Source organism: Rossellomorea sp. SC111 (assembly GCF_024733565.1).
GTDB lineage: Bacteria > Bacillota > Bacilli > Bacillales > Bacillaceae_B > Rossellomorea.
Window position 1 is genome coordinate 156891 of record NZ_JANIOC010000010.1, and the last position, 52900, is coordinate 209790.

General features: G+C 44.1%; 49 protein-coding genes and 1 pseudogene (1 of these 50 running past the window's edge). 32 read left to right on the forward strand and 18 right to left on the reverse strand.

Annotated features, from left to right (window positions below; all coding sequences use genetic code 11):
- Nucleotides 1–252, forward strand: partial view of a FixH family protein gene (locus NQ095_RS14615; protein WP_258264192.1) — the 3' end only. The gene continues 495 nt to the left of window position 1, outside the view; 252 of the gene's 747 nt are visible here — the last part of the coding sequence; its start codon lies off the left edge, out of view; the stop codon is at nucleotides 250–252.
- Between the two features lie 64 nt (nucleotides 253–316).
- Here the strand turns inward: NQ095_RS14615 and yhfH are convergent, their stop codons facing one another.
- Nucleotides 317–451 carry a protein YhfH gene (yhfH, locus tag NQ095_RS14620; RefSeq protein WP_079533738.1) on the reverse strand — a complete coding sequence of 45 codons (135 nt, stop codon included), beginning with the start codon at nucleotides 449–451 and terminating at the stop codon, nucleotides 317–319.
- 197 nt (nucleotides 452–648) lie between these two features.
- On the opposite strand from yhfH, the gene NQ095_RS14625 reads away from it, so the two are divergent.
- The 3 genes from NQ095_RS14625 to NQ095_RS14635 all read left to right on the forward strand — a co-directional run bounded on the left by NQ095_RS14625 (nucleotide 649) and on the right by NQ095_RS14635 (nucleotide 4089).
- Nucleotides 649–1383 (forward strand): MBL fold metallo-hydrolase, encoded by a 735-nt coding sequence (locus tag NQ095_RS14625; protein ID WP_258264193.1) that lies wholly within the window; start codon nucleotides 649–651, stop codon nucleotides 1381–1383.
- Nucleotides 1384–1394: 11 nt separating this feature from the next.
- A complete protein-coding gene (gene lplA, locus NQ095_RS14630) occupies nucleotides 1395–2381 on the forward strand; it encodes a lipoate--protein ligase (RefSeq protein WP_258264194.1) in 987 nt (328 codons plus the stop codon).
- 151 nt (nucleotides 2382–2532) lie between these two features.
- Nucleotides 2533–4089, forward strand: a complete 1557-nt coding sequence (locus NQ095_RS14635; protein ID WP_258264195.1) for a fatty acid--CoA ligase family protein — start codon at nucleotides 2533–2535, stop codon at nucleotides 4087–4089.
- 41 nt (nucleotides 4090–4130) lie between these two features.
- Here NQ095_RS14635 and NQ095_RS14640 read toward each other — a convergent pair whose 3' ends face one another.
- The gene (locus tag NQ095_RS14640; RefSeq protein ID WP_258264196.1) at nucleotides 4131–4433 is read right to left on the reverse strand and encodes a hypothetical protein; all 303 of its coding nucleotides are present in this window, start codon (nucleotides 4431–4433) and stop codon (nucleotides 4131–4133) included.
- Nucleotides 4434–4585: 152 nt separating this feature from the next.
- Between NQ095_RS14640 and NQ095_RS14645 the strand changes: the two genes are divergently transcribed.
- From NQ095_RS14645 to NQ095_RS14680, 8 genes and pseudogenes are all read left to right on the forward strand, one after another.
- Nucleotides 4586–5362 carry an enoyl-CoA hydratase-related protein gene (locus tag NQ095_RS14645; protein WP_258264197.1) on the forward strand — a complete coding sequence of 259 codons (777 nt, stop codon included), beginning with the start codon at nucleotides 4586–4588 and terminating at the stop codon, nucleotides 5360–5362.
- A 347-nt stretch (nucleotides 5363–5709) separates the two neighbouring features.
- Nucleotides 5710–7074 (forward strand): serine hydrolase domain-containing protein, encoded by a 1365-nt coding sequence (locus NQ095_RS14650; protein WP_258264198.1) that lies wholly within the window; start codon nucleotides 5710–5712, stop codon nucleotides 7072–7074.
- A gap of 96 nt (nucleotides 7075–7170) precedes the next feature.
- Nucleotides 7171–8103 carry an alcohol dehydrogenase catalytic domain-containing protein gene (locus tag NQ095_RS14655; protein ID WP_258264199.1) on the forward strand — a complete coding sequence of 311 codons (933 nt, stop codon included), beginning with the start codon at nucleotides 7171–7173 and terminating at the stop codon, nucleotides 8101–8103.
- Nucleotides 8104–9030: 927 nt separating this feature from the next.
- Nucleotides 9031–10632, forward strand: a pseudogene (gene dcuS, locus NQ095_RS14660) (DcuS/MalK family sensor histidine kinase).
- Complete coding sequence (locus NQ095_RS14665; protein WP_258264200.1) at nucleotides 10625–11335, forward strand: response regulator; 711 nt, start codon at nucleotides 10625–10627, stop codon at nucleotides 11333–11335. Before dcuS ends, NQ095_RS14665 begins: the two are co-directional and overlap by 8 nt.
- 200 nt (nucleotides 11336–11535) lie before the next feature.
- Nucleotides 11536–12858 (forward strand): 2-hydroxycarboxylate transporter family protein, encoded by a 1323-nt coding sequence (locus tag NQ095_RS14670; RefSeq protein WP_258264201.1) that lies wholly within the window; start codon nucleotides 11536–11538, stop codon nucleotides 12856–12858.
- A gap of 70 nt (nucleotides 12859–12928) precedes the next feature.
- The gene (locus NQ095_RS14675) at nucleotides 12929–13831 is read left to right on the forward strand and encodes an AEC family transporter (RefSeq protein WP_258264202.1); all 903 of its coding nucleotides are present in this window, start codon (nucleotides 12929–12931) and stop codon (nucleotides 13829–13831) included.
- A 131-nt stretch (nucleotides 13832–13962) separates the two neighbouring features.
- The gene (locus NQ095_RS14680; protein WP_258264203.1) at nucleotides 13963–15213 is read left to right on the forward strand and encodes a YeeE/YedE family protein; all 1251 of its coding nucleotides are present in this window, start codon (nucleotides 13963–13965) and stop codon (nucleotides 15211–15213) included.
- 42 nt (nucleotides 15214–15255) lie between these two features.
- Here NQ095_RS14680 and NQ095_RS14685 read toward each other — a convergent pair whose 3' ends face one another.
- Nucleotides 15256–16320 (reverse strand): CotH kinase family protein, encoded by a 1065-nt coding sequence (locus NQ095_RS14685; RefSeq protein WP_258264247.1) that lies wholly within the window; start codon nucleotides 16318–16320, stop codon nucleotides 15256–15258.
- A gap of 115 nt (nucleotides 16321–16435) precedes the next feature.
- Nucleotides 16436–16993, reverse strand: coding sequence for a helix-turn-helix domain-containing protein (locus tag NQ095_RS14690; protein WP_258264204.1), 558 nt, complete (start codon nucleotides 16991–16993; stop codon nucleotides 16436–16438).
- A gap of 104 nt (nucleotides 16994–17097) precedes the next feature.
- Between NQ095_RS14690 and NQ095_RS14695 the strand changes: the two genes are divergently transcribed.
- From NQ095_RS14695 to NQ095_RS14705, 3 genes are all read left to right on the forward strand, one after another.
- Entirely contained in the window at nucleotides 17098–17817 is a 720-nt protein-coding gene (locus NQ095_RS14695; RefSeq protein ID WP_258264205.1) for an AzlC family ABC transporter permease, read from the forward strand.
- Entirely contained in the window at nucleotides 17814–18125 is a 312-nt protein-coding gene (locus tag NQ095_RS14700) for an AzlD domain-containing protein (protein ID WP_258264206.1), read from the forward strand. Before NQ095_RS14695 ends, NQ095_RS14700 begins: the two co-directional genes overlap by 4 nt.
- Before the next feature lie 263 nt (nucleotides 18126–18388).
- On the forward strand, nucleotides 18389–19660 hold the full coding sequence (locus NQ095_RS14705) for a M48 family metallopeptidase (protein WP_258264248.1): 1272 nt from the start codon (nucleotides 18389–18391) through the stop codon (nucleotides 19658–19660).
- Nucleotides 19661–19675: 15 nt separating this feature from the next.
- Here NQ095_RS14705 and NQ095_RS14710 read toward each other — a convergent pair whose 3' ends face one another.
- Together NQ095_RS14710 and NQ095_RS14715 are read right to left on the reverse strand one after the other, a co-directional pair.
- Nucleotides 19676–20341 (reverse strand): DUF421 domain-containing protein, encoded by a 666-nt coding sequence (locus NQ095_RS14710; RefSeq protein WP_258264207.1) that lies wholly within the window; start codon nucleotides 20339–20341, stop codon nucleotides 19676–19678.
- A 135-nt stretch (nucleotides 20342–20476) separates the two neighbouring features.
- Nucleotides 20477–20713, reverse strand: a complete 237-nt coding sequence (locus NQ095_RS14715) for an IDEAL domain-containing protein (RefSeq protein WP_258264208.1) — start codon at nucleotides 20711–20713, stop codon at nucleotides 20477–20479.
- Between the two features lie 196 nt (nucleotides 20714–20909).
- Here NQ095_RS14715 and NQ095_RS14720 point away from each other — a divergent pair, with 196 nt between their 5' ends.
- Nucleotides 20910–21479 carry a competence protein ComK gene (locus NQ095_RS14720; protein WP_258264209.1) on the forward strand — a complete coding sequence of 190 codons (570 nt, stop codon included), beginning with the start codon at nucleotides 20910–20912 and terminating at the stop codon, nucleotides 21477–21479.
- An 8-nt stretch (nucleotides 21480–21487) separates the two neighbouring features.
- Here NQ095_RS14720 and NQ095_RS14725 read toward each other — a convergent pair whose 3' ends face one another.
- Nucleotides 21488–21877 (reverse strand): YhjD family protein, encoded by a 390-nt coding sequence (locus NQ095_RS14725; RefSeq protein ID WP_258264210.1) that lies wholly within the window; start codon nucleotides 21875–21877, stop codon nucleotides 21488–21490.
- Nucleotides 21878–22084: 207 nt separating this feature from the next.
- Between NQ095_RS14725 and NQ095_RS14730 the strand changes: the two genes are divergently transcribed.
- From NQ095_RS14730 to NQ095_RS14745, 4 genes are all read left to right on the forward strand, one after another.
- Nucleotides 22085–24055, forward strand: coding sequence for a S9 family peptidase (locus tag NQ095_RS14730; protein ID WP_258264211.1), 1971 nt, complete (start codon nucleotides 22085–22087; stop codon nucleotides 24053–24055).
- Between the two features lie 357 nt (nucleotides 24056–24412).
- Entirely contained in the window at nucleotides 24413–25054 is a 642-nt protein-coding gene (locus tag NQ095_RS14735) for a TVP38/TMEM64 family protein (RefSeq protein ID WP_098441093.1), read from the forward strand.
- Nucleotides 25051–25611 carry a signal peptidase I gene (gene lepB, locus NQ095_RS14740; protein WP_258264212.1) on the forward strand — a complete coding sequence of 187 codons (561 nt, stop codon included), beginning with the start codon at nucleotides 25051–25053 and terminating at the stop codon, nucleotides 25609–25611. The genes NQ095_RS14735 and lepB overlap by 4 nt, the downstream gene beginning before the upstream one ends.
- Nucleotides 25612–25742: 131 nt before the next feature.
- Nucleotides 25743–25883: a hypothetical protein gene (locus NQ095_RS14745; RefSeq protein WP_258264213.1), complete on the forward strand. Its 141-nt coding sequence runs from the start codon at nucleotides 25743–25745 to the stop codon at nucleotides 25881–25883.
- Nucleotides 25884–25887: 4 nt separating this feature from the next.
- Here the strand turns inward: NQ095_RS14745 and NQ095_RS14750 are convergent, their stop codons facing one another.
- Complete coding sequence (locus NQ095_RS14750; RefSeq protein WP_258264214.1) at nucleotides 25888–27429, reverse strand: HD-GYP domain-containing protein; 1542 nt, start codon at nucleotides 27427–27429, stop codon at nucleotides 25888–25890.
- A gap of 220 nt (nucleotides 27430–27649) precedes the next feature.
- Between NQ095_RS14750 and NQ095_RS14755 the strand changes: the two genes are divergently transcribed.
- Together NQ095_RS14755 and NQ095_RS14760 are read left to right on the forward strand one after the other, a co-directional pair.
- Entirely contained in the window at nucleotides 27650–28822 is a 1173-nt protein-coding gene (locus tag NQ095_RS14755; protein ID WP_375162842.1) for an endonuclease, read from the forward strand.
- A gap of 175 nt (nucleotides 28823–28997) precedes the next feature.
- Nucleotides 28998–29537 (forward strand): GNAT family N-acetyltransferase, encoded by a 540-nt coding sequence (locus NQ095_RS14760; protein ID WP_258264215.1) that lies wholly within the window; start codon nucleotides 28998–29000, stop codon nucleotides 29535–29537.
- Nucleotides 29538–29779: 242 nt separating this feature from the next.
- On the opposite strand, the gene NQ095_RS14765 is transcribed toward NQ095_RS14760, so the two are convergent.
- Nucleotides 29780–30937 (reverse strand): MFS transporter, encoded by a 1158-nt coding sequence (locus NQ095_RS14765; RefSeq protein ID WP_258264217.1) that lies wholly within the window; start codon nucleotides 30935–30937, stop codon nucleotides 29780–29782.
- A gap of 163 nt (nucleotides 30938–31100) precedes the next feature.
- Here NQ095_RS14765 and addB point away from each other — a divergent pair, with 163 nt between their 5' ends.
- The 3 genes from addB to NQ095_RS14780 all read left to right on the forward strand — a co-directional run bounded on the left by addB (nucleotide 31101) and on the right by NQ095_RS14780 (nucleotide 38738).
- Nucleotides 31101–34583, forward strand: coding sequence for a helicase-exonuclease AddAB subunit AddB (gene addB / locus NQ095_RS14770; protein WP_258264219.1), 3483 nt, complete (start codon nucleotides 31101–31103; stop codon nucleotides 34581–34583).
- On the forward strand, nucleotides 34576–38343 hold the full coding sequence (gene addA, locus NQ095_RS14775; protein WP_258264220.1) for a helicase-exonuclease AddAB subunit AddA: 3768 nt from the start codon (nucleotides 34576–34578) through the stop codon (nucleotides 38341–38343). Before addB ends, addA begins: the two co-directional genes overlap by 8 nt.
- A 92-nt stretch (nucleotides 38344–38435) precedes the next feature.
- Nucleotides 38436–38738, forward strand: a complete 303-nt coding sequence (locus NQ095_RS14780; protein ID WP_258264221.1) for an HNH endonuclease — start codon at nucleotides 38436–38438, stop codon at nucleotides 38736–38738.
- A gap of 48 nt (nucleotides 38739–38786) precedes the next feature.
- Here NQ095_RS14780 and NQ095_RS14785 read toward each other — a convergent pair whose 3' ends face one another.
- The 6 genes from NQ095_RS14785 to NQ095_RS14810 all read right to left on the reverse strand — a co-directional run bounded on the left by NQ095_RS14785 (nucleotide 38787) and on the right by NQ095_RS14810 (nucleotide 40820).
- The gene (locus tag NQ095_RS14785) at nucleotides 38787–39023 is read right to left on the reverse strand and encodes a spore germination protein (protein ID WP_375162843.1); all 237 of its coding nucleotides are present in this window, start codon (nucleotides 39021–39023) and stop codon (nucleotides 38787–38789) included.
- Between the two features lie 66 nt (nucleotides 39024–39089).
- Nucleotides 39090–39497: a spore germination protein GerPE gene (locus NQ095_RS14790; RefSeq protein WP_258264222.1), complete on the reverse strand. Its 408-nt coding sequence runs from the start codon at nucleotides 39495–39497 to the stop codon at nucleotides 39090–39092.
- A 3-nt stretch (nucleotides 39498–39500) separates the two neighbouring features.
- Nucleotides 39501–39680: a hypothetical protein gene (locus tag NQ095_RS14795; RefSeq protein WP_060670356.1), complete on the reverse strand. Its 180-nt coding sequence runs from the start codon at nucleotides 39678–39680 to the stop codon at nucleotides 39501–39503.
- On the reverse strand, nucleotides 39655–40284 hold the full coding sequence (gene gerPC, locus NQ095_RS14800; RefSeq protein WP_258264223.1) for a spore germination protein GerPC: 630 nt from the start codon (nucleotides 40282–40284) through the stop codon (nucleotides 39655–39657). The genes NQ095_RS14795 and gerPC overlap by 26 nt, the downstream gene beginning before the upstream one ends.
- A gap of 31 nt (nucleotides 40285–40315) precedes the next feature.
- On the reverse strand, nucleotides 40316–40585 hold the full coding sequence (locus NQ095_RS14805) for a spore germination protein GerPB (protein ID WP_258264224.1): 270 nt from the start codon (nucleotides 40583–40585) through the stop codon (nucleotides 40316–40318).
- 13 nt (nucleotides 40586–40598) lie between these two features.
- Nucleotides 40599–40820 (reverse strand): spore germination protein, encoded by a 222-nt coding sequence (locus NQ095_RS14810; protein ID WP_060670350.1) that lies wholly within the window; start codon nucleotides 40818–40820, stop codon nucleotides 40599–40601.
- 130 nt (nucleotides 40821–40950) lie between these two features.
- Here NQ095_RS14810 and NQ095_RS14815 point away from each other — a divergent pair, with 130 nt between their 5' ends.
- The 3 genes from NQ095_RS14815 to NQ095_RS14825 all read left to right on the forward strand — a co-directional run bounded on the left by NQ095_RS14815 (nucleotide 40951) and on the right by NQ095_RS14825 (nucleotide 43476).
- Nucleotides 40951–42138: a DUF418 domain-containing protein gene (locus tag NQ095_RS14815; protein WP_258264225.1), complete on the forward strand. Its 1188-nt coding sequence runs from the start codon at nucleotides 40951–40953 to the stop codon at nucleotides 42136–42138.
- Nucleotides 42139–42162: 24 nt separating this feature from the next.
- Nucleotides 42163–43032 carry a fumarylacetoacetate hydrolase family protein gene (locus NQ095_RS14820; RefSeq protein WP_258264226.1) on the forward strand — a complete coding sequence of 290 codons (870 nt, stop codon included), beginning with the start codon at nucleotides 42163–42165 and terminating at the stop codon, nucleotides 43030–43032.
- A gap of 72 nt (nucleotides 43033–43104) precedes the next feature.
- Nucleotides 43105–43476, forward strand: coding sequence for a YisL family protein (locus tag NQ095_RS14825; RefSeq protein WP_060670344.1), 372 nt, complete (start codon nucleotides 43105–43107; stop codon nucleotides 43474–43476).
- 147 nt (nucleotides 43477–43623) lie between these two features.
- Here the strand turns inward: NQ095_RS14825 and NQ095_RS14830 are convergent, their stop codons facing one another.
- Complete coding sequence (locus tag NQ095_RS14830; protein WP_060670340.1) at nucleotides 43624–44187, reverse strand: DUF2777 family protein; 564 nt, start codon at nucleotides 44185–44187, stop codon at nucleotides 43624–43626.
- A gap of 157 nt (nucleotides 44188–44344) precedes the next feature.
- Here NQ095_RS14830 and asnB point away from each other — a divergent pair, with 157 nt between their 5' ends.
- The 4 genes from asnB to NQ095_RS14850 all read left to right on the forward strand — a co-directional run bounded on the left by asnB (nucleotide 44345) and on the right by NQ095_RS14850 (nucleotide 50348).
- Nucleotides 44345–46192, forward strand: coding sequence for an asparagine synthase (glutamine-hydrolyzing) (asnB, locus tag NQ095_RS14835; RefSeq protein ID WP_258264227.1), 1848 nt, complete (start codon nucleotides 44345–44347; stop codon nucleotides 46190–46192).
- Nucleotides 46193–46529: 337 nt separating this feature from the next.
- Nucleotides 46530–48053: a phytoene desaturase family protein gene (locus NQ095_RS14840; protein ID WP_258264228.1), complete on the forward strand. Its 1524-nt coding sequence runs from the start codon at nucleotides 46530–46532 to the stop codon at nucleotides 48051–48053.
- Nucleotides 48050–49546 carry a phytoene desaturase family protein gene (locus NQ095_RS14845; protein ID WP_258264229.1) on the forward strand — a complete coding sequence of 499 codons (1497 nt, stop codon included), beginning with the start codon at nucleotides 48050–48052 and terminating at the stop codon, nucleotides 49544–49546. The genes NQ095_RS14840 and NQ095_RS14845 overlap by 4 nt, the downstream gene beginning before the upstream one ends.
- Nucleotides 49512–50348 carry a phytoene/squalene synthase family protein gene (locus NQ095_RS14850; protein ID WP_258264230.1) on the forward strand — a complete coding sequence of 279 codons (837 nt, stop codon included), beginning with the start codon at nucleotides 49512–49514 and terminating at the stop codon, nucleotides 50346–50348. Before NQ095_RS14845 ends, NQ095_RS14850 begins: the two co-directional genes overlap by 35 nt.
- Nucleotides 50349–50455: 107 nt before the next feature.
- On the opposite strand, the gene NQ095_RS14855 is transcribed toward NQ095_RS14850, so the two are convergent.
- On the reverse strand, nucleotides 50456–51841 hold the full coding sequence (locus tag NQ095_RS14855; RefSeq protein WP_258264231.1) for an ammonium transporter: 1386 nt from the start codon (nucleotides 51839–51841) through the stop codon (nucleotides 50456–50458).
- A 34-nt stretch (nucleotides 51842–51875) separates the two neighbouring features.
- Nucleotides 51876–52217: a P-II family nitrogen regulator gene (locus tag NQ095_RS14860; RefSeq protein ID WP_258264232.1), complete on the reverse strand. Its 342-nt coding sequence runs from the start codon at nucleotides 52215–52217 to the stop codon at nucleotides 51876–51878.
- Nucleotides 52218–52900: the final 683 nt, after the last annotated feature.

The following is a 52900-nucleotide window of genomic DNA, read 5'->3' on the forward strand; positions in this document are numbered from 1 at the left end:
GCAGGTGAAGAAGCAGAAATGATGGTGCATGTTGAGAATGAAGAAGCTGCATTGGAAGATGCCAAAGTTCGTTTGGAAATTTACCAAGACGGCCAGGAGAAACATGAGTGGGTGGATCTGACTCCAGGTGAGGCAGGCAAATATAACGGCTCTTATACTTTCCCGGAAAAAGGCTCCTATAATGTTCAGGTCCATGTCACCAAAGGAGAAGAAATTCACGAACACACATTGGAAACAGTCGAAGTACAATAATCATAAAAAGGATGCTCTTCATTTTGAAGAGCATCCTTTTTAGTACCCCTTGGTTTTCATGAAGTCAGTATTCGTAGTCAGTCGTACATTTTTCGCAATAAATGCCGTAGCATTCATGCTGCTCCTCAATTGTATCTCCACATTGTGCACAAGACTTAGGCGGCAAATTTCGAAAGAACTCAACAATATTTTTTACCATGTTCATCACCCTCCGTAAATTTGTATTCACCCATCAATTGTTTGTGTTATATAACTGATGTGTTAATTTATTTTATTGTATTATAACAGTATGAGTTTCGTCAACAATAAATTCTAAAATGGGCGGAAAAAATGAAAAAATAGGCACAATGAAGTATAGTAAGGGTGACAGACTAAAGTGAAAGGCGATGTTCAAACATGAAGTTAACCGTTATTGGACAATGGGGCGGATATCCGAAAGCAGGCGAAGCAAGCACAGGATATTTACTTGAAGCTAATGGCTTTAAACTGCTTATTGACTGTGGAAGTGGTGTACTATCCCATCTTCAACATCATATAGAACCAACAGAGTTAGATGCAGTCCTTCTGTCCCACTACCATCCCGATCATGTAGCAGATATAGGTGTACTACAACACGCTTTATTGATTCAATACTTCCTGGGTAAGTACAAAGGTACACTGCCAGTATATGCCCATCGGGAAGATCAGCAAGGATACAATTCCCTTACATACAAAGATTTAATGGCAGCCCACGAGTATACTGAGGACTCTTCTTTATCTGTTGGTCCCTTCACGGTAACGTTTGTGAAATCAAAGCATCCCGTTCCATGTTACGGGATGAGAATCGAAGCAGATGGGAAATCCCTCTTTTATACAGCAGATTCCGCATACAGGGAGGAATTCGTTTCATTTGGGCAGGACGCTGACCTGCTTCTATGTGAATGTAATTTCTATGGGGAGATGGATGCATCAAACGCTGGTCATATGACTAGTCTCGACGCCGGAAGACTTGCTCAGAAAACCAGTGCCCGGAACCTCATCCTCACACATTTGCCTCATTTCGGAGACTTGGAACAGTTAATTACAGAAGCGAAAACGATTTATAGCGGTCATGTATCATTAGCAAAAAAAGATATGGTAGTAGAAATTTAGGAGGAAAAACAATGTTATTTATTGATAATAAAGGAATCACAGATCCGAGGATCAATCTTGCTATAGAAGAATATGCTTTGAAAAACTTAGATATTAATGAGAGTTATTTATTATTTTACATTAATGAACCTTCCATCATCATCGGGAAGAATCAAAATACAATCGAAGAGATCAATACAGATTACGTGGAGAAACAGGGACTTCACGTCGTACGCCGTCTTTCCGGTGGGGGAGCCGTGTATCATGACCTGGGAAACCTGAACTTCAGCTTTATTACGAAAGATGACGGAGAGAGCTTCCATAATTTCAAAAAATTCACTGAACCTGTTGTAACGGCCCTCCATAAACTCGGAGTGAAAGCAGAGCTGAGCGGTCGTAACGATATCATCGCAGAAGGCAGAAAGATCTCCGGAAATGCCCAGTTCTCCACTAAGGGTCGGATGTTCAGTCACGGAACGCTGCTGTTCGATTCCGAAATGGAAAACGTCGTGTCCGCTCTCCGAGTGAAAAAAGACAAGATCGAATCAAAAGGGATCAAATCGATCCGGAGCCGAGTAGCCAATATCTCCGAATTTCTGACTGAACAAATGACCATAGAAGAGTTCCGCTCAACCCTTCTTGATTTCATCTTCGACGGGAGCGACGTAGAAGAGTATATCCTGACTGAAGAAGACTGGAAGAATATCCATGAGCTTTCAAAAGAACGCTATCAGAACTGGGATTGGAACTATGGGAAATCACCAAAATTCAATCTCCAGCATTCCCACCGCTTCCCGGTCGGTTCAATCGATGTCCGTCTCGAAGTGAATAAAGGGGAGATCGATAACTGTAAAATATTTGGTGATTTCTTTGGGGTGGGAAATGTAGAAGACATTGAAGAGAAGCTGGCAGGCACACGCTACGAGCGAAAAGACATTGCAGGGGCATTGGAAGGTGTTGATATCCAACACTACTTCGGTAATATCACGAAGGATGAATTTGTTGATTTGGTGTATTGATATAAATGGAAGAACCGTCCAAATTGGGCGGTTTTTTTACATCAATATACTTGTATTAATACTATTCTTTATATAGAATATATTTTGAATACTTTTAATAGTTTGATGAATGACCATTCATTCAGTTTTTTTGAAAAGGGGAGGGATACAATTGAATATTGCTACACGGTTAGACCAAATCGCTCAAGAAAAAGCAGATAAAACAGCGTATCATTTCTTGAATACCTCAAGTACATATGGGGAATTGAATGGTGCTGTATCGAAATTTGCAAGTGGCTTAGAGCAGCTGGGTCTGAAAAAAGGAGATCATATCGCGCTGGTATTGGGGAATTCACCGCATTTTGTCATCGGATTATATGGCGCCCTGCGTCTTGGATTAAAGGTCATTCCGATCAATCCGATCTACACTCCGGATGAGATTGGCTACATTTTGAAAAGTGGTGATGTTAAGGCCATTCTCACACTCGATCTGCTCGTGCCACTAATTGAAAAAATGCAGCATCTGTTAACGGATGTGGAGCACTTCATCCTGTGTGAATCAGGAGATGAAAGGGCGAAGGATATTGATTTAGAAAACATTTCTCTTGCGTACCCTAAAATGAAATCGTTTACAACTGTGTTGGAGAAAGGTGACCGTGGCTTTAAAGGTGAGTCAGTGGATGAGAACGAGGTTGCCATCATTCTTTACACTTCCGGAACAACAGGGAAACCAAAAGGCGCCATGCTCACCCATAAAAACATTTATTCCAATGCGACCGACGTTGGAAGCTATTTACGAATGAATGAAGATGATACCGTCATTACCGCTTTGCCAATGTTCCATGTTTTCTGTTTAACAGTGGTTCTGAATGCACCGCTTTTGAGGGGAGCTACCTTGTTAATCGTTCCGCGCTTCAGTCCCAAAGCCGTTTTTGAGTTATCAAAAGAGTATCGGCCAACTGTATTTGCCGGAGTGCCGACTATGTACAACTTCCTGTTTCAGTATCCTGATGGAAACCCGGAGGATCTATCATCTCTTCGTCTCTGTATTTCAGGCGGCGCTTCCCTGCCGGTGGCTCTCTTGAAAAACTTTGAAAAGAAATTCAATGTCATGATTTCTGAAGGGTATGGATTATCCGAAGCGTCACCAGTGACATGCTTCAACCCATTGGATCGGCCAAGAAAACCGGGATCGATCGGAACATCAATCATGAACCTGGAGAATAAAGTCGTCGATGAAATGGGTGAAGAAGTCCCTGTAGGACAAGTCGGTGAACTGATTGTCAAAGGCCCGAATGTCATGAAGGGCTATTATAAGATGGAAGAAGAAACCGCCGCAACGATCCGTGACGGCTGGTTATATACCGGAGACCTTGCCCGCATGGATGAAGATGGCTACTTCTACATTGTGGACCGTAAAAAAGAGCTGATTATTGTAGGTGGTTACAACGTTTACCCCCGAGAGGTTGAAGAAGTGCTATACAATCATCCCGGCATCGTGGAAGCAGCAGTCATCGGTGTGCCGCATCCCGAAATGGGTGAAGCCGTCAGCAGCTATGTTGTGAAAAGCGATCCATCCCTGACAGGACAAGATGTACTGGAGTATTGTAAAGAGCATCTTGCGAAATACAAGCTTCCGGCTTCCATCGAGTTCCTGGATGAACTGCCGAAAAACACAACTGGTAAAATTTTACGAAGAGCGCTGAAGGAGCAAGTGCTTCAATCATAAAAAAAGAAGATGCTCAGGTGCTCACTGAGCATCTTTTTGTTTCATTTCATAGCTTTACTAGCCTGTAATAGCTTGGATTCACCTTTTTCCCACGTCTCAACCTGCTCAATTGCCTGCTCCGGAGTGAATCCCTGCCCGACCAATACACCAGATAAGATAAATTCCTGGAAGAGGTGAGTAAGGTTGATGCCTTCTTCCACCTCCGATAAGGCACGGGTTACGAGTGGTTGGATATATTCGACCCACTGATCGGGAAGACTTTTCGTTTCACGGTAGTACTGATTGACGTGTTGGCCCGCCTGTTGATATTGGAAGTAAGGGTTTTGATTTGAAGGATGATACATAATAGCATACAGCTCCTTTATGGGTAGATGTCACGAACAGTCTATGCATAAGCATGGGAAATGTTCTGCCCTTTTGAAAAATGAAAGGGTTTTCTCGATTCGTGTCGAATCATACATAAGGAGGAAACACTTATACAAAGGGGAGAACAAACATGGAATCTATTTTACTAGAACAAAAGGGCAATGTTGCAACTGTGACCATCAACCGGCCGGATGCAATGAATGCCTTTAATTACGATACACTGAACGAACTTCAGCAGGTCGTCGAAGCACTCAGGATCAACCCGGACGTACGGGTCGTCATCTTCACAGGAAGCGGGGAAAAAGCCTTCTCCGTCGGAGCGGACCTTAAGGAACGCAAAACCTTGACTGAACAGCAGGTCATTCGCAACGTCTATAAGATCGGCGAAGTTTTTCAATCCGTCGCCACCCTTCCGCAGCCGACCATTGCTGCTATGAACGGCTACGCATTCGGGGGAGGGATGGAACTTGCTCTTGCGTGCGATTTCCGAATAGCTGTTGCGGGAACGACAATGGGACTGACTGAGACAAGTCTTGCCATCATTCCGGGCGCAGGAGGGACTCAGCGTTTGCCTCGACTGGTCGGTGAATCCAAAGCCCTTGAGCTTATTTTGAAAGCTAAGCGTTTAACCTCAGAAGAAGCATTGGATATCGGACTTGTTACGAAGGTAGTAGAAAAAGAGAATTTCATGGGTGAAGTTCATGGATTCGTGGAACCGATGTTAGCGAACGGACCGGTTGCCCTTCAGCAGGCTAAGTTTGCTGTTAAGAATGGGATGAACGTGGACCTGCAGACAGGATTGCAGATTGAGAGAAAAGCATATGAAATCACGATTCCAACTGAAGACCGGGTGGAAGCTTTACTGGCATTCAGTCAGAAGCGGAAGCCGGATTTTAAGGGGAAGTGAATCGAAAGTATTGCCTGATCGATGTTTTATGTGAGTAGCAGATCTGCTGTGGAGCCACCCTGGCTCTCGTGGCGGATCTTTTTATGGTGGTGGACTGGTGGAGATTCACTTTTGAAAATAAAAGTGTCATATACAGATTTCTTTTCCTTACGTCCCTAGTCCCACTTTAAGATAGTCCTCTGGTCGTTAGTATAATGATGTATTTATTGGTAAATTTATGAAAATATCATTATTATTCTTTTGACAATTCATTAAGAAAGGGGACTGAGACCATGAAAAAAATACTTATTTCTATATGTTTGGTTTGTTGCATTATGCTTCCAACTGCTTCACAAGTTCGTGGAGAAATGACTAAAGCAGGGCTCATCAATGAATTTATGAGAGATTCAATGAAAAAGTATAAGATTCCAGGTGCTTCATTAGCGATTGTCCAAGACGGAAAACTCATATATCAAGCGGGGTTTGGGGAACAGAGTAATGGGGCACCCGTAACAAAGGACACCATGTTTACGATTGGTTCTGTCAGCAAGCCCATAACTAGCCTCGCCATCATGAAATTAGTAGATGACGGAGAGGTGAACCTGGACCAAGAGATATCTCAATACTTGCCACACTTCCATTATAATCAGGATAGCTCCAATCAGGAAGTGACCATTAGGCAGTTGCTAACGCATACAAGCGGGATTAGCTCTTACGATGGATTGGTTCTTTCTGACCGCAATCTTCGAGGAGAAGATGCAATAGCTAAAGCTGTTCAAGAACTGAGTGGTGTTTCTTTAAAACATGAACCCGGGGAAGTACATGAATATAGCCCTGCGAATTATTTACTTTTGGCAAAAATAGTAGAGGATATAACGAATCAGCCATTTGCTACCTTTATGCATGATGAAATTTTTAATCGAATCGGAATGAAAAGGACGGCATCGAATTTCAGGGATGCTCAAGAATTAGGGTATCAGCCTGGGTTTCAATCATGGTTCGGAAAGCCGATAAAAAGTAAAGGGTTTATGGATGATAGCGGAGTTCCTTACGGATACATGGTCTCAACTTCTGATGATATATCGAAGTTTATAAGATTTATGATGCACGGAGGCCGAGAATTGCTCTCAGAGAAATCCTTCTCTATGTATACCTCTCCACAAGTTCATAGAAAAGAAGATATGTATTACGGTTATGGCTGGAGAATCTCCACAAGGGCAGAGGATTCTTACTATTTTCATGGCGGTGAAACACCCGATTCCCGGTCAGAACTATTCATAAATCCCAATAGGGGCTATGGGTTTATCTTACTCACAAACAAAAACAACTTTTCAGAAGTCCTTTCAACTATATGGATGAGGAATGGTATCAAGACGATTTTGGAGAATGGGACAATGCCGGAAGTGAAGCCGGTTAATCATCACATACAATGGAGTGCCTTCTTCATCACAGTTTTCCTTTTTTTATTATGCTTTTGGAATGTATCCCGACTCAGATCGAAAGTTTCCATTAAGAAGGGAGTATGGATATTTATTGGATCAATCTCCATCCTTCTTGCCATAGGAATAATTCCCCTATTGTGTTATTTCTTCTCTACTCCCTGGCGTGCAATCAATCTATACGCGCCAGATATTGCATTCATCATAAAACTTCTGGTTGGGACGATGACATTAAATGGTGTCCTACTTTTAATGATTACAATGCTAAAACGAAGTGAAGCGAGACACAGATAGCCTTATTACCCTAGGGTAATAAGGTTCTGGATTAAGAGCCTGGCGTAAATGCTTTCAGGTAAACGGAGAAAATATTAGAATGAAAGGAAATACGACATGATACAAACATCACTTGAACTAACAGCGAAAAAGACATTGCAGTGGACGGCACAAACCATACCTCCACTCAAAGAAGATGAGATTCTCATTAAAACCGTTGCAGGAGCCATCAGCATCGGGGCAGAACTTCCTCAATACAATGAAACGGATCCCACTGACCATCCGCAGACTTACCCGAAAGAGACCGGGTATGAAAGTTTTGGAGAAGTGATAGCCACAGGGGAGGCGGTCCAAGCCTTTAAAATAGGAGACCGGGCTGTTGCATTTTATGGCCATAAGGATTATGGGATCGTAAAAGAGAGTAAGGCTATTTTCGTTCCGGAAGATATTCCCCATCAAGAGGCATTGCTCGTGATATTGTCATGTGATGCAGCAAAAGGTGTGCTTAAATTGAATCCGGAAGAGACCGATCGAGTGTTGGTTACAGGTGCCGGTACCATGGGTTTATTGACAGTCTATTTTTTGAAAGAGTATATGAACGTCAGGTACATTGATATGATAGAACCTCATGGCTTAAGAGGCGAATTAGCAAGAAGATTGGGGGCGGAAACAGTTTATAAAGATCAAGGTGAATGCCCGAGTGATTTCTATGATTATGCTTTAGAGTGCTCGGGGTTTAACGATGCATTTAAGATACTGCAAAAGTCGCTTAAGTATGAAGGAGAAATGTGCATATTATCCGACGGGAATAAGGAGCCATTTATTCTGCAGCCTGACTTTTTCCGTAAAGAGCTCAAGGTTATAGGGTCAAGTGATGGATGGGATTATGAGCAGCATTCTAAATGGTATTTTAATCAGATCAAAGGTAAGGATTCCTGCTTACGCGACCTGTTTGAGAAAACGATCATATTTAAAGAACTACCCGAGTGTTTTGAAGAGATGGGTAAAGGAAAGATTTCTCCCATAAAAGTTTTGGTGAACTATTTCTAATTTCATTTCTATCAAAAAGAGACTAGGACATATCTAAATCCATTTTCTCTAAAGACGAACAATCAAAAAATTAGGTAGTATCACTTGTTACACCGCTTTTGATTTCCGTGTAAGACTTCGCTTTCCTCGGGCGTTCGGCTAGCCTCCTCGTCGCTGTCGCTCCTGCGGGGTCTTACCTATTCCGCTTTTCCCGTAGGAGTCTTCGTCATGCACTCCAATCAAAAGCTAGATCCTGCTCTCTACAGTGTATAAACTTTAGCAAAAATTTTGAAAGTCCCGTCTCACCATGGCTGTTATTCGTACAAAGACTTTATAGTTTTCGGATGTTCGATCATTCGGAGCATAATGAGTCATTTACATCAGGTAAGAAAGAGTATTTGTATAAGTAACGGTAATTGATCACTGGAACTATTAGAATAAGAGTTGGTGTATGCAATAGTGTACACTACAATGTTATAGTGAAACACTTACGCTTGGAAAGTTGATTGGAGCGGAAGTTGCTCGACTCCTGCGGGAAACGCTGGCCAGTCCGAAAAGCGGAAGCGGCTTGACCAGCCCCGACAAGCATAAGATGAATGGGCTAAGAAGGCGTTTGTTTGCCTTCTTGGTCCATTTAGCTTATGACCTCGAGGGGCTAGCCGCTGTAGCTGGACAGGTGAGACCCCGCAGGCGAAGCCGAGGAGGCTCACCGCCAGCCCCGCGGAAAGCGAGCAACTGGAGCGGAAATCAACCACTACTCACTACATCCAAAACCAACAGTATTTACGTAAACAGCTAATTGATAAATCCGAACGATTTCGAATAATCGTTCGGATTTTCTTTTGACTAAATTCTTTTGTCCCAGCCTCTTTCTTTACGCAGGTCTATCATAAAACCAAATTTCATGTAAAATAAACAATCATACCAAACTGCACAGGAGTGACTCCCGTGAAAAAGGAAAAGCTTAAACTAAGTACCATCATCATTCTTTTCGTCTGTGTCGTTGTCCTCGTTTCCCTTGTCATAACCGATCTGCTGATTTCAAGGACGCTCAATGATAATATTGAAGCGAATATTGAAGAAAAAGCCAAGATTGTTTCAAGGACCGTGGCTCACTCGACGATTGTGAAGAGCGGCCTTCAGAATCAAGAAAAGGAAGACAGCATACAAGAATACACCTTGGATATCCAAGAATCAGCAGAGGTCCTGTTTGTTGTGGTGATGGATATGGAGGGCATACGGAAATCCCATCCCGATCCTGATCGTATTGGCAAGCACTTTGTCGGAGGGGACGAGAAGGATGTGTTGGAAGGAAAAGAAAGCCTGTCGATTTCTGAAGGTACTCTTGGTAAGTCTGTCAGGGCTTTTTCTCCCGTTTACAATGAGAAACACGAACAGATTGGGGCAGTGTCTGTCGGGATTTCCTTAAAAAGTGTGGAGGAAGCTTTGAATCAAAGCCACTACAATATTTTATTGGGATCGGCTCTCGGAATCATTGTGGGGATCATAGGGGCTGTTATCATTGCCCGGTACATAAAGAGAATTTTATTTGGGCTTGAACCCTTTGCGATCGCGAAGATCTTGGAGGAGCGGAATACGATGCTTCAGTCGGTCCATGAAGGAGTGGTGGCTGTGAATAAAGATACCACCATTTCTCTGGTGAATAAATCAGCACTGAAAATTTTCAATAAAGCTGGACTGAGCTCTGATCCGATAGGTATGCCCATTAAGGAATACATGCCGCACACCCGTCTTGGACGGGTGATGGAGACGGGGAGACCCGAGCTTGACGAGGAGCAGACGATCAACGGTGTATCTATACTCGTGAACCGGGTTCCATTAATCGTCAATGGTGAAGTAGTCGGAGCTATTTCTACCTTCCGTGATAAGACGGAAGTGAATCAATTAGCGGAACAACTAACCGGTGTAAAATTATATGCGGAAGCTCTCCGTGCCCAATCACATGAATTCATGAATAAGATGCATGTGATTCTGGGACTCGTGAAAATGAAGGATTACAGCCATTTAGACCGGTATGTGAAAGAACTTGTTTCGTTCCGTGTCGACGAAGTGAGCATGGTAACCTCGTAAGTGAAAGACCCCGCCCTTGCCGGTTTTATCATGGGGAAACTAAGCTATGCGAGGGAAAAGAACGTTTCGTTAACCATCGAATGCCACGACTTTCTTCCGGAACCAAGGGACCCTGCCGTTACCCATGAATTGATAACCGTCATTGGAAACCTATTGGATAATAGTATTGATGCAACGGTGGGTTGTGACGAAAAGGAAGTATTGATGGAGATATTTTATCAGGATGGTCAGTTTGAAATGGTTGTGACCGATACAGGAATGGGGATGCCGGAGGATATGGTAGAGGATATTTTCATCAAGGGGTATTCTTCTAAGGGAGAAGGACGCGGCTACGGTCTTTTCCTAGTGAAAGAGAGTATCGGTAAGCTCAATGGGGTCCTGCATGTTGAATCGAAGGAAGGTTCAGGGACGACTATGATTGTTCAGGCTTCATATGAGGAGGGAATGAAGGGTGATTAATGTATTGATCGTGGAAGATGATCCAATGGTGGCACGGTTTAATCAAAGGTATCTGGAAGAAATGAATGGATTTCATTTAATCGGCATTTCGAATTCAATTGAAGATGCCTTGGAGAAGGTAAGTGAGCTAAAGGTCGATTTAATATTATTGGATGTTTATTTGCCCGGGAAACAAACGGGAATGGACTTATTGGAGCAAATACGCAGGGAACAGCGGGAAATAGATGTCATCCTCATCACAGCGGCATCAGAAGTAGAAAATATTCAAAGTGCCCTCAGGATGGGCGTGGTGGACTATTTAATCAAGCCCTTTGAATTTGAACGGTTTAAAAAAGCGTTGATGTCTTACCGGAAGAGTACTCATATGCTTCATAAGCACGCTACCATTGGACAGGATGAACTGGATTTACTTTTACTAAGGGAAGTACAAGAAAACCGGGAGGAGATACCCCTTCCTAAAGGGTTGACGAGAAGTACATTAGCGTCTGTTTTCCAAGAGCTTGTTAGTTTCGAAGAAGAGTCATTTTCAACAGATGATATAGCGGATGTGACGTCAATTTCACGGGTGTCGATCAGAAAGTACCTGAGGTTTTTGAAAGAAATCGGGGTTGTGGATGAAACCTTGGTCTATGGAATCGGAAGGCCGGTATTTCGGTATACGTTGAAAAGAAAGAATATTCCCAGAATCGAAAGTTATTTATAAGCAGCTTATGGCTGCTTATTTTAATTTCAAAATACAAACAATAGTTTCATAATCTATGAAATCATAAAACGTTTTCATAAAATGAATATAATGTAAGCGGTTGCTAAAGGGCGATTACAGGGGTGTAAGGAAGAGAGTGCTGGAAAGAGCGGTACAGCATTTTAGTTCGTACTTATAAATCGACAAAGGGGATGAACAAGATGGGACAAGCAGCTTCAACACTTTCATATGAAAATGAGAAAACAAAAGAGGATGGGACGGATACGAAAAATCGTACTCTAAGGGTTTTCAATATACCGATCCTTTGGTTTCTGGTCTTTACGGGTATTACGCTGGTTAGCATGTACACGGGGAATCTGCCTGGAGGAATGATCGGAAGCCTTCTCGTCATGATGGTCCTGGGTGAATTATTTGGATGGGCGGGAGACCGAACACACATCGTGAAAACATTCCTGGGAGGCGGTGCCATCATAGCGATTTTCGGCGCAGCTTATATGGTCTATGCCGGGTTGCTTCCCGAGACCACGGTCACATCCATGACTGACTTTATGAAGTCTGGCGGATTCTTGAATTTTTATATTGCGGCGTTAATTACCGGAAGTATATTGGGGATGAATTCGAAAGTATTGGTAAAGGTGGGCCTCCGCTACTTTCTGCCAATCTTCGGGGCAGTGGCCGGAGCGATCATTGTGGCATGTATATTTGGATCTCTTGTCGGGTTTACCCTTAAAGAAGCCATCCTTGTCATTACCATGCCAATCATGGGTGGTGGAATGGGAGCCGGTGCAGTGCCGATGAGTCAAATCTATTCAGAAATGATGGGTAATGATCCGAGCTATTATATATCGATGCTTGTACCGGCACTTGCGTTGGGAAATGTATTTGCCATCATTCTGGCATCGGTTCTTGATATTATCGGAAAAAAGGTCCCTTCCCTGAGTGGGAACGGCCAGCTCATGAAAGGCTTTACCTATGAGAAAACAAAGCAGAAATATCATATTGAAAAGATGGGAGTAGGCTTACTTGCTGCCCTGACATTCTTTACGGTTGGTACCTTGCTTGGATCCATTCTTCCGCTTCATCCTTATGCGATCATGATCATTTTAGTGGCTGTGGCGAAGATTTCAAATATCATTCCACAAAATGTAGTGGAGGGAGCAAGTCAGTGGTATCAATTTGTAGCCGCTAACTGGACTTTCGCTTTATTATTTGGGATCGGTGTTGCGTACACGGATTTGAATACGGTCCTTGAGGCTTTGACCCTTCAATATATCCTGACCGTACTCGGAGTGGTACTTGGGGCGATCATCGGTGCGGCAATCCTTGGGAAAATGGTTGGTTTTTATCCGATCGAAGCAGCCATCACAGCAGGGCTGTGTATGGCGAATATGGGAGGAACAGGGGATGTTGCCGTGTTGTCAGCATCCAAACGAATGGAGCTTATGCCATTCGCACAGATTTCTTCACGACTGGGTGGCGCATTGATCCTGCTGTTAGCCGGATTAATTATTCCACTCCTGTAAATGTGGTACACTTAGGCTTGACTCTAGCAGTCAGGCCTATCTTTCATTTTAATAGATTGTGGTGACATAAATGGACGTAATATTGATTGTACTGCCTGCCTTACTGGTCTTTGCTGTTGGATATATAGGACAAAAGAAACTTGGTTTTGAAATCAATTCGATTGCGAAGATGGCCATCTACTTAATGTATCCATTCCTGGCGTTCAAGACCTTTTACGAAAATGAACTGAATATGGACTATTTTTATATTTTTCTTTTTTGTATCGCACTTTGTGTAATATTGATTCTTTCCGTCAAGATTGTAGCTGCAATCAGGAATTATTCAAAACCGAAAGAATCGGCTATGATCCTTTCCGGCGTTTTCATGAATTCGGGTAATTATGGTGTACCCATCATTCTGTTCGGGTTTGGCGAACTCGGTTTTCGCTATGCGGTCATCATGATGGTGATTCAGTCGTTCCTGATGAATACGATCGGATTGTACTACGCCATTAGCGGAAGTGACAAAGCAAGGGGACCAAAGGAAATCTGGATAAAGATCGTCAAGATGCCGATCTTGTATGGAGCGTTTATCGGGCTTGCTTTTCAAGTATTGCACCTTCACGTTCCACTCTTCTTAACTCAGACGATAGACTTGATCTCGCAAGCAACGATCCCTACGATCATGGTGGTTCTCGGGATGCAGCTGGCCACGCTTGGGGGGAAGAAAGTGGAGAGAAGCGCACTGTCCTTCATCGTGATCATGAGAATGGTCGCGTCGCCCATTCTGGCATTGGCGATCGTCTCCCTGCTGCCGATTTCCTCTACACTCGGTTCGATTCTTATTATATTGGCCAGCATGCCGACCGCTGCCAATACGACGATGTTTTCTCTTCAATTCAATACAGAACCTGATCTCGTGTCAGCAAGTACTTTGGTTACGACCCTGTTGAGCATCGTCACGATTCCGGTTATGTTGGCACTGGTTTCATAATGTAAAACCACTTGAGTGTTCCCGCTCAGGTGGTTTTTTTATGGAAGCTCTTCTTTTGACAGAAGCCGAAGAATCCATTACTATTGTAAAATGAATTCCAACCAAATCAATAAGATTAAGGAGGATTTACGATGGCTGACTATGTTCAACCAATTAATGAACAGAAAGGTCCGGAGAAAAAGAGTACCGAATTGAACTCACCACAGACGTCATTAGTGACTGGTGGGATCATCGTATCAGCGGTTCTTGGCCTATACCTTCTCTTTACACAGGAATTGGCCCAAACCGTGCTTCTCGTTCTCGGACTTCTGTTAGGATATACATTATTTCATGCACGATTCGGATTCACTTCTGCCTTCCGGAGGGTGATGTCTGTCGGAAACGGGCAGGCGATGCGTGCCCATATGGTAATGCTTGCCGTTGCGGTTACCTTGTTTGCACCGATTCTTGCTACAGGGTATACATTCTTTGGAGGGGAAGCGACAGGCTATGTGTCACCAGTCGGTGTCAGTCTGATTGTTGGTGCCTTTCTGTTTGGGATCGGGATGCAGCTAGGGGGAGGGTGTGCTTCGGGTACCCTTTATGCGATTGGCGGAGGACGTTCCGTCATGTTCATTACGCTGTTATTCTTTATTGTAGGTGCAACCGTAGGAGCGGCCCATCTTCCATTTTGGACAGAGGAGCTTCCTTCCTTTAAGCCGATCTCGCTGGCTACGTCCACCGGATTAGGTTATTTCGGGGCATGGGTCGTTTCCCTATTATTCTTCGGCCTCATTGCGTGGATTACCCTTCGAATCGAAAAGAAGAAAAATCCACCGCGCATGGCTAAGCTTCCGTCAACTAAAGGGTGGAAGAGGATCTTCCGTGGATCCTGGCCACTTATTGCTGCTGCCATCGTTCTTGCGGTCTTGAATGCCCTCACTCTTATGACGAGGGGAAATCCATGGGGGATTACGTCTGCCTTTGCGTTATGGGGATCCAAGGTTGCCGGAATGTTCGGGGTAGAGGTTGCTAGCTGGGGTTATTGGTCGGGAGCCAATGCCGAGGCCCTTCAAGCGTCAATCTTTGCTGATTCCACAACTGTATTGAATTTCGGTGTCATTCTTGGAGCATTCCTTGCCTCTGCAGCCGGAGGGTTGTTCCGTTTCAATAAGATTACTGGTAAAAATGCCACGGCATCGGTCATTGGCGGACTGTTGATGGGATACGGTGCCCGATTGGCATTTGGATGTAATATCGGTGCGTATTTCGGAGGAATTGCTTCCTTCAGCCTTCATGGGTACATCTGGGGAATCCTGGCCCTTGCCGGCACATTCCTTGCACTATATCTTCGTCCACTGTTCGGCTTGTCCGTTCCGAAACCGAAGGATACGTTCTGTTAATGGTAAGCGTGGGAATTTCTTATTCCCACGCTTTATTTTTTGCTAGAGATGCTTTAATTCCTGCCTCAGGTAAGCGCCGCGATCTTCAATGAACTGAAGGATGAAGGAAGGTTCCCGGTCATACAAATCAATATCTTTCTGGAAATGGGGGTCCATCAGGATATAGGGTCTCAGGGAAGAATGTAAGCTCATCACGTTGTCTTCAAGGTATTCCACAGTGAACGTCGTATCGAGAATCTCCTCCAATATATCCTTATATAATTTCCGGAATCCGGATCGTTTCATCAGCTGTGTGGTCAGTTTGTTTTTCGTTTTTCCCGTAATCGGCACATAATCCCATTCCATAACGTCCCCGTTCACACGTCTTCCAAACGTAGCGTCGTAATCCCACGGTATGATGGAAAATAGTTGTTCTCTCCTGTTCAGATACAGAGCGTAGTTATGGGTAAATCCATCATTATTCATCGTACAGACAGCCCCGGCAAGCCACCTCAAGTAGTTTTCAATGTGTAAGAGCCGAGGGATTTCATGTGAGAAATTTGATGGTGAATTGATTCTTTTGATGAAGTGGATGAGTGTATGATCATCTTCCATATTTCCGAGTTTTCGCTGGTATCCTGATGTCAGGCCCCGTTTTCCCTTTTGTGAGAAGTCAGCTTTGTCGCTGACAGCATAATAGATCGTCCCCGATGGAAGGTTTCTCTTTTTCAGGTAGATCTCATCCACCGATTCCAACTGAAGGTATAAGCCAAGAGGCTTTCCATCAAGTGTAACGAATACATGCTTACTTTCCGGTGTGTGGATGCCCAGTTCCCTCATGAAATCAAGGGAAAGTTTATTCCGGAAATGGGAGGGGTCCATGGACTCTGCGTTCAGGTGTAGTTCTGGTGATTCGTCCAAGGCGCGTTGACTGGAAAATTCTATATGATACGACTTTTTTTTCAATTCCCGTGTATAGGATCCCCTGTACCGGATATGGATGTCGTGTACGGCATCTTCTATTTTCAATTGAGCCGGAACAGAAGTGTTGCTCCATACATCGCGTTCAAGCTTCCTTAAAGCAGCATGATCGAATTGGAGGTCAAATGAGGGGAGGGAAGGAGTCATGTTCACTATTCTCCTTTCAATTTAAAGATGTAATAGTATATTGGTCAGTTTCAAAGTTTGACACGACGTGAGAAAAAAAGCAGTCATGAAATGGAGGTCCCATTTCATGACTGCTTTACTCTTCCCCGTAATAGATGACCATTTGGCAGACAGCTTCTTGATTCGACTCATTGGAGTATTCGTGGCCGGAGTCAGCCGCAAATCGAATCGAGCTTCCCGCCGTCAATTCATATTTTTCCTCTACAATCTTCAGGGAAATCACTCCTGAAAGGACCGTGATGTACTCCTCCACACCCTTCGTATGTCCTTCATTCCGATAGGTACAACCCGGCTTCATTTCCACCCGATAGCTTTCCCATTTCTTTAAGGGGTCAAAAGGGAAGATGGGATACACAATGTAGTTGCCATCATCTTCAAGCACAGGCTGGACGTCTTCATAATGAATGATGGAGACCTGGCTGCTCGGCTTTTCAATGAGAGAAGAAAAGGATACCTTCAAGCCATTGGCAATCTTCCACAGAATGGCGACGGTAGGATTCGAATCACCCCGTTCAATTTGACCGATCATCGCCTTGCTGACCCCTGTCCGTTCAGCCATTTGTTCAAGGCTGAATCCCCGTTCTCTCCTTATCTTTCTGATATTATCACCAATTTGTATCGGGAAATTTTCCATGAACAAAACTCCTCTTGTTTTATCATAACGTCTATATGTATAATATAATAAATTATCTAAAAATTAAAACAGTGAATAACACTTATTATAAAGGATGTGAGGGGATGGAAGCACTTCTTTCCACGAAAAAAACGAGTGATTTTCGCTATGGCCTGCAGGGCGGCCTCAGCATTGCCATTGGATATATGCCTGTTGCCCTGACATTTGGACTGTTGGCACGGACTACAGGGCTTACAGTGATGGAGACGATCCTGATGAGTATGCTCGTGTTCGCAGGGGCTGCTCAATATATATCCTTGAGTCTGATTGCGGTTGGTACCGGGGTTATTGAAATCATACTGACAACGTTCATTGTAAACATCCGTCACTTTCTCATGTCTGCATCTTTAAGTGAGAAGCTTGAAGAAGACCGTTTGTTTAAAAAGCTTTTTTATGCGTTTGGTATCACGGATGAAACCTTCACGGTCATCAGTGTCAAAGAGGGGAAAGTAAAGACGGGGTTTGCCGTTGGAGTCATGCTCATATCTTACGGAAGCTGGGTCGTGAACTCCGGGGTGGGATATTTTATCGGAGAGGTCCTCCCCGAATTTCTCCAGGTCAGTATGACCATTGCTTTATACGCCATGTTTGTCGGACTTCTTGTTCCTTCCATGAAAAAAAGTGTCAAGGTCACATTTTTAGCCGTGGTGGCAGGGTCTTTGAATACTACTCTCCTGTTTACGACGAACCTTTCCAATGGCTGGTCGATTGTGGTTGCTACGATTGCTTCTGCCGTGATCGTTGAGGCAGTCGTCATGCTCAAAGGGAGGGGAGGAACCGTATGAATCAGGCAATTGTGTGGATGATCATGGGAATGGCCATAGTGACCTACATACCGAGAATGCTCCCTTTCCTCGTATTTAAGGGAAAAGAGCTTCCTCCTTTTTTTCAAGGGGTGCTGAAGAATGTCCCCTTTGCCGTATTGGGTGCGTTGATCTTTCCAAGCATCTTGTTAATCCAGGAAGGGAATGTCCTGTTTGGAGTGATTGGGACGGTAGCTGCCTTTGCCATTGCGTTTTTGGGTGCCAACGTCATCCTTGTGGTGATTGGGGCAATTTCCGTTTTGTCTTTGTATTCCGTTTTCTTGATGTAGAAGGGTATGGGTCACGATCTGAATCGTGGCTTTTTTTTGAGCATGGGAGTCGTATTTTGTGGAAAGGCTGATAAATTTTGAATCTGGCAGATAAAGTTTTTTCTGGCAGATGAATTCAAAATGGGACACGTACATCACCTGAAAGACAGATAGACGATTTACCATCACGAACCGCACCATTTCATTCACCGTCCGTGTTTAGGTTCTAAAACTTTGGACAGGGTATTACATATAGTAGTGAAGACGAGAAGGGAGGAAACATGTTGGCTAGAAAATGGGCGCTCAGGTCGATACTTGCTTATTTGCTATTAGGCTTATTTTTATATGTGTACTTATTTTTCCTGGCGGATTCCACTTTACCTGAAACGTATAAGGGAAGCAGTGCGGACCCGGCCACCTTTATGAATAATAAAGAAATCATGTTAAGTGAGGACTTTTCAAAGATCAAGAATCTTTTGTTCTTCTTATCGACTCCCTACGAATGGATATTCTATTTCTTGATCCTGATTTTTGGTGTATCCCGTGTGTTTGAGAAATGGGCGAGGGGAACGGTGAAGAACGGGTTCCTTCAAACGGCCATTTTCTTATTCTGGTTATCGATTTCTTCTTTTGTGGCGATTTTCCCCTTGCAGTATATTTCATACAAAATTTCAAAAAGCTACAATATTTCCACTCAGACGTTTTCGATGTGGATGAAAGACGAAATCACGGATTTCTGGGTGAATTATCTTTTGATGTTCATCATTGTCTCGGTCCTGTATGCCCTGATGAAGCGCTTCAAACAACGCTGGTGGCTTGCGGCATGGGCTTTGTCTGTGCCATTCACGATTTTCATGATGTTCGTACAGCCTGTCCTGATAGACCCTCTCTATAATGACTTCTATCCATTGAAGGATAAAGCGTTGGAGGAGCAGATCCTGTCCCTTGCAGACAGGGCGAAGATCCCTGCAGATCACGTATTTGAAGTCGATATGTCCGAGAAGACCAATTCCCTTAACGCGTATGTCACCGGAGTGGGATCCAATTCCAGGATCGTCTTATGGGACACAACCCTTGAAAAGCTGACAGACAAGGAAATCCTCTTTGTCATGGCCCACGAAATGGCGCATTACGTGGAAAAGCACATCTACATCGGGATCGGGATCTATCTCGTTCTGTCCTTCTTCGGACTATTCCTGACCGCTAAGCTGATGAGGGGGATCGTGGCAAATCATAGTGATGATTTGAAAGTATCGAGCGTCTCGAGCTTGAGCTCACTTCCTCTATTTTTAATGATAACGTCCATGCTTTTGTTTACGATCAGTCCACTCAGTAACTGGATCTCCCGGTATCAGGAAACGAGGGCAGACCGCTATGCCATCGAAATGACCAGTGACAAGGAAGCGGCCATTTCGTCCTTCCAGAAGTTATCGAAGGTAGGACTATCCCAAGTGAACCCGCCTCTTTTAGTGAAAGTTTTCCGTTACGGACACCCGACCATGCTTGAGCGTCTGTCGATGCTTGAACAATATGAAGCACAAAAGAAAGAAGAGTAAAGAGAAAAGGCCAGTCTAGGCCTTTTCTCTTTTGCTGATGACGAGATTCTTTGCTTTTTCCGTCATATAGGCGAAGATCACATCTTTGTGATGCAGGTTGGAGTTGGTTAGTTGAGTTTCCAGCCATTCCCTCGATTTCCCCAGGAGTTTCAAATTCCTGGTTTGAATCTTTCCATCCACTATGACTGAAATCGGCAGACCTTCGTCGTCGATTTTTAACTTGAGATGTTCCACGGTGACCGGAGTATTTTCTACCTTGGGGATGATGCTCACCTCACCGATCGGCTCGAGCATCGCATAGTCGACATCTGAAATCTTGGGGTATCCTTGAGATCTGAGGATGGACGTTAATTGAATGAGTGAGATTTTTGATTTTTCCAGGTTATCTTCTAATATTTCCCCATTTTTTATTAACAATGTCGGCTCTCCCAGGAAGAACCGGTTTCCCCATTGACTTAACGTAAGGAATGAAAATAGCACATGGAGCCCTACTAGGAAGATGAGGGCTGTGATGGTCGGCCAGAATTTTGTTGAAATCAATGGCTCAGAGGCGATGGTACCGACGATGATGATGGCCACCAGGTCATACGGGGTCATCTGCACGATCGTAGACTTACCCATCAGCCTCATAGCCGCTATGGTGATCAAGTAGAGGACCAAAACTTTTATCAATAGGATCATGATGATTCGCTCCATCGTGTATAGGTTAGCAATTAGGATTTGCCAATGGAGAAGAAGTCATGCACGGGAGGTACCAAAGGCCCGTCCAATAAAAAGGGAATGGCTGACTCAGATGGAGTCAGCCATTTAGTATGATTAACCGTAACTAACGTTTAATTCATTTAATTCTTTTGATAATTTCATGAACAGTACTCTATCCTTTGCATCCAGGGCGGCATCAATGTCAATAAGGAGTTTAGATTTCTGTGTCTTTAAAATACTTTCATGCAGTACCATATCGATATAGATTTCCATTACGCTTCTTTCAGCGGCTTTCTTCCGGGTCATGGCAGCGGCTTTCATCATTTCTGTATAGGATTTTTTGCTTTCCATATACGTCACCCCTGAATTCTTTTTATTAGTATATGGGGTAAGTAGTAAAAATTCAACCAAAAATTTAAATATTCTGATAATTTTTTATTCATAAATCAGTAGAGGAATATAAATATCAGAATTTTTAAAAATATGAGAGACAATCCTCGAATTTTGTGGTATTATTTTGGTGAAAAATGTAAATGGAGGCGATGAAATGAGAGAAAAATCTCGAATTATAGAAGAATATGAAGTGAATCCCCATACGATGATCCTTCAGCCTATGGAATATGGCGCCAGGACATTTACGAAAATAATAGAGGTGGATGACGTATTGATTTCTCCGTTCAAACCCTTTGAGATCCTGAAGAAAAGTTGTGAATTCTTTGGTTGTTCTTATGAAGGCAGGAAAGAAGGAACGAAAAAACTTACGGGTATCATCTACAAAGCCCCCATCATGGTTAACCCTGATATGTCCATATATCTATTCCCGACATCATCTCCAGTCAAGCAGGAATGTGCCTGGATATCCCACTCCCATGTTCGGGGATATGAACGGTTGACAAATGGATCAACACGAATCTTCCTTCAAAACAATGAATCCTGCACGGTTCCCATTTCTTACAGTTCCTTTGAAAATCAAATGCTCCGTACTTCAGATTTACGCATAGCCTACACACAACGGATCGCCGAAATGGAAAGTAAATATAATACTAGGGTCCAGACTGAAATGAATAATGTGAAGACGTTTTATTTGAATCGACATATCCACAAAACCGATGCGTGAGCAGAGTATCACGCTTCTTTTGTTGTATCTTTCTTCGTTTCCGTGAAACGGCGGAACAAATAATGTCTCATTAAATCCTCCACCCGGTTCCGAAGGCGAGGATTGAAGTAATTATGATGCTCTTCATATCCCTTATACAAAAACATATACATCGTAAAAGCATCATCCGATTGAATCCGTTCAACTTTCATCTTATTCGTCCTCATATACTTTTTAACATGGGCAAGCTCTCCCTGAATGACCTTCATCGTCTCCTCGATCATCTCTAAATACGGTCTCTTTAATTTAAAAGGGCTGCTGTCGACGACTTGCAGGTCGCGATTCAATATCGTCAGCACCATGGGCAGATAGATTGCCTGCTCCAAAATATTCCGATCGCTCTCCGGTATCCTTGTCATATGAAAAGACTCCTTTTCACTTTGATGTAGAACGTATGTTCGTATTTTATATTTTACGTTGATTTCGATTTACTTTCAATAGGGAAAATTGTAGAATTTGAATTTGTTTCTATTATGAAGGGGATCGCAGGTTTTTATCCGTGGAGGGATTCGTATTTTCAGTGTCGAAAATATAAAAGGTACAGAATGAAAGGAAGGTGCCGTAACATGAAGAAAAGCATGACCATAAAAGACCTCTATGAATTGAAGGCTGTATCGGATCCAAGACTCTCACCGAGTGGGGAAGAAGCTGTGTTTGTTCAAACGGTGATGTGTAAAGAAAAAGATGAATATTTCTCAACCTTACATAGTATCCGCCTAAAAGAAAAATCCATTCGTCAATGGACGTTTGGGGAACAGAGAATTTCGTCACCAAGATGGTCACCTGATGGAAGAAAGATTGCTTTCATCTCCAACCGGTCCGGTGTCAATCAGCTTTATCTCATCAGTCGGGATGGAGGGGAAGCAGAGCGAGTCACGGACTGTCCGACTGCGGTCTCGAATCCTGTGTGGTCTCCATGCGGTGAAAAGATTGCCGTATCCATTCGCTTAGAGAAAGGCGCAGCGTTCGATCATAAAGAAGAAAAAGAGAGGAAACCAAAGCCGTTTGTTACAACAAGCATGAAATATAAAAGTGATGATCGCGGCTTCCATGATGATTCATACTCACAGATAGCATATGTGAATATAGGAACGAAGGAAATGAAAAGGCTCACGGATGATGAGCATGACTACACGCTTCATTCCTGGTCCCCGGACGGAAAGTACCTTGCCGTATCGACAGACTGGAAAGAAGACAGGGACTTTTCATTCCAGTCCGATTTATATCTTTTTCACCTTGAGGCTGGAGAATTGAAGCAAGTGAACGGGGAGCCGGGGTACTACGGAGAAGCAAGTTGGTCCCCGGACGGCATGCGCCTCGCCTATATAGGCCACAATCGTGAATTTGAAAACGCGACTCACAATAAGATATGGATTCACGAACCTGCGACCGGACACTCTCTTTGCCTGACTGAAGGTATGGATGTTCCGGTAGGGGATTATCTTAACAGCGACAGTATCCAGGGCTCGTCGCGGACGGGGATACAGTGGTCAAAGGACAATGAAAGTATTTATTTTCTGGCATCGGATTCGGGAAATACTGTCCTCTATTATGCTCACATCGATGGTGCCATTTATCCTGCACTCTTACAGGAAGAGCAGCATGTCTACGGATTTGACCTCGATTCGGACCGCCAAACCATCCTGTTGGCCATGAGCAGACCGACAGAACCCGGAGAATTGTATACACTGCATGTCCCGACCGGGGAACTGACCGCCATCACTCGTTTAAACGGAGACCTGCTTGCCGAAAGGGTACTGTCCTCTCCGGAATCGTTCATGTACAATGGGGCAAAAGATTGGCCGGTACAAGGCTGGATCATGAAACCTGCGGTGTTTGAGGAAGGAAAGAAGTATCCACTTATCGTCGAAATCCATGGCGGTCCTCACACGATGTACGGAAACACATTCTTTCATGAGTTCCAGGTTCTGACAAATTGTGGATATGCTGTCTTATATGTCAATCCCCGCGGAAGTCACGGCTATGGTCAGGAGTTCGTCGATGCTGTAAGGGGTGATTATGGCGGTGGGGATTACGAAGATATCATGAAGGCAGTGGAATATGCATTAAAGGAATTTCCGTTCATTGATGAATCCCGTCTTGGCGTAACCGGTGGAAGCTATGGAGGCTTCATGACCAATTGGATCATCGGCCACAGCGACAGATTCAAAGCAGCGGCGACCCAGCGCTCGATCAGTAACTGGATCAGCTTTTATGGAGTAAGCGACATCGGCTACTATTTCTCCGAGTGGCAGATCCAAAGTGACCTTGGGGACGTTGAAACTCTGTGGAAGCACTCTCCTCTCGCCTACGTGAAGGATATGAATACTCCTCTATTGATCCTTCACAGTGAAAAGGACTATCGCTGCCCGATCGAGCAGGCCGAACAGTTATTCATCGCATTAAAACGGGAGAAAAAAGAGACGAAGTTCGTCCGTTTCCCGGAATCAAACCACAACCTCTCCCGGACCGGAAAGCCATCCATGCGGGAAGCACGGTTACAGGAGATTCTGGATTGGTTCGGGGAGCATTTATAGAAAAGATGGAGAACTGTCATTCCGGTGTGGATGGCAGTTTTTTTGGTGAGGGGAATAGGGGAATCGATAATATATGGGGGAATACCGAAAAAATAATATCCAAAGTCGATAATAAAGGATGACCGGATAAAGAAATCGGATAACTGCCATCTTTAGACGCTCGACAGATCCGCATAACAGGCTCGTCCTGAAAAATTACTCTCCCCTATGAGGTTTACAATCCCCTGCTTTAGGAAAACGTGTATTAATAAAAACGACGCGTGAAATTGCAATATGGAAATCCTGTACCGGTGTGATATGATGAGAGAGTAAGTAGTGAAGGCGAAGTTCATGGTCGTTTAAGGGGAAACATATCATATGAATATCAATAAGATAAAAGATTGGTTTACGCTAGAAAATATGATGGATTTGATTCAGCAATATCGTTCATTTGGACCGATACCCGGAATCCTCCTTCCGTTGCTGGAGGCATTTCTTCCGTTCCTGCCCCTGGTGGTGTTTGTGACGGCCAATGCGAATGCTTTCGGTTTATGGTGGGGCTTCCTGTTCTCGTGGATTGGAGCGACCCTCGGTGCCCTGATTGTCTTTCTATTGGTAAGGAGATACGGGGAGGCACGGGTCTTTCGCTTCTTAAGAAAGAATAAGCAAGTGAATCGTTTGACGAAATGGGTAGACCGGCATGGGTTTGGACCGTTGTTCATCCTTTTATGTTTTCCGTTTACTCCGTCGGCGGTTGTGAATGTAGTGGCAGGATTATCCTCCATCAGCATCGCTCAATATATGCTGGCGGTGGTAACGGGGAAAATGGTGATGATATTCACCATAAGTTTTATTGGATATGATATTATATCATTAGTTAAACAACCAATTCGTACAGTAATCGTTGTGGCTATTATTTTCGTGTTATGGTTTGTCGGAAAACGAATTGAGATACATCTGAATAAGAAAATGGAATTAGACCAACGAATCGAACGGAAAAAGCAGGAGGAATCAAATTGAGAGAAGAGGTAAAAAGAGAAGGACTTGAATGGATCAAAGCCTTGGGAATTGGATTAATCATATTCATCATCATTCGGACCTTTCTCTTCTCCAACTATGTGGTGGAAGGCGAATCCATGATGCCGACACTGCAGGATGGAAATAAACTGGTTGTCAATAAAATCGGCTATCATATAGGGGAACTGGACCGCTTTGATGTAGTGGTGTTCCATGCAAATGAAAAAGAAGATTATGTGAAGAGGATCATTGGTTTGCCTGGTGATAAAATCGTGTACAAAGATGACAAACTTTACGTGAATGGGGAGTATTATCCAGAACCCTATTTAGAGAAATTCAAGCAGGAGTATATCGGGAGTAAGCTGACGGGTGACTTTACCCTGCAGGAAATCACAGGTGAAAAAATCGTTCCTAAAGGTAAGATATTCGTCCTCGGGGATAATCGCCGCGGAAGTATGGATAGCCGCTATTTCGGATTTGTCGACCGTGAGCAGATTGTCGGGAAAGTGGACCTTCGCTATTGGCCGATTAATGAATGGGATGTGCAATTTAGAAAATAGAGCGACAGAGAAGGCGACTTGTAAGAGGATCGCCTTCTTTTTTTTTGCCAATAATGTACTAGTTGTCCTCCTTTGCCCAATATAAATATGATAGAATAGTAAGAAAATTCGTTCGTTTTGAGGGTGGTTATGTGACAACAGAAATTCCAATCATTGAAACCAAGTTTGTGCCGCCTGTTGTCAAGGATTCATATATTAGGCGCCCAAGCTTAATGATTAAACAGGAAGAGGATCCGGTCGATATGAAACGGATCCTTATTGGTGTGGGGTGAGTGTTCATCCTGTCTGCCTTGTATCCCCGGATCCTTTTTCCATCCTCTTCAAAAAGGCATCCACAAATTCCTTATCCCACTGTGTCCCTTTTCCTTCCTGCAGGATGGAGAAGGCCTTCTCATAAGGCATCCCTTTACGATAAGGGCGATCAGACGTCATGGCGTCAAATGCATCGGCGACAGCGATCAACCGACCGAATACGGGTATTTGGTCTCCCTTTAATCGATCGGGATACCCGAAACCATCCATACGCTCATGGTGGTGCTTAATCCCGGGTAAGATGGGCAGGAGTTCTTCCGTCAACTGAACCCCTTTCACAATTTCTTCACCGATCACAGGGTGACGCTTGATCTGATCGAACTCTTCATCTGTCAATTTTCCTTCTTTTAACAGTACATCATCGCGAATCCCGATCTTTCCGATGTCATGAAGGAGGGCTGACTTATTGAGTAAATCGATGTCCTCTAGAGACCATTTACACTGTCTGGCAATCATCACGGAATATTCCGCCACACGCTTACTATGACCGGCAGTATAAGGGTCGCGGGCATCCAATGTACCTGCCACCACTGCGAAAAACTGGTCGAGGAGCTGGAGGTTTTTCTGATCCCGGAGGTTGATGGCTTCTACCATATGATTAAATCCCGAAAAGAGGTGGGCGAACTCGTCCGTATACGTATTTATAGCAGGGGCAACGTGGCCCTGTTCCACTTTTTCAAAACGGTTGACCAATTCCTTGACGGGTCCTTCAATGCTTTTGAAAATAAGGATCGCCCCATAGAAGGCGAGTACTGTAATAATGAGGATCAAGGCAGCAGCCCATCTCCAGTAGTCTACTAGAAGAGCAGAGTCCGTGATGGATAAGCGAATCTGAGAAGCAAGTGAAAACAGCAGAATCGGAAACAAGGCAAGAAATAACGAAGCAGCCAGAATTTTTTGTTTTAAACTGATAAATAGAGTGGACTGACTGGAGGGATCAACCCCATACTTTTCCATCGCTTTCAGGATCAGATCTCCCTGGAGCCTGTGACAAGCTTTGAAGGTTAAGAAAAATTCAATCAACGCATGAAGGATCGCCACTAAGAAAGCCCCGCACCAGGCGTAAAGAATGTACGAGTATGGAATGGAAAGAGAGCCTACCCGGATGAAGACCACTGTCAGCAAGGTTGACGGTACAGCAAGTCCCAGAAAATGTGGGAACATGATTCGTTTAACCGTTAACAGCGGGAACCTTTCTGTTTGTTGATAGGCGGTTAGGAGAAGCTCCAATTTGATTATTGGATGCTTCTTAGTGTAAATCTCTTTAATTGGACGAATATGCTTCTGATATACGAGAAATTCAAAACCGAACATCGTGACAATCGAAAGGAAGATGATGCTTCCCATGGCGATGAATTCGCCTTCTTTAAGGGATAGGGTTTGGAAAATGAACACAGACCCGACACCGAACACTGCTATAAAACTGCCTAAAAGATAATTTTTAATGATGGTACGCTGAAAGTGCTGAAATATCTCCAAGGATGAATCCCCCAATTTCACTAACATTTAGTAGATTCATTATATAGGAAAATGGGATGGGGGAACATGGTAGTTTTAAAGATTTGTTTGAGAGGGGTCACTTTTTATTTTGGTGAAATGTACCAAAATCACCATTTGATCTTTGTGAAATAAGACTCAATTTACCTTATTTACACAAAATTTACCCTATTATGACAATCAGTATTGTACGCTAAATGAGTAATGTATTCAAAGGAGGAGAAGCAATTTGAAGTCCATACACAAAAAAATCATCGGTATTTTTGCTATTGTATTTCTGTTTACGATTGCGTGCAGTCAGGTATCCCCGAGTCAAATGAGTGCTGCTGGAAATGGGACGTGGAGTTCTCCCTATACAGTGGATCAAGCCATATCAAACCAAAATGGGTCCACCCAGTCCGTAGAAGGATATGTGGTGGGGCAGCCAACCTCGGGCTCATCAGTTGTTACAAATAATTTTCCCAACGATTATGCATTGGCATTAGCGGCTTCACCATCAGAGGCCAATACGGATCAGATGATATATGTCCAAATCCCAACTTCATACCGGTCAAGCTTTGGCCTCCAAAGTAACCCTGGATTATTGGGTGAAAAAATCAAGGTGACTGGCAGCTTGACGGCCTATTTTTCCCACCCGGGAGTGAAGTCGACATCGGCGTTTGAATCAATGGAAGGCGGGGAAACCGACCCTCCATCCGATCCGACCGATCCACCAACTTATGAAGAATATTATAATACGGCTGAAGGAAAGACGGGCGATGCCCTGAAAACAGAGCTGCATAACATCATTGATGATCATCAGACCCTTTCTTACGATGCTGTATGGGGTGCGCTTCGCAATACGGATGAAGATCCGAGTAATCCGAATAACGTCATTCTCCTCTACTCTGGCCGCTCACAATCGAAAACGACAAACGGCGGAGGGGTGAACGACTGGAACCGTGAACACGTATGGGCGAAATCCCACGGAGATTTCGGGACGGCACAGGGACCAGGGACGGACCTCCATCACTTAAGACCGACGGATGTGACGGTCAACTCTACAAGAGGGAATCTGGATTTTGACAATGGTGGAACCGAACAGAGCGAAGCGCCGGGCAACTACTATGATAGCGATTCATGGGAGCCGCGTGATGAAGTGAAAGGAGACGTAGCACGAATGATTTTCTACATGGATGTCCGCTATGAAGGAGACAGCGGCGAAGTCGATTTAGAGTTGAACAACAATGTCAATAACGGCAGTGCACCTTATATGGGGAAAATGTCTGTACTTCTGGAATGGAACGAACAAGATCCAGTCGATGCAAGGGAAATCCGCAGAAATAACATTATTTTTGACCAATATCAAGGAAACCGAAATCCATTCATTGATCACCCCGAGTGGGCAGAAATGATTTGGTGAAGAATTTGGGCCTGGAGTCTTCCGGGTCTTTTTTTGGAGGATGAAGAATCATTTTGTGAAAGGATTACCGAAAACCGATGTAGGCAAAGTCAACAAACAGGCACTGACAAACCTTTTACAGGGTCAATGAAGGAAAAGAAAGGGAACATCTCGAAATACGTATATCGAGGTGAAAATGATGAAACGGTTATTATCCGGTACGAGAATATATCTATCAGGCTTTCAGGAAGAAGACGTTTCGGCTATAAGGGAATGGAATCAAAATGAAGAAGTGCAGAGACTATTGGATGCCCTCCCCCATAAACCGAAATCAGAAGAAGAGATCAAGAAATGGATGGGAGATCCGGGTGATAATGCCTATCGTTTTGCGGTTCGTCTGAAGGATGAGGGCAGGATCATCGGATTTGTTGAATTGGACGGAATTCTTTGGTCTCATCGTGTGGGATGGGTTTCGATATCCATCGGTGACGAACAGTCATGGGGGAATGGATTCGGCAGGGAAGCAATGCAGTGTCTCCTTGCCTATGCCTTTCATGAGTTGAATTTACACCGTCTTCAGTTAACGGTATTTTCGTATAATGAGAGAGCGATCCGTTTATATGAATCACTGGGGTTCACGAAAGAAGGAAGCTTCCGTCAGTTCCTGCAAAGAGACGGAAATCGACATGACATGATACTGTATGGATTATTAGTGGATGAATGGAAAGAAGGATGAGGTTGTCCTTCTTTTTTCAGATGGGTAGAGGTTTGAGCACGGGAGATTGAGCGCTCAGTCATTTTCCTTAATCTGTTAAAAGACGCAATTACTATCCAGAATGACCCAATAAATGAAAAAAAGACGCAATCCTCATCCAAAAAGACGCAATTAAGCCCCGGAGTGTCAAATTTCCCTGCCACAGATCTTCTCCATTTCGAGCCCCACACCTCGAATCTACAGGAAAGAAGGGAAAAAGTGGGCTAATCCCCCGTGTCCCATCTCTTCCGCCCCACATATAACAAGCCTCCCATCCATGTTTGGAACAAAAAGCATCCCACTAACAGAAACAAGGATTGGACATACGTAAGGTGCATGATGACTAACGGTGCCATACTGGTCCCTCCTAACAATAGGAAAGAGTAGAGGCTGAGTGCCTGGCTTCGTCCCTTGCCGCTCATATCTCCGATCAGGGTGATGACGGTGGGAATCAATAAGGAGATGGCCGAGACAAAAAGAATGGAAGAAAGAATGATGATAAAGGGTTCGTGACCGTATGCATACATGAAAGCAGCCACCACACTTATCATCGATAGAGAGACTCCGATAAACAGAGTTTTGTAGATTCCCAGTGCCTCCACAAGACGGCCTATGAAAAGGGATAAGCAGGCTCCGATCAGACCTACTGCCCTGGTGAGGAAAAGCAGGCCGGGATCTTCTGACATGTAGCGGGTCAAGCTGTCATAATAAGCGATGAATGTAGCGAGAAGGGTGAAGACGATTCCGTAACAGTAAAGAAGTTCTTTTCTCTTAAGCAGCTTCACGATGGTGGCGATTTGTTGTGAGGATGAAACAGATACAACGTTTGCAGGTGGAAGCGTTTGGTTTCCGATTAAAAAAAGGGAAGCATATACCATGGCGAAAAAGAAGAATACAGCAGACCAGCCGGAGAAGCGTGTGATTCCTTCACTGAGCAACTGACCGAGGATACCGGCAAAGAGAAAGCCTGAATTGATGAAAGCCAGAAGCAGGGTCCGATGCTTTCCTGAAAACAAATCATACGTATAGGCAAACGCCACAGGTGCAAAGCTCCCCAGACAGAATCCTTGCAAACCCCTTGTGATAAATAAACTCCAGAAGTCGGTTGATAACCCAACGGCCCCTGAAGAAACGGCAGATGCAAGCATCCCCCAGACGAGGATCCTTTTTTTGCCGAAGTGGTCTGCAGCGTTGGCAAATGTCAATAAACCGCATGCGTAGAAAAAGATAAATGAAGTTCCGGCCATGACGACTTCACTTTGTGGAATGGAAAGAGTGGCTGCAATGCTTCCATAAATGGGGATGAACGTGTAAATATTACAAGCTACCATCACGGCCATCATAACCAGGACAGAAGCGATTCTGTGGAAATTTTGATTCATGATGATTTCACCTGCCTATCTTTACTGTATGCAGATGATCCAAATATTTTCAAACAAAATTGAGACGGGAAAGATTTGTGGTTGTGTACTATAATGAACCTATACAAAAATTCATAAACCCTCTTGGTTAGAATAGATAGAGTATAAGAAAAGGAGTGAGAGGATGTCTGTACGTTTTATTCTCGGACGCTCCGGTACGGGGAAAACCCATCGCATATTGGATGAGATGAAAAAGAGTTTGTTGGAAGCACCGAATGGAGATCCAATCATCTATATCGTACCGGATCAAATGTCCTTTATATCTGAATACGAACTCGTGAATACGCCGGGATTGAACGGTATGATCCGTGGACAGGTGTTCAGCTTCACCCGTCTTGCCTGGAAGATCCTTCAGGAAACGGGTGGAATGAGCCGTTATCATTTATCTGATGTCGGGTTAAATATGATGATCCGGAAGATCATAGACGAAAACAAGGAGCATCTCCATATTTTCACCAAGGCATCTGACAAGCCGGGGTTTATTCATCATGTGGAGGCGATTGTAAAGGAATTCAAACGTTACTGCATTTCACCAGCGGACCTGCATGGGTTTAATGAAGACAGTGATCGCTCCAAGGTATTGAAGGATAAGCTTCACGACCTTGAACTGATTTATGAGAAATTTGAGGAAAAGCTTTTCGGAAAGTACATTGATTCGGAAGATTATTTTCAATTGCTCACTGATCATGTGAAAAATTCCGATCTCCTGAAAGAGGCAGAAATCTACATAGACGGGTTTCATAGTTTCACTCCTCAGGAATACCTCATTATTGATCAGCTCATACAACATACGAAAAAAGTGACGGTTGCCCTTACAACGGATCCTGAGCAGCCAATCGACGCCATGAATGAATTAAGCCTGTTTCGGATGACTAACGAAACCTTCCATACCCTTCAGGATATTTGCAGGGTGGCAGGAGAATCAGTGAATGAAGAGGTGCTCACGAAACCGATTCGCTACGGGAGTGAAACGATGCTTCATTTAGAGCGTCATTTTGAAGATCGGCCAACGATACCCTATGAGGGAGGAAATACAACTATTGAATTCCTCGAAGCGTCCAACCGTCGTGCTGAGGTTGAAGGAATCGCAAGGGAGATCAGAAAGCTTGCACGGGAAGAAGGGTACCGCTACAAGGATATCGCCGTATTGGTTCGAAACAGCCAGGATTATCGTGATAAGGTCGAAACGATTTTCCAGGATTATGCGATTCCCTTTTTCCTTGATCAGAAGCGGACGATGCTGAATCACCCTCTCATCGAGCTCATTCGTTCCACACTGGAGATCATGAACAGCAACTGGAGATATGAACCGGTCTTCCGGGCAGTGAAAACAGACCTTTTATTTCCTTATCAGAAGAATCCAGCCGATTTGCGTGAAAAGATGGACCGACTGGAGAACTATGTGCTTGCTTATGGTATAAAGGGAGACCGGTGGACGAAGAAAGACCGTTGGAAATACCGTCGCTTCAGGGGTCTTGAACATGTGGACGCCCCACAGACCGACCGGGAGAGGGAGCTTGAGCACGAGATCAATGAATTGCGGTTATTTATCTCGGCACCGGTCATCCGTCTTGGTAAACGATTAAAGAAGCGCGCTACGGGACGGGAATACTGTGAGGCCCTTTATCTTTATCTGGAAGAGTTGGATATACCGGCAAAGCTTGAACGAATGCGCATTGAAGCTGAGGAGAAAGGGAATTTGATCGCAGCAAGGGAACATGATCAAGCATGGTCGGCAGTGATGGATCTGCTTGATCAATATGTAGAGATGCTTGGTGATGAAGAAACGACTATGAAGAAATTCTCTTCCATCCTTGATGCAGGTATTGAAACGATGGAATTCTCATTGGTCCCCCCTGCCATTGATCAGGTCATTATTGCAGATCTTGAGAAATCCAGGCTTGGCGACATCAGAGCCGCATTCATCATTGGAGTGAATGATGGGATTCTCCCGGCAAAAATGAGTGAAGACGGGGTCCTGTCCGATGAAGACCGTGAGACATTGATCACAAGGGGATTCAAAATAGCCCCGAGTAATAGGACAAAGCTGTTGGATGAAGAGTTTGTGGCGTATAAAGCGTTCACGACTCCAAGCGAACGCCTTTTCATCAGCTATCCCATCGCCAATGAAGAAGGAAAGGCGCTCTTGCCGTCTTCCTTCATTAAGAGATTGAATGAAATGTTCCCGGATTCACATACAAAGCTTCTCATCAATGAACCGTCTGAACTATCTGAAGAGGATCAGCTTCATTACGTCTGTCATCCGAATGTGACGATTTCCCACCTTACGTCACAGCTTCAGTTGAAGAAAAGGGATTATCCGATCTATGACTTCTGGTGGGATGTGTATAATTTTTATGCTTCGTCCAATGATTGGAAGTGGCATTCAGGCCATATCCTTTCAAGCCTTTTTTATGAGAACCGTGGTAATCAACTGTCGGAGGATACGAGCAAAGAGTTGTACGGTGACCATATCCTTGCCAGTGTTTCCCGGATGGAGCTCTTTCACAGCTGCCCATTTTCACATTTTGCCAGTCACGGCCTGAAGCTCAGGGAACGGGATTTCTTCAAATTAGAGGCACCGGATATCGGTGAGATGTTCCACTCGGCTTTAAAGTGGATATCAGAAGAAGTGGAACGTCATGGACTGACATGGGCATCACTCTCGAAATCCCAGTGTTTGCAGTTGGCGAAAGAAGCGGTCCTTATGCTCGCACCGAAGCTCCAGCACCAGATTCTATTAAGCTCGAACCGGCATTATTATATCGCTCAAAAGCTTGAGCAAATCATAAGCCGGGCAAGCATGATTTTAAGTGAACATGCAAAGGCGAGCGGGTTTGTGCCCGTCGGGGTGGAACTTGGATTCGGCCCACAGGCGACCCTTCCGCCGTTTCAGTTCCAATTGAGAAATGGGACGAAGATGGAACTGCAGGGAAGGATTGACCGGGTAGACAAGGCTGAGGATGCAAACGGAGTGTATCTCAGAATCGTCGATTACAAGTCGAGCGCCAGGGACCTGGATATGACGGAAGTATATTACGGCCTGGCCCTGCAGATGCTGACGTATCTTGATATTGTGTTAACCAATTCGAAACAGTTCGTCGGGAAGGAAGCAAAACCTGCCGGTGTACTCTATTTCCATGTTCACAACCCGATGATCAACAGCAAGAAGATCTTGACAATGGATCAGATCGAGCAAGAAATCTTCAAGAGCTTTAAGATGAAGGGAATCGTCCTTGGGGATTCTGACATTGTCAGATTAATGGATCAGACGCTGGACACGGGGAATTCTGATATCATATCAGCAGGGATCAAGAAGGACGGTACATTATCTTCCCGTTCGAAGGCGGCTTCAGGTGAAGACTTCCATTATATGCGTCAACATGTCAGAAAGCTCTATGAAGCCTCCGGGAACCGGATCATCTCCGGAGAGACGGATATAGCTCCATATAAGCTGAAGGATCGGACTCCGTGTCAATTTTGTTCGTACCGTCCGGTCTGTCAATTTGATCAGTCTTTGGAGGAAAACGAGTTCAGAGTGCTGCCGACAGCGAAACAGGAAGATTTATTACGGAAAGTGAGAGAGGAGGCGGAATCCAATGAATAATGATAGTATTCCAGTAAAGCCGGATCATGTCACTTGGACAGATGATCAGTGGAAGGCGATATGGGCGAAAGGACAGGATATCCTCGTCGCTGCAGCTGCGGGGTCGGGTAAGACAGCTGTACTGGTAGAGAGGATCATTCAGAAGATCCTCTCAGAAGAAGACAGGATGGACGTGGATGAACTATTGGTTGTTACCTTTACCAATGCTTCAGCGGCTGAAATGAGACATCGGATCGGCCTTGCGCTCGAGAAGGCAATCGATGAAGATCCCCATTCCCGTCATTTAAGGAAGCAGCTCAGTTTGCTGAACCGCGCGTCCATTTCTACCCTGCACTCCTTTTGCCTTGAAGTGATACGAAAATACTATTATCTCATTGATGTCGATCCTGGATTCAGAATCGCAGATGAGACAGAGGGAGACCTGCTTCGGGATGAGGTCCTTGACGATCTTTTTGAAGAAGAATACGGCAAAGAAGACAATCATGACTTTTTTAAACTGGTGGACACATTTACGAGCGATCGAAGTGATGGTGCCCTGCAGGATATGATCAGGAAGCTGTATGATTTTTCGCGCTCCCATCCGAATCCCGATGAGTGGCTGAGAAGACTCGAGGATCTGTATGAGGTAGAAGAGGGCGAAGGAATCGATCAACTTTCCTTTATTGAGCCTCTTCTGACAGATATCCGATTGCAGCTTCATGGTTCAAAAAGCTTATTTCAGCGGGCATTGGATCTCACCCGAGTGCCCGGGGGACCTGGTCCGAGAGCGGAGAACTTCTTAAGTGATATCGAGATCGTCGAGAGCCTGGAAGAAAGTCTGGCAACTTCCTGGAACGATTTATACGAAACGATCCAAACCCTGCCCTTTACGAAGCTAAAAGCTTGCAGGGGGGACGAGTATAATAAAGAAATAGTTGATGAAGCGAAGAAACTCAGGGATCAAGGAAAGAAAACATTGGAAAAGCTTCAGGAGGATTTCTTTTCAAGAAGACCCGGTTCTTTCCTTGAAGATATGCGGAAGATGAAGGACGTGATCCACACCCTGGCGGAAGTGGTGATCGAATTCGGTAAACGTTTCAGGGTAATGAAAGAAGAAAAGGGACTCGTCGATTTTGCCGATTTGGAACATTTTTGTCTCGACATTTTAAGGAACCCTTCATTTGATGCATTGGTTCCTTCAGAAGCAGCGAATCTTTACAAAAATAAGTTCAAAGAAGTACTGGTGGATGAATACCAGGATACAAATATGGTTCAGGAATCCATTCTCCTTCTCATTACAGAGGAACGTGAAGAAGTTGGAAACCGGTTCATGGTGGGGGATGTAAAGCAATCCATCTACCGCTTCAGATTGGCGGAACCGAATCTGTTTTTAGGAAAGTATACCCGTTTTCTCCCCGAGAGAGGGGAAGCGGGATTGAAGATCGACCTTTCCCAAAACTTCCGAAGCCGGAAAGAAGTGTTAGAAGGGACGAACTTTTTATTCAAACAGATTATGGGTCCATCTGTCGGTGAGATGGAATACAACAGGGAAGCTGAACTTGTAAAAGGTGCCCCTTATCCAGAAGAAAAAGAATACCCGATTGAAGTGGCGATCATCGATCAGGAAACGGAAGAACCTTCTCCAGGTGGTGATGAAGAGGGACTATCCATCTTTGATGAAGGGGATATCGAGAAATCGGTCCTGGAAGCCCGTTATATGGCAAACAAAGTCAAAAGGATGATAGAAGAGCGGACACCGGTCTATGATGCCAAAACGAAAACCGAGAGACCGATTCAATACCGGGACGTCGTGATTCTGCTTCGCTCCATGCCTTGGGCGGCAGAAATCATGGAAGAATTCAAGCGTCAGGGAATACCGATTTATGCTAATTTATCTACAGGATATTTTGAAGCGACCGAGGTTGCCATTATGCTTTCACTCCTGAAAGTGATCGATAATCCGTACCAGGATATCCCCCTTGCTTCCGTTCTAAGGTCCCCGATTGTCGGACTCGATGAGCAAGGTCTTGCCAGTATCCGGATCCATTCCAGAGCAGGGACGTATTACGAAGCGTTGAAGACATTTGCCGGGGAGAAGCCTGGCAATCCCCGTGAGGAAGAAACATTCGAAAAGGTCAAAGTGTTCCTTTATCACCTCGGGAACTGGAGAACGAAGGCGAGGCAGGGATCTGTGACAGAATTGATCTGGCAATTGTACCGGGACACCCGATTCTATGATTATGTGGGTGGGATGGCCGGTGGGAAGCAGCGTCAGGCTAATCTCAGGGCTCTCTATGACCGTGCGCGGCAATACGAAGAAACTTCCTTCAGGGGATTATTCCGGTTCCTGCGGTTCATCGACAGGATGAGGGAACGGGGGGATGACCTGGGAGTGGCAAGAGCACTGAGCGAACAGGAAGATGTGGTACGGTTAATGACCATCCATTCCAGTAAAGGTCTTGAGTTCCCTGTCGTATTTGTCGCCGGTACCTCCAAACAATTCAACCTGATGGATCTGAATGCAGCATACTTATTGGATAAAGACCTTGGATTGGCCGTGAAATACACTGATGCAGCTAAACGGATCAGCTATCCGTCCCTTCCCCAATTGGCATTCAAGCGGAAGAAGCGGATGGAGGCGATCTCGGAGGAGATGCGCGTGCTATATGTGGCATTGACCCGGGCCAAGGAGAAGTTATATCTGGTTGGTACCGTGAAAAGCCTGGAAAAATCGATGAAGAAATGGCGCGGGGCTTTAAGTCAAACAGACTGGTTATTATCTGATTATGACCGGGCAGGGGCGAGTTCTTATCTTGATTGGATAGGTCCGTCCCTCATGCGTCACCCTCAGTGTGGAGAACTTGGAGCGACAGTCGGGTCAGAAGTCAGCATGATTAATGAAGAGATTCTTACGCATCCTTCCTGCTTTCATGTGACACCGATTCATAAATCTGAACTGGTTGCCGACGGTGAGGAGGAAATGAGTGAAGAAAAAACGTGGCAGGAGAAAGTGAAGAATGGGGAAGTGGTGGATATTGTTTCTTCCCAACAAGAAGAGGTGTTACAAAGGTTATCGTGGGAATACCCTCATATTCGCGCTACAAACCTCCGTTCAAAGCAATCTGTCTCAGAGCTGAAACGGATGGTTGAAATAAGGGATGAAGCCTCAAGTATTGATATACTGAGGCAGCACCATAAGCCTGTGTATAATAGACCTCAATTTATGCAGTCGAAAGAACTGTCCCCTGCTGAAAAGGGAACAGCCATGCATACCGTCATGCAGCATATTTCATTTGAAGATGGAGTGCCGACAGAGGAAAAGGTTGAAGACCTTTTGGTGAAACTTGTTCATAAAGAAATCCTGACGGAAGAACAGAAGCAGGCAGTGTCAGTCGAACATATCTCAGGCTTCTTCGAGAGTGGAATTGGTCAGAGGATGGTAAATGCCAGTAATATAGAGCGGGAAATCCCCTTCAGTATGAGCGTTCCACTTAGTGAAATATCAGAAACGGGTGAAGAAGCCCCTGAAGAAACCATTCTCGTTCAAGGGGTCATCGACTGTGTTTTCAGGGATGAGTCGGGAATCGTCCTGTTGGATTACAAGACAGACGGCATCCATGACCGCTATCAGGGTGGATTCACGGAAGCCAGGCCAGTTCTTGAAGAGCGGTATAAAGTACAAATCGAATTATACACCCGGGCATTAGAATCCATATGGAAAGAACCGGTATCAGAAAAGTATCTGTATTTCTTTGATGGAGGACATGTGTTGGAGTTATAAAAGGAAAACACTTCGCAGCTTTGCTTCGAAGTGTTTTTTTATGCTGTTGCAGGGAATACCTATACTAATCACTTAATGAGGAATGGTTAAAGATGAGTAAAAGAGCGATTGGTACATGTGAGTTATGTGCCCGGAGTAATGTAGAGACTACGATTCATCACCTCACACCTAAAGAGGTCGGGGGAACATTCCTCGCCACGGCGAGACTATGTATTCCTTGTCATAAGCAGGTTCATTCCCTTTACACAAACGATGAACTTGGGGCAAGGTTGAACACAATTGAAGATTTAAGAAGAGATGAGAATATTCGTGCATTCATAAAATGGATCCGCAAGCAGCCGCCCACCAAATTAATCAAAACGAAGAAAAGTCAGGAACGAAGGAAGAAACGATAACCTATCAAAATAAAAACCAAAAAGCCTGCGGATGGGCTTTTTGGTTTTTTAGTTATTCCCTGTTATCGGTTGATCTACAACATTACAATCGAATGTGGTATTTACACTGAATACATTGTATGTTAACTGAAATGGGCCAGTATTGAATCCGCCAGATCCACCAAACGTTTTTGATGCGGACTTGGGCGAAATAATACCAGTATCTCCAAACTGTACACTTCCTCCTCCAACATTAAGAATAGCGACTGGACCTACTAAAGCGGGCATATTCAACATCCTCTTCATAAATATCTATACAGTTAACCTATGTGAAATAGAATAGAATGTTCATGTTCCTATTTGTATGGGTTTCTAGTCTGTCTGGTCAATGGTTTCAAAATTCCCCAGATCCTCATGCTTTTCAGCCTCAAGCTGACGGATGTGCTTTACTCTCGATTCCATAGCGACATTCGACGTATTTCCAATATGGATGATGGAAGAAAAAGCAGTAGCCTTGATAAATACTTGATCCACTTTGATCGGACAAAGATTTAGTCGGCTGACCCTCACTGTGGGATCAACAGGAGGTTTGGTAAGTGGTCCTTGAAAAACGCTGGAATCAAAGCTTCCTTCACTCGTCAAGAAAAATTCCTTCTCCCGTTGAACAGCGTAGGCAAAGGATACGGCGTTTATGTTTTGGGAATCGCCTATTTGATAGAGTGAGCTAAAGGATAACGTAATGCCGTCTAATTTATTTACAATTGAATAGCGCTTAAACATCTATTATCCTTTCGGTGTCAGTGGGACGAATGGACCGATGATCAATGACTCAGGCGGTGTATCGAATGCAGAAGTAAGCTGAATGATATCGGCATCCCCGATCAGGACAAGGGAGGAGCTTGCTACCCCTGCAATATCGATACTGCCGACTGACAATTCACGATTGATTACTTGGAGGTTCATTGTTATTCATCCCTTCCATATTTTCCGGCATCTGGGACATAAAGGAGAAGAGTGCCGTTTGAATATCCTGTTTGATTTTTGAAATTATTTTTCTTTCCCAGTCCCCTTCGGATTGTTTGGATTCGACATGAGGTATGTTTTCCAAGTAGAAATCTATTCTTTGCGGCATCTGATTTAGCAGGTCTTGCTGTACCATTTCATAATAAGAAGGGTCGAGGGATCGTTGGAATTGCATTTCATTGTCTTGAATGAGGGCAGGCAATTCGTTTTGAATGTACGCATGTATTTCTTTCGTTATTCTTTCTTTGTAGGGGGTCAAATCTTTGATTGACTCGACATTCACATTTTGATCAACGGCTAAATCCTCTATTGTATCCTTTAGATTACTTGGGTTCAGGCCGATATTCAATGTACCATCCAGGGACTCGACTTTAAGCTGATCGAACTTATATTCAATTCTCTCTACATTAATCTTCGGAGTATCCTTGATCGCCGTCAATTCCTGTGAGAGCTCATCTACTTTTTTTTCTAACGCGACAATTCTCGTATTCAACATGTCGATATACTGATAAAGTTGTTGGGGTGTCATATAGTAATTAGTCATCCTGCCACCTCTTTTCTTGTCGCGGACTCTTTTAAGGCGTTTGAAGAGGAACTAAAGGTGATGCTGGTGGTCCTGCTGGACCCGGTGGGCCCGGCGGACCAGGTGGTCCAGGGGGCCCAATTGAAATACTTCCTTTTTTTTCAGGTTCTGGAGCGGGTTCTGTGAAACCACCGGTATTATACAAGTAGTCATTTGTGTTTATTTGTCCACATGTGCCGATTTGTAATACGGAAGAATTAGACATTCCCCCGATTTTAATGAATTGAATCTGTATGGATTGTTGAACATAATAATTCGTCATTTTCGCATCACACTCATAGGTTTAAGTTTATTCCTTGATCCATTCCATCGTCATCCACCGTGTAGGTCAAGGAACTTTCGTTATAGACGGAAATCCCTCTCCCTGTAATAAATGAACCTGCACCGGCAAAGGTTTTGGCTGTTGATATCGGGCTGATGTTAAATACATCCCCAATGTGAAAAACGGCACTGGAACCGACGTTTATGACTTGTGCAATTCCTACAATTGCAGGCATTTCGACTCACACCTTTAAGACAAAGTTAATTATTGTTATTCTATGTTTAGAACATGAATAGGTGATAATCGCCTAAATTTCCATTTCGGGTTAGAATAGAAACAAGATTAATGATTTCGGAGGAAGATGAATGAACAACTTGTCGCCAATTGAACAGTCAGAACGTATTGTAAGTCTCGATGTGATCAGGGGATTCTCTCTGCTCGGCATCTTTATCATCAACATGATTTCCTTCCATTCACCATTTCTGTACTTTGATCCCTATACATGGTGGAAAACACCTGAAGATACGGCATTATTTCCTTGGATCGATGTTCTGGTTCAAGCGAGCTTCTCTCCCTTATTCGCCATGATGTTTGGATATGGGCTAGGGATCCAGCAACACAGGGCAGCGATGAAAGGAACATCCTTCTACCTGTTTGGGGTAAGAAGACTTGTTGTTTTATTGGGAATCGGCTGTATTCATGCCTTCCTGATCTGGTCAGGGGATATCCTGATTAATTATGCCGTATTCGGTCTGATCCTTCTTGGTTTCATGAGGCTTTCCGGGAAGGCATTGATGTGGCTCGGAGGTTTATTATTTCTAATACCCCAAACGTTTTTCAGTATTTTACTAGTATTGATGACCTTTTCTGATCCGACGGGGGTGACGAATTATACGAATATTGCTGCACTCCAGGATTCGGTTGCCGCCTATGGCTCAGGGAGCTTCAGCAGTATCATGGCGCAACGCTTTCAGGACTGGTATATGGTGAACTCACCTGACAATCTCTTATTCTTGTTACTTTCGATTCTTCCTATGATGATGCTCGGGGCAGGCGCGAGTAAACTGCAATTATTGACCAAGGTCAGAACCCATAAGAAGATTTGGATGATAACAGGTGGATTTACGTTACTCTGTGGATTGATCATTAAATCTCTGCCACTATTCATTGAGTCCAATTTCGCTTACAGCTATATACAGGACTTTTTGGGAGGTCCGTTCTTATCAGTATCTTATGCAATAATCCTTTCATTATTATTGTTGAATGAAAAAATGATGAAATGGAGCAAGCCATTGGCTTCAGTAGGAAAGATGTCCCTCTCGAATTACCTGATGCAATCCATCATCGGCACATTACTTTTCTATTCTTATGGATTTGGCCTCTACGGAGAAGTGACCTTAACGACAGGGACGATGCTTGCAGTGGGGATTTATTTCATACAGGTGATTCTATCTGAAATTTGGTTATCCAGGTTTCGATATGGGCCTGTTGAAAAGCTTTGGCGGGTGTTAAGTTATGGGAGAAGCAATGTGGTTAAAGAGGGAGAAGTGTAATACTGGAAAAGGGGATGAATAAGGATGAAATTCGTTAGTTTTAAGTGTGAGGGAAAAGAAACATATGGAGTGGAAATGGACGGCAGGATCCTTGATTTAGCGGTGATGGATGATTTACCCGGGGATTTACTTCAGGGGATTGAAGCCGGGGAAGGTTTTCTTGAAAGTGTAGAAGCAATTCTTAGGGAGAAGGGGGGAGCTATGCCATCTTTTGCAAAGGATGAAGTGGAATGGCTTTCTCCCATTCCGAAAGTGAAGAGAAACATCATATGTGTAGGAAAGAATTATCGTGAACATGCCATTGAAATGGGTGGTGAACAGGATATCCCGAAGAATATCATGATTTTCACGAAAGCAACCCATACGGTCATCGGTCACGGGGAAACGGTGCTTCATCATGATGACATAACGGAAGAACTTGATTATGAAGGAGAACTGGCCGTGATCATCGGAAAGACAGGGAGAGGGATTTCTCTGGAAGAAGCGATGGACCATGTCTTTGGTTATTCAATATTGAATGATATCACAGCACGTGACCTCCAAAAAAAGCATGGCCAATTTTTCATCGGTAAAAGCCTGGATACCACATGCCCGATGGGTCCATTTCTAGTGACAAAGGATGAAGTGACCGACCCTCAGAACCTGTCCATCACCACGAAGGTCAATGGTGAAATCCGCCAGTCTTCCAATACGGGACAAATGATTTTCTCCATTCCGACGATTATTTCAACCCTGTCTAAAGGAATGACTCTGATGCCGGGTGATGTCATCGCGACAGGGACACCTTCTGGAGTGGGGAAAGGCTACAAGCCTCCACGCTTTTTGAGAAAGGGTGATGTAGTGGAAATCGAAATAGAAGGGTTGGGAATTTTGACAAATCAGTTACAGGCTTAGTTAAAATTTTTGTTGGTGTACAGACTGTGGTAATATTATGAGCGTAAACTATCTACCTGTAGGAGGTTCAATATGTTTGATAATACACATGCCCATATTACAACGTGGGTCGTTGCCATCATTCTTTTCTTTGTAGCGGTCGGCTTACATAACGCAGGGAAGAAAAAAGGCATGAAAGTTGTACATATGATCTTACGATTATTTTACTTGCTCATCATTTTAACCGGTGCCCTTTTATTCTGGAAGCATCAGGGAATCAATCCGGCTCTTTACGGCATTAAAGGATTGGTGGGAATATGGGTGATCGGGATGTTTGAGATGATCCTGGTCCGCATGAATAAAGGAAAAAGCACGAATGTATTGTGGATTGTCATGGTTATCGCCCTGTTGATTGTTCTGTATTTGGGACTGCGTTTACCACTTGGGCTACATCCATTTGCATAAGGTATAAAAAGTCTGCTCATTTATGGAGCGGGCTTTTTTATTTTGGTCTTTTCGTCAGATATCTCGCATTAATAGCGATTGATGATAGTCAAACGCCTGTCGGGTACCTTACCTGACAGGCGCTTGTCTTTTTGATGTGGGGTACGATCAAATGTTGAAACTTTCAATCACAATTCGTCTACCCGTACTTAAAGTGAATTCAAAGCGGTCGCGTTTCTTTTTGTAGTAGGTGAAGTGATGCTGGACAGCGCAAACTTCCACACCGTTGTCGAATGTGATGAAGTTTACGCCTTCCTTGATTTTTTGGTTTCCGAGGAATACAAGGTGGTTATGGCAAAAGATACTGTCATAAATCGAATAGCCCAGGTTATTTAAGGCTGTTGTAAACTGATGAAAGGCATCATCAGAAATCTCTTCTAATAAATTCTCCAATGAATACAATATATTCTTCTTTATTTGAATTCGATCGCCATTCTCGATTCTTATTCGCTCATAGGGGGTGACGATGATACCATCTTCTAAGAGAACGCCGGAAAGCCACTCTCCATCTCTATACACTTTCAGTTCATGATTGAGGTAAAATTCGAGCTCAGACTCTTCCTCGGCGTCAATCTCGAAAAAGAACCATGTATCTTCTTCGAATAAAGCAGTGCCTTCGGAAAAAGATCTTTTTTGGGATTTTAAAATGTTTGATCGAAATATGTTGCTCAAGTGAATATCCCTCCTTAACTACATTTCTTGTCATAATTATCATATTTCATTCATGTAAAGATTGATTGAGACAATTAACCATTTCTTTATCGGAGCATAGAATAATTTATGTGTCAGTGAGCCCAGTTTGTTTGACTAGAAAGTGAGGATGATCACTATGTGCGGAATTACAGGTTGGATCCATTATAAACAAGATATGTCCAATGAAAAAGATGTTGTTGAAAAAATGGCAGAAACCCTTTCTAAAAGAGGACCTGATGAAACGAATGTCTGGGTTGACCAGCATGTTGCGTTCGGTCATAAACGATTAATCGTAGTTGACCCGGCAGGAGGAAGGCAGCCTATGAGCCTCCACCATAACGGACACCTGTTCACTATTTGCTATAACGGAGAACTTTACAATACAGAAGATCTGAGACAAATACTTATAGAGAAGGGATATACCTTCAAAGGGCACTCTGATACCGAGGTCCTATTGACCTCGTATATTGAGTGGAGGGAAGAATGTGTCCACCATCTGAACGGGATTTTCGCCTTTGCTGTATGGGACAGTGAGAAGGAACATGCATTTATAGGCAGGGACAGAATGGGCGTAAAGCCTTTATTTTATGTCGAAAAGGATGGCGGGATCCTGTTTGGTTCAGAAATCAAAGCTTTACTTGCCCATCCCGATGTTTTGCCGCAGGTGGATCTGCAGGGACTTTCGGAAGTTCTGGGGCTCGGTCCATCCCGCACTCCTGGAAACGGTGTGTTCAAAGGGGTCAAGGAACTGCGTCCCGCCCATAGCATGATCTTCTCAAAGGAAGGCTTGAATATATGGAGATACTGGAATGTGAAAAGTGAGAAACATACGGATTCGTTCATCGAAACGGTATCGAAAGTCCGTATTATGCTTACAGATGCCATACAGAGGCAGCTTGTCTCCGATGTGCCGCTATGCACATTCTTGTCGGGAGGACTCGATTCCAGCGCCATTACGGCAGTGGCAGCAAATCGATATAAAGAAGAGGGGAAAGGGAATCTTCATACCTTCTCCATAGACTATGAAGAAAATGATCAATACTTTAAAGCGAATGATTTCCAACCGAACTCCGATGCCCCTTGGATTGAAAAGATGACAGCTGAATTTGACACGATTCATCATAAATGTGAGATCAGTCAACAAGAGTTAAAGGACCATCTGATTGAAGCGGTCCATGTAAGGGACCTTCCGGGGATGGCCGATGTGGATTCCTCTCTATTATGGTTCTGCAGGGAAATCAAAGAGGACTTTACCGTGGGTCTGTCAGGTGAATGTGCCGATGAAATCTTCGGAGGGTATCCATGGTTTCACCGGCCGGAAGATTTTAACCGGAGAGGATTCCCGTGGATGCGTTCCACAGAGGAACGGCAAGGTCTTCTCAAAGAAGAGTGGAGTAAGAAATTGAACCTCGAGGAATATGTCCTGGAGCAATATGATCGCACTGTTGCTGAAACACCGTTGTTAGATGGGGAAAATGAAATGGAGACCAAAAGGAGACAATTATTCTATTTAAACTTACTATGGTTCATGACGACTTTGCTGGATAGAAAGGACCGCATGAGTATGGGAGCGAGCCTTGAAGTGAGGGTGCCGTTTGCCGACCATAGACTTGTAGAGTATGTGTGGAACATCCCGTGGGAGATGAAAATGCACGAAGGAAGGGAAAAAGGCATCCTTAGAAAGGCGCTTGAAGGCGTACTTCCCCATGAAGTCCTGTATCGAAAGAAAAGCCCATACCCGAAAACCCATCACCCGGAGTACACCAAACTGGTCGGTGACTGGCTCAATGAAATCCTGGAAGATAAATCAAGCATTCTCTATGAATTATTTGACGAAGAGAAACTGAAGGAAATCGTCGCAAGCGGCGGAGCAGCCTTTGAAGTCCCCTGGTACGGCCAACTCATGACCGGTCCTCAACTACTTGCCCACCTCGCCCAGATCCATGTGTGGTTCAAGGATTATAATATCGAAATTGTGGAGTAAAGCAATGGATGGATGGCGAATAAGAATTTAGAGACAGGTACAAACATAGAATGAAAGTATGAATGATTGAAATGGAGGCATAGTAAAAGGATAGAATCTTTTACTATGCCTCCTTTTTGTTCAGGTTTTTAATATTGTTGCTAAGTAGCAACAATATGACGGGAAGAGAGTTTCCAATGCGGTTTTAATGGGTTTATCGAGTGTAGGACAAGTCCGACAGGAAGAGAAAAACAAATTTATTTGGAAAAATAACGTTTAATGTTTCTTCATAGTGGAAAACAGTTGTATAAGTGTTGTATAATAATTGTACAAATAAAATACATTGGAGGCTATAACAATGGCCGAAAAGATAATCGTCATCGGTGCAGGTCCTGGGGGCCTGGCAGCGGCAATGCTTCTCGCCAGTAAGGGTTACAAAGTAGAAATCTATGAGAAGCAATCATTTGTTGGCGGACGAAATGGATCTGTCACGATGGATGGCTATATATTCGATATTGGGCCGACATTCCTCAGCATGCCGGAAATAGCAGAAGAATTATTCGAGGCGTCTGGAAGGAATCTTCATGACTATGTTGACCTACGGGAGCTTTCCATGATGTATGAACTCATTTTTAAAGATAAAAAAGTAAAAATGTATAAAGATCCCGAAGCATTATCGGGGGAAATCGAACGACATTATCCAGGTAATGCAGAAGGATATTCGCGTTTCATGAATGATACACGTAAAAAAATGGAACGGCTGAAACCGATTTTACAGAGCCCGATGGATCGATATTATCAATATATCAGTTGGAAAGTGTTGAGGGCACTTCCTCAATTGTCCTTGGGTAGATCCCTATACAGCGTGTTGAGTGATTACTTTACCGAACATGAATTGCGATTGGCGTTCACCTTCCAGTCCAAATATTTGGGGATGTCCCCCTGGGAGTGTCCGGGCGCATTTTCCATCCTGTCTTTCATGGAGCACGAATACGGTATCTTTCACCCGATCGGCGGATTGAATCAACTATCGAAAGCAATGGCAAAAGTGGTAGAGGAGCATGGAGGCTCAATTCACCTCGGTCACGGTGTCAAGAAACTGTGGATTGAAGACGGTAATGACGTAAAAGGAATCATAACAGAGGATGGAGAAAGAATTGCCGCAGATGAAGTGATCATCAACGGGGACTTTGCCTATGTCATGACCAACCTGGTGGAAGATGGCGTTTTGAAAAAATACAGTAAAGAAAAGCTGAAAAAGAAAAAATACTCCTGTTCCACGTTTATGATTTATCTGGGGCTCGATAAACAATATGATCTCCCCCATCACAGTATCGTGTTTGCGGAGGATTACAGGCGAAATGTAGAAGAGATTACGGAGACATTTACACTTTCGGAGGACCCTTCCATTTATATACAAAATGCATCAGTGACTGATTCAACACTGGCGCCGCCGGGTCATTCAACATTATATATCCTTGCCCCCGTCCCTAATAATGTTAGCGGAATTGATTGGACAGAAAATGAACAAACGTTCCGGGATCTGGTATTGGATGCTGTTGAGAGCAAGACAGGTGTAGAGAATATCCGCAATCATATCAAGGCAGAAAAGATCATCTCCCCCCATCACTGGGAGACGGATTTCAATATTTATGAAGGCGCCACCTTCAATCTTGGTCACCAATTAACGCAGATGATGGCACTCCGCCCACATAACAAATTTGAGGAACTTGAACACTGCTGGTTAGTCGGAGGAGGTACGCATCCGGGGAGCGGGTTGCCGACGATATTAGAATCAGCCAGGATTACGACCAATATGTTGATGAATGAAGATCATTCGTACTCGTTCTCTAAAGAACAAAGGATGGAGGAAGTCTTATGAAAACAGCAGTCGTAGGATCAGGGATTGGTGGATTGATTTCGGCATTATTACTCGCGAAAGATGGTCACGACGTCACGGTCTATGAGAAAGAGCCGACGATAGGCGGGCGTCTTGCTTTTGTTCAAGAAGGGGATTACAAGATTGATAAAGGACCTACCATTGTCCTTCTGCCAGACATGCTCATGTCCATTCTTACAGAAGCAGGCATAGACACGAATGAAATAGAATTCGTTCGCTGTGATCCCCTTTATGACGTTCATTTTGCAGATGGGCAAACGTATACGAAGTATGCCGATATCCATAAACAATATGAAGAGATCAAGGGGAAGTTCCCCGGGGATGAAGACGGTTTCCTTCAATTTATGAGCGATATGGATGAACGATTTACAATCGGGAAGCCGAAATTTCTTGAATCGTCTTTTCTGAAAAAGAGGGATTATCTCAATACTCAAACGCTTGGATCATTGCTTAAGCTAAAGGCATACCGAAATGTGATGGGGAACTTAAAGCATTATTTTCATCACGGGAAGTTGCAGACGGCTTATGGACTTCAAACACTGTATATCGGTGGAAATCCCTACACGACCCCGGCGATTTACAGCCTGGTGTCCTTTAGTGAACACAAGCACGGCATCTATTATATAAAAGGGGGATATGCGGGCTTATTGGACCATGTGAAGGAAGCGTGCGACCTGCATGGCGTCACGATCAGGACCTCCTCACCCGTCTTGGAAATTGCAACGAAGGGAGGTAAAGCGACTCACATCATCCTTGGAGACCAAAGGGAGCCAGTCGATTCGGTCATCATAAATGGGGATTTCCCTACGGCATCAAAATTAGTAAGGAAAGAAGGACTTAAACCGTATAAGCCCTCTTCCGGCTGTGTGCTTTTATATATGGGAGTCGATGGGAAGTATGATGATAAGGAAATGCATCAATTTTATTTAAATGATGATTTCTCCGGGAACATGGAGGATATTTTCAAGAATAAGAGAATTCCTAAAGAACCTTCCTTTTACGTATTTAATCCATCCAAGGTCGATGCTTCACTTGCCCCTGAAGGTAAGAGCGTCCTTTATGTCCTCATACCGGTTCCGGTGTCGGAGAGATTGGACTGGAAAGAAGCTTCAGAATTTCTTTCCAACCTGGTATTGGATACAATGGAGGAAAGGGGATTCGAAGAACTGAGAAAGCGTATTACGTGGATGAAAATGAGGACGCCTGAAGAAGCAATGCAAGAGGGGCTGTATTCAGGGGGGAGCTTCGGAATTGCGCCTAGTTTGGATCAATCCGGTCCGTTCAGACCCCAGGTACAACCCTTTACGGAGAAGAACATATTTGCTGTTGGGGCATCCATTCACCCTGGTGGAGGGATCCCGATTGTCATGCAGGGTGCGAAACTCGTTGCCCAGGCATTTAAAGAACATTGTAAATCAGAAAGGAAGGATGTGTCCTTACATGAACAAGATCTTGGAAGCATACGATCACTGTGAGAATATCATAAAGATTCATTCCAAAACATTTTACAGAGCTTTTTCCTTACTGCCGAAAGACCAAAAGAAGGCTGTATGGGCTGTGTATGCCTTTTGCCGCAAAGTAGATGATATCGTTGACGAGGGCACGAATCCTTCAGAGGAATTACGGCGATTCGAAATGGAATTTGAGTCGTATTTAACCGGCTATTATCCTCAAAATGAGCCGATGTGGATTGCGCTGGATGATGTGTTTAAACGGTTTAATATGGATGTTCAAGCTTTCCGGGACATGATAAAGGGGCAAAGGATGGACCTTGGTGAAAGGGTGTACGTGAAAATGGATGATGTTCTTGATTATTCCTATCATGTAGCGAGCACTGTGGGTTTAATGCTCCTGCCCATCCTTGCCCCAGGGAAAGAGCAGCTATTGAGGGAAGATGGGATCTATCTTGGGTATGCCATGCAGCTGACGAATATCTTAAGAGATATCGGAGAGGATCTTGAAAGGGGCAGATTATACATCCCTCAGGATCTTTTAGTGAAATATGAATATACCGTAACGGATTTAAAAGAACACAGAATAAACGACGCCTTTCAGTCCATATGGGAAGAAATGGCCAGACTTGCGGAAGATTACTATAAAAAAGCTTTTCGTACCATGAATCTTTATCCTGTGTACTCGAGAACCCCGGTTAAAGGTGCTGCCCTATTATACAGGGCGATTCTTTCCGAGGTTAGAAATAGTCACTATAATGTTTTTTCCAAGAAGCATTTCGTATCAAAAGATGTAAAAGAGAAAATCATATCATCCATTTCATAAATAAGCTCGTATGGAGGCTGCCCAGATGCCTTCCATATGAGCTTATTGTTGTCTAGCCTCCATTTTGGAAAAGAAAAAAGAGCCGCAAAAAGCAGCTCTTCCTCAAATTAGATTGTATTCCGTTGCTTCATGTCACTTGCTTTTCCCGTTCCGATCGAGTTCAATCGTTCGACTAAGTCAGATCCGAATGGAGAAGCGGAAGAGACGTTCGACTCTAACACCGTATCCTTTAATTCATAGGCGTTGGAGCCATGCTCTGTAAAATCCAGTCCTGAAAGTTCTTCTTCGCGGGAAACGCGAATGCTTGATACCCTCGTTACGATGAATAGGAATCCTCCAACGCTGACAGATGTCCAGACGATGACGGCCAACACCCCGAGGGCTTGAGTGGCGACCAAAGCAGCACCTCCACCGTATAAAAGCCCGTTCTGAACATCGAATAATCCGACAGCGACAGTACCCCATATTCCACAAATTCCGTGAACGGCAATTGCTCCAACCGGATCATCGACTTTCAATTTCGAATCGATTAGTGTGACGGCTTCAACCAGAATGACTCCGGCAATCAGGCCGATAATCAGGGAACCTGCCAGTGATACATTGGCACATCCGGCAGTGATTCCTACAAGTCCGCCGAGGGCACCATTTAATGTAAGGGAGGGATCAATTCGCTTAAACCGGATCAACGTGTAAAAAGCGGATGAAAGAATGGCGGCGGAAGCTGAAAATAAGGTCGTCGTGATGACATGTGGGACAAGGGAGGGATCAGCGGCAAGGCTGCTTCCCCCATTAAATCCGAACCAGCCGAACCAGAGGATGAACACACCGAGTGCCCCGATCGGAATATTATGGCCAGGGATGACATTCACATTTCCTTTGCTGTATTTTCCAACACGGGCTCCAAGGAATAAGACCGTGATGAACGCGCCAACTGCACCTGTTAAATGGACGACAGTAGATCCGGCAAAATCGACGAAACCAAGCTCGGAAAGCCAGCCTCCGCCCCATACCCAATGTCCGACGATCGGATAGATGATTCCTGTCATGGCAATGGTCAGAAGGATATAGCTTTTGAGTTTCATGCGTTCGGCCACGGCACCGGAAATGATCGTAGCACATGTAGCGGCAAATACGGATTGAAATAAGAAGAATCCGATGTCTTCCCGTCCTGATAGGAAAAAGCTGTCCGTACCAATGACGCCACCTGATGACCCTCCGAACATGAACCCGAATCCTACGATGAAATAAAGAACAGAAGCTATGGCGACAGTTAAGAAGTTTTTCATGAGGATATTAAGGGAGTTCTTGGCACGGGTGAATCCGGTCTCTACCATGGCGAATCCGGCGTGCATGAAGAACACAAGGACTGCAGCGATCATGACCCACAGAGAGTCGACGGATGCTTGAACAGATTCTGCGGTAGGGGGCGCAGCGAAAGCGGTAGTGCTCACAAAAAGTGATAGAAACAGAAGTGACGAAATTTTTTTAATCAATGGAATCCCTCCAGTATTGGTTTGGTAAAGCGATTTACAAAACGGCTTTTTTACCTCGTTCGCCTGTACGGATGCGAATGACATCTTCGACAGGATAGATGAAGATCTTTCCGTCTCCTACGGTTTCCGTACTGCAATGTTCAACGATGAGATCAATGATGTCTTCCACCTGACCATCATCGATGATCATTTCCACCTTTACGCGGGGGACTAACTGCAGTTCAAATTTATTCCCCCTGAAAATCCCCTGCTTACCTTTCTGCTTTCCACACCCAGCAGCCTCTGATACAGTCAGGCCGCTGAATCCACGAAGACATAATGCTTCTCGCAGGGATAGAAATGCTTCTGCACGAATAATCGCTTCCACTTTTTTCAATGTGATTTCCTCCTTTTGTAATTTTAGTCTTTTTTCATGTTAGGTTTTATGACATGAATAAGTTATATCATTTATCATATTCAGAAAATAACAAAAGTTCAAGTATTAATTTGTAATGAAAGCGTTTTTATGTAAAAAAACGTAACATTTGTGAATGAGGGCGTTTTCATTTGGAGAAAGGGACAAAAGAGTTTATTTAAAAATATCCGGACGATCATTCGAAATCGTTCGGATTTATCATTTAGCTGTTTACGTAAATACTGTTGGTTTTGGATGTAGTGAGTGCTGGTTGATTTCCGCTCCAGTTGCTCGCTTTCCGCGGGGCTGGCGGTGAGCCTCCTCGGGCTAAAGCCCTGCGGGGTCTCTCCTGTCCAGCGTTTCCCGCAGGAGTCGAGCAACTTCCGCTCCAATCAACTTTCCAAGGTAAGTCAAAAAAAACCGAACGATCATTCGAATTTCTATAATGAAATCGAATTCGTTCGGAATTTTATTGTTTTTTTGTAAAAGCATATAATTGGTATTTTGCAGTTTCTAGCTTTTGATTGGAGTGCAAGACGAAGACTCCTACGGGAAAAGCGGAATAGGTAAGACCCCGCAGGAACGTCATGAGTTGCACCCCTATTGTTGGACACCCCAACCAACAATAGGAGGTACCAGCACATATGGCCAAGTTTACTCAAGAA

Excerpts from the sequence above, each read along its gene's own strand:
- NQ095_RS14670 (WP_258264201.1), top strand. The coding sequence starts at position 11,536 with ATGGGACAAGCAGCTTCAACACTTTCATATGAAAATGAGAAAACAAAA.
- NQ095_RS14650 (WP_258264198.1), top strand. The coding sequence starts at position 5,710 with ATGACTAAAGCAGGGCTCATCAATGAATTTATGAGAGATTCAATGAAA.
- NQ095_RS14655 (WP_258264199.1), top strand. The coding sequence starts at position 7,171 with ATGATACAAACATCACTTGAACTAACAGCGAAAAAGACATTGCAGTGG.
- NQ095_RS14750 (WP_258264214.1), bottom strand. The coding sequence starts at position 27,429 with ATGTTAGTGAAATTGGGGGATTCATCCTTGGAGATATTTCAGCACTTT.
- NQ095_RS14840 (WP_258264228.1), top strand. The coding sequence starts at position 46,530 with ATGGCCGAAAAGATAATCGTCATCGGTGCAGGTCCTGGGGGCCTGGCA.
- NQ095_RS14815 (WP_258264225.1), top strand. The coding sequence starts at position 40,951 with ATGAACAACTTGTCGCCAATTGAACAGTCAGAACGTATTGTAAGTCTC.
- NQ095_RS14730 (WP_258264211.1), top strand. The coding sequence starts at position 22,085 with ATGAAGAAAAGCATGACCATAAAAGACCTCTATGAATTGAAGGCTGTA.
- NQ095_RS14715 (WP_258264208.1), bottom strand. The coding sequence starts at position 20,713 with ATGGAAAGCAAAAAATCCTATACAGAAATGATGAAAGCCGCTGCCATG.
- NQ095_RS14685 (WP_258264247.1), bottom strand. The coding sequence starts at position 16,320 with ATGACTCCTTCCCTCCCCTCATTTGACCTCCAATTCGATCATGCTGCT.
- NQ095_RS14700 (WP_258264206.1), top strand. The coding sequence starts at position 17,814 with ATGAATCAGGCAATTGTGTGGATGATCATGGGAATGGCCATAGTGACC.
- NQ095_RS14825 (WP_060670344.1), top strand. The coding sequence starts at position 43,105 with ATGTTTGATAATACACATGCCCATATTACAACGTGGGTCGTTGCCATC.
- NQ095_RS14625 (WP_258264193.1), top strand. The coding sequence starts at position 649 with ATGAAGTTAACCGTTATTGGACAATGGGGCGGATATCCGAAAGCAGGC.
- NQ095_RS14765 (WP_258264217.1), bottom strand. The coding sequence starts at position 30,937 with ATGAATCAAAATTTCCACAGAATCGCTTCTGTCCTGGTTATGATGGCC.
- NQ095_RS14785 (WP_375162843.1), bottom strand. The coding sequence starts at position 39,023 with ATGAAGAGGATGTTGAATATGCCCGCTTTAGTAGGTCCAGTCGCTATT.
- NQ095_RS14725 (WP_258264210.1), bottom strand. The coding sequence starts at position 21,877 with ATGACAAGGATACCGGAGAGCGATCGGAATATTTTGGAGCAGGCAATC.
- NQ095_RS14790 (WP_258264222.1), bottom strand. The coding sequence starts at position 39,497 with ATGTTTAAGCGCTATTCAATTGTAAATAAATTAGACGGCATTACGTTA.
- NQ095_RS14710 (WP_258264207.1), bottom strand. The coding sequence starts at position 20,341 with ATGATCCTATTGATAAAAGTTTTGGTCCTCTACTTGATCACCATAGCG.
- NQ095_RS14690 (WP_258264204.1), bottom strand. The coding sequence starts at position 16,993 with ATGGAAAATTTCCCGATACAAATTGGTGATAATATCAGAAAGATAAGG.
- yhfH (WP_079533738.1), bottom strand. The coding sequence starts at position 451 with ATGGTAAAAAATATTGTTGAGTTCTTTCGAAATTTGCCGCCTAAGTCT.
- NQ095_RS14720 (WP_258264209.1), top strand. The coding sequence starts at position 20,910 with ATGAGAGAAAAATCTCGAATTATAGAAGAATATGAAGTGAATCCCCAT.
- NQ095_RS14680 (WP_258264203.1), top strand. The coding sequence starts at position 13,963 with ATGGCTGACTATGTTCAACCAATTAATGAACAGAAAGGTCCGGAGAAA.
- NQ095_RS14645 (WP_258264197.1), top strand. The coding sequence starts at position 4,586 with ATGGAATCTATTTTACTAGAACAAAAGGGCAATGTTGCAACTGTGACC.
- NQ095_RS14780 (WP_258264221.1), top strand. The coding sequence starts at position 38,436 with ATGAGTAAAAGAGCGATTGGTACATGTGAGTTATGTGCCCGGAGTAAT.
- addB (WP_258264219.1), top strand. The coding sequence starts at position 31,101 with ATGTCTGTACGTTTTATTCTCGGACGCTCCGGTACGGGGAAAACCCAT.
- NQ095_RS14805 (WP_258264224.1), bottom strand. The coding sequence starts at position 40,585 with ATGACGAATTATTATGTTCAACAATCCATACAGATTCAATTCATTAAA.
- NQ095_RS14760 (WP_258264215.1), top strand. The coding sequence starts at position 28,998 with ATGATGAAACGGTTATTATCCGGTACGAGAATATATCTATCAGGCTTT.
- addA (WP_258264220.1), top strand. The coding sequence starts at position 34,576 with ATGAATAATGATAGTATTCCAGTAAAGCCGGATCATGTCACTTGGACA.
- NQ095_RS14850 (WP_258264230.1), top strand. The coding sequence starts at position 49,512 with ATGAACAAGATCTTGGAAGCATACGATCACTGTGAGAATATCATAAAG.
- gerPC (WP_258264223.1), bottom strand. The coding sequence starts at position 40,284 with ATGACTAATTACTATATGACACCCCAACAACTTTATCAGTATATCGAC.
- NQ095_RS14640 (WP_258264196.1), bottom strand. The coding sequence starts at position 4,433 with ATGTATCATCCTTCAAATCAAAACCCTTACTTCCAATATCAACAGGCG.
- asnB (WP_258264227.1), top strand. The coding sequence starts at position 44,345 with ATGTGCGGAATTACAGGTTGGATCCATTATAAACAAGATATGTCCAAT.
- NQ095_RS14735 (WP_098441093.1), top strand. The coding sequence starts at position 24,413 with ATGAATATCAATAAGATAAAAGATTGGTTTACGCTAGAAAATATGATG.
- lplA (WP_258264194.1), top strand. The coding sequence starts at position 1,395 with ATGTTATTTATTGATAATAAAGGAATCACAGATCCGAGGATCAATCTT.
- NQ095_RS14810 (WP_060670350.1), bottom strand. The coding sequence starts at position 40,820 with ATGCCTGCAATTGTAGGAATTGCACAAGTCATAAACGTCGGTTCCAGT.
- NQ095_RS14675 (WP_258264202.1), top strand. The coding sequence starts at position 12,929 with ATGGACGTAATATTGATTGTACTGCCTGCCTTACTGGTCTTTGCTGTT.
- NQ095_RS14845 (WP_258264229.1), top strand. The coding sequence starts at position 48,050 with ATGAAAACAGCAGTCGTAGGATCAGGGATTGGTGGATTGATTTCGGCA.
- NQ095_RS14695 (WP_258264205.1), top strand. The coding sequence starts at position 17,098 with ATGGAAGCACTTCTTTCCACGAAAAAAACGAGTGATTTTCGCTATGGC.
- NQ095_RS14820 (WP_258264226.1), top strand. The coding sequence starts at position 42,163 with ATGAAATTCGTTAGTTTTAAGTGTGAGGGAAAAGAAACATATGGAGTG.
- NQ095_RS14795 (WP_060670356.1), bottom strand. The coding sequence starts at position 39,680 with ATGAACCTCCAAGTAATCAATCGTGAATTGTCAGTCGGCAGTATCGAT.